The sequence below is a fragment of the Chamaesiphon sp. genome (genome assembly GCF_041738855.1).
Classification (GTDB): domain Bacteria; phylum Cyanobacteriota; class Cyanobacteriia; order Cyanobacteriales; family Chamaesiphonaceae; genus Chamaesiphon.
This window is the reverse complement of the sequence record NZ_JBGSPA010000035.1, coordinates 1-57,049: the sequence shown is the minus strand read 5'-3', so window position 1 is coordinate 57,049 and position 57,049 is coordinate 1. Positions and strand designations below refer to the sequence as shown.

59 protein-coding genes, 1 other RNA gene and 1 pseudogene (1 of these 61 cut by a window edge) are annotated in these 57,049 nt (G+C 46.6%); 31 read left to right on the top strand and 30 right to left on the bottom strand.

The genetic code is table 11. From position 1 onward, the window contains the following. Window positions 1-467, bottom strand: the 5' portion of a protein-coding gene (locus ACEW9I_RS04570) for a TlpA family protein disulfide reductase (RefSeq protein WP_373539182.1). It extends 58 nt beyond the left edge of the window; only the first 467 of its 525 coding nucleotides appear in the window; the start codon lies at window positions 465-467; its stop codon lies off the left edge, out of view. A 300-nt stretch (window positions 468-767) separates the two neighbouring features. Here ACEW9I_RS04570 and ACEW9I_RS04565 point away from each other — a divergent pair, with 300 nt between their 5' ends. The 4 genes from ACEW9I_RS04565 to ACEW9I_RS04550 all read left to right on the top strand — a co-directional run bounded on the left by ACEW9I_RS04565 (window position 768) and on the right by ACEW9I_RS04550 (window position 4,942). Further along, window positions 768-1,379: a cupin gene (locus ACEW9I_RS04565; RefSeq protein ID WP_373539181.1), complete on the top strand. Its 612-nt coding sequence runs from the start codon at window positions 768-770 to the stop codon at window positions 1,377-1,379. Next, window positions 1,379-2,827: a sensor histidine kinase gene (locus ACEW9I_RS04560; RefSeq protein WP_373539180.1), complete on the top strand. Its 1,449-nt coding sequence runs from the start codon at window positions 1,379-1,381 to the stop codon at window positions 2,825-2,827. Before ACEW9I_RS04565 ends, ACEW9I_RS04560 begins: the two co-directional genes overlap by 1 nt. Before the next feature lie 178 nt (window positions 2,828-3,005). After that, on the top strand, window positions 3,006-4,145 hold the full coding sequence (locus tag ACEW9I_RS04555; RefSeq protein ID WP_373539179.1) for a spondin domain-containing protein: 1,140 nt from the start codon (window positions 3,006-3,008) through the stop codon (window positions 4,143-4,145). Between the two features lie 116 nt (window positions 4,146-4,261). Continuing rightward, complete coding sequence (locus tag ACEW9I_RS04550; protein WP_373539178.1) at window positions 4,262-4,942, top strand: response regulator transcription factor; 681 nt, start codon at window positions 4,262-4,264, stop codon at window positions 4,940-4,942. Between the two features lie 307 nt (window positions 4,943-5,249). Here the strand turns inward: ACEW9I_RS04550 and ACEW9I_RS04545 are convergent, their stop codons facing one another. The 3 genes from ACEW9I_RS04545 to hemJ all read right to left on the bottom strand — a co-directional run bounded on the left by ACEW9I_RS04545 (window position 5,250) and on the right by hemJ (window position 7,120). Next, window positions 5,250-5,639 carry a heavy metal-responsive transcriptional regulator gene (locus ACEW9I_RS04545; RefSeq protein WP_373539177.1) on the bottom strand — a complete coding sequence of 130 codons (390 nt, stop codon included), beginning with the start codon at window positions 5,637-5,639 and terminating at the stop codon, window positions 5,250-5,252. A 160-nt stretch (window positions 5,640-5,799) separates the two neighbouring features. Continuing rightward, complete coding sequence (gene ubiE, locus ACEW9I_RS04540; protein ID WP_373539176.1) at window positions 5,800-6,513, bottom strand: bifunctional demethylmenaquinone methyltransferase/2-methoxy-6-polyprenyl-1,4-benzoquinol methylase UbiE; 714 nt, start codon at window positions 6,511-6,513, stop codon at window positions 5,800-5,802. 25 nt (window positions 6,514-6,538) lie between these two features. Continuing rightward, entirely contained in the window at window positions 6,539-7,120 is a 582-nt protein-coding gene (hemJ, locus tag ACEW9I_RS04535; RefSeq protein WP_373539196.1) for a protoporphyrinogen oxidase HemJ, read from the bottom strand. 193 nt (window positions 7,121-7,313) lie between these two features. Between hemJ and pyrR the strand changes: the two genes are divergently transcribed. Continuing rightward, window positions 7,314-7,856, top strand: a complete 543-nt coding sequence (gene pyrR / locus ACEW9I_RS04530) for a bifunctional pyr operon transcriptional regulator/uracil phosphoribosyltransferase PyrR (protein WP_373539175.1) — start codon at window positions 7,314-7,316, stop codon at window positions 7,854-7,856. An 11-nt stretch (window positions 7,857-7,867) separates the two neighbouring features. On the opposite strand, the gene ACEW9I_RS04525 is transcribed toward pyrR, so the two are convergent. The 3 genes from ACEW9I_RS04525 to ACEW9I_RS04515 all read right to left on the bottom strand — a co-directional run bounded on the left by ACEW9I_RS04525 (window position 7,868) and on the right by ACEW9I_RS04515 (window position 9,272). Then, on the bottom strand, window positions 7,868-8,161 hold the full coding sequence (locus ACEW9I_RS04525) for a YggT family protein (RefSeq protein ID WP_373539174.1): 294 nt from the start codon (window positions 8,159-8,161) through the stop codon (window positions 7,868-7,870). Window positions 8,162-8,289: 128 nt separating this feature from the next. Continuing rightward, a complete protein-coding gene (locus tag ACEW9I_RS04520; RefSeq protein ID WP_373539173.1) occupies window positions 8,290-9,105 on the bottom strand; it encodes a carbon-nitrogen hydrolase family protein in 816 nt (271 codons plus the stop codon). Window positions 9,106-9,176: 71 nt separating this feature from the next. Beyond that, entirely contained in the window at window positions 9,177-9,272 is a 96-nt protein-coding gene (locus ACEW9I_RS04515; RefSeq protein ID WP_373539172.1) for a cytochrome b6-f complex subunit PetL, read from the bottom strand. Window positions 9,273-9,499: 227 nt separating this feature from the next. Between ACEW9I_RS04515 and aroB the strand changes: the two genes are divergently transcribed. From aroB to ACEW9I_RS04495, 4 genes are all read left to right on the top strand, one after another. After that, a complete protein-coding gene (aroB, locus tag ACEW9I_RS04510; protein ID WP_373539171.1) occupies window positions 9,500-10,645 on the top strand; it encodes a 3-dehydroquinate synthase in 1,146 nt (381 codons plus the stop codon). A gap of 16 nt (window positions 10,646-10,661) precedes the next feature. Further along, window positions 10,662-14,195 carry a CHASE2 domain-containing protein gene (locus tag ACEW9I_RS04505; protein WP_373539170.1) on the top strand — a complete coding sequence of 1,178 codons (3,534 nt, stop codon included), beginning with the start codon at window positions 10,662-10,664 and terminating at the stop codon, window positions 14,193-14,195. A gap of 92 nt (window positions 14,196-14,287) precedes the next feature. Next, an RNA gene (gene ffs, locus ACEW9I_RS04500) (signal recognition particle sRNA small type) lies at window positions 14,288-14,384 on the top strand. Window positions 14,385-14,526: 142 nt separating this feature from the next. After that, window positions 14,527-14,919 carry a phasin family protein gene (locus ACEW9I_RS04495; protein ID WP_373539169.1) on the top strand — a complete coding sequence of 131 codons (393 nt, stop codon included), beginning with the start codon at window positions 14,527-14,529 and terminating at the stop codon, window positions 14,917-14,919. A gap of 198 nt (window positions 14,920-15,117) precedes the next feature. Here ACEW9I_RS04495 and ACEW9I_RS04490 read toward each other — a convergent pair whose 3' ends face one another. Continuing rightward, window positions 15,118-16,176 carry a hypothetical protein gene (locus ACEW9I_RS04490; protein ID WP_373539168.1) on the bottom strand — a complete coding sequence of 353 codons (1,059 nt, stop codon included), beginning with the start codon at window positions 16,174-16,176 and terminating at the stop codon, window positions 15,118-15,120. 595 nt (window positions 16,177-16,771) lie between these two features. On the opposite strand from ACEW9I_RS04490, the gene ACEW9I_RS04485 reads away from it, so the two are divergent. The 3 genes from ACEW9I_RS04485 (at window position 16,772) to ACEW9I_RS04475 (ending at window position 21,527) form a co-directional block, all read left to right on the top strand. Next, complete coding sequence (locus ACEW9I_RS04485; protein ID WP_373539167.1) at window positions 16,772-18,568, top strand: iron uptake porin; 1,797 nt, start codon at window positions 16,772-16,774, stop codon at window positions 18,566-18,568. A gap of 226 nt (window positions 18,569-18,794) precedes the next feature. Continuing rightward, window positions 18,795-20,513 (top strand): iron uptake porin, encoded by a 1,719-nt coding sequence (locus ACEW9I_RS04480; protein ID WP_373539166.1) that lies wholly within the window; start codon window positions 18,795-18,797, stop codon window positions 20,511-20,513. Window positions 20,514-20,702: 189 nt separating this feature from the next. Next, entirely contained in the window at window positions 20,703-21,527 is an 825-nt protein-coding gene (locus ACEW9I_RS04475) for a dienelactone hydrolase family protein (protein WP_373539165.1), read from the top strand. 109 nt (window positions 21,528-21,636) lie between these two features. On the opposite strand, the gene ACEW9I_RS04470 is transcribed toward ACEW9I_RS04475, so the two are convergent. From ACEW9I_RS04470 to dndE, 4 genes are all read right to left on the bottom strand, one after another. After that, entirely contained in the window at window positions 21,637-21,789 is a 153-nt protein-coding gene (locus ACEW9I_RS04470) for a hypothetical protein (RefSeq protein ID WP_373539164.1), read from the bottom strand. 121 nt (window positions 21,790-21,910) lie between these two features. After that, window positions 21,911-22,399, bottom strand: coding sequence for a 6,7-dimethyl-8-ribityllumazine synthase (gene ribH, locus ACEW9I_RS04465; RefSeq protein ID WP_373539163.1), 489 nt, complete (start codon window positions 22,397-22,399; stop codon window positions 21,911-21,913). Window positions 22,400-22,519: 120 nt separating this feature from the next. After that, window positions 22,520-22,708, bottom strand: coding sequence for a photosystem II reaction center protein PsbZ (gene psbZ / locus ACEW9I_RS04460; RefSeq protein ID WP_373539162.1), 189 nt, complete (start codon window positions 22,706-22,708; stop codon window positions 22,520-22,522). 119 nt (window positions 22,709-22,827) lie between these two features. Further along, a complete protein-coding gene (gene dndE / locus ACEW9I_RS04455) occupies window positions 22,828-23,235 on the bottom strand; it encodes a DNA sulfur modification protein DndE (RefSeq protein ID WP_373539161.1) in 408 nt (135 codons plus the stop codon). A gap of 94 nt (window positions 23,236-23,329) precedes the next feature. On the opposite strand from dndE, the gene fni reads away from it, so the two are divergent. Beyond that, the gene (gene fni, locus ACEW9I_RS04450) at window positions 23,330-24,355 is read left to right on the top strand and encodes a type 2 isopentenyl-diphosphate Delta-isomerase (protein ID WP_373539160.1); all 1,026 of its coding nucleotides are present in this window, start codon (window positions 23,330-23,332) and stop codon (window positions 24,353-24,355) included. A gap of 402 nt (window positions 24,356-24,757) precedes the next feature. Here the strand turns inward: fni and ACEW9I_RS04445 are convergent, their stop codons facing one another. Next, window positions 24,758-25,600: an acyl-CoA desaturase gene (locus tag ACEW9I_RS04445; protein WP_373539159.1), complete on the bottom strand. Its 843-nt coding sequence runs from the start codon at window positions 25,598-25,600 to the stop codon at window positions 24,758-24,760. A 244-nt stretch (window positions 25,601-25,844) separates the two neighbouring features. On the opposite strand from ACEW9I_RS04445, the gene ACEW9I_RS04440 reads away from it, so the two are divergent. Beyond that, window positions 25,845-27,071 (top strand): TetR family transcriptional regulator, encoded by a 1,227-nt coding sequence (locus ACEW9I_RS04440; protein WP_373539158.1) that lies wholly within the window; start codon window positions 25,845-25,847, stop codon window positions 27,069-27,071. Window positions 27,072-27,145: 74 nt separating this feature from the next. Here the strand turns inward: ACEW9I_RS04440 and ACEW9I_RS04435 are convergent, their stop codons facing one another. Continuing rightward, complete coding sequence (locus ACEW9I_RS04435; RefSeq protein ID WP_373539157.1) at window positions 27,146-28,540, bottom strand: dolichyl-phosphate-mannose--protein mannosyltransferase; 1,395 nt, start codon at window positions 28,538-28,540, stop codon at window positions 27,146-27,148. Window positions 28,541-28,559: 19 nt separating this feature from the next. Further along, window positions 28,560-29,372, bottom strand: a complete 813-nt coding sequence (locus ACEW9I_RS04430; RefSeq protein WP_373539156.1) for a DUF3153 domain-containing protein — start codon at window positions 29,370-29,372, stop codon at window positions 28,560-28,562. Window positions 29,373-29,535: 163 nt separating this feature from the next. On the opposite strand from ACEW9I_RS04430, the gene nusB reads away from it, so the two are divergent. The 5 genes from nusB (at window position 29,536) to ACEW9I_RS04405 (ending at window position 34,751) form a co-directional block, all read left to right on the top strand. Further along, the gene (gene nusB, locus ACEW9I_RS04425; protein ID WP_373539155.1) at window positions 29,536-30,177 is read left to right on the top strand and encodes a transcription antitermination factor NusB; all 642 of its coding nucleotides are present in this window, start codon (window positions 29,536-29,538) and stop codon (window positions 30,175-30,177) included. Window positions 30,178-30,469: 292 nt separating this feature from the next. Then, window positions 30,470-31,951, top strand: coding sequence for a signal recognition particle-docking protein FtsY (ftsY, locus tag ACEW9I_RS04420; protein WP_373539154.1), 1,482 nt, complete (start codon window positions 30,470-30,472; stop codon window positions 31,949-31,951). 12 nt (window positions 31,952-31,963) lie between these two features. Then, window positions 31,964-33,355 (top strand): PP2C family protein-serine/threonine phosphatase, encoded by a 1,392-nt coding sequence (locus ACEW9I_RS04415; RefSeq protein ID WP_373539195.1) that lies wholly within the window; start codon window positions 31,964-31,966, stop codon window positions 33,353-33,355. A gap of 107 nt (window positions 33,356-33,462) precedes the next feature. Further along, window positions 33,463-34,461, top strand: a complete 999-nt coding sequence (locus tag ACEW9I_RS04410) for a sodium-dependent bicarbonate transport family permease (RefSeq protein ID WP_373539153.1) — start codon at window positions 33,463-33,465, stop codon at window positions 34,459-34,461. A 2-nt stretch (window positions 34,462-34,463) separates the two neighbouring features. Beyond that, window positions 34,464-34,751: a P-II family nitrogen regulator gene (locus tag ACEW9I_RS04405; RefSeq protein WP_373539152.1), complete on the top strand. Its 288-nt coding sequence runs from the start codon at window positions 34,464-34,466 to the stop codon at window positions 34,749-34,751. Window positions 34,752-34,878: 127 nt separating this feature from the next. Here the strand turns inward: ACEW9I_RS04405 and ACEW9I_RS04400 are convergent, their stop codons facing one another. The 9 genes from ACEW9I_RS04400 to ACEW9I_RS04360 form a co-directional block, all read right to left on the bottom strand. Continuing rightward, window positions 34,879-35,913 carry an NAD(P)/FAD-dependent oxidoreductase gene (locus ACEW9I_RS04400; protein WP_373539151.1) on the bottom strand — a complete coding sequence of 345 codons (1,035 nt, stop codon included), beginning with the start codon at window positions 35,911-35,913 and terminating at the stop codon, window positions 34,879-34,881. Between the two features lie 177 nt (window positions 35,914-36,090). Then, window positions 36,091-36,696, bottom strand: a complete 606-nt coding sequence (locus ACEW9I_RS04395; RefSeq protein ID WP_373539150.1) for a DedA family protein — start codon at window positions 36,694-36,696, stop codon at window positions 36,091-36,093. Window positions 36,697-36,745: 49 nt separating this feature from the next. Next, complete coding sequence (locus ACEW9I_RS04390; RefSeq protein ID WP_373539149.1) at window positions 36,746-37,147, bottom strand: fasciclin domain-containing protein; 402 nt, start codon at window positions 37,145-37,147, stop codon at window positions 36,746-36,748. Window positions 37,148-37,272: 125 nt separating this feature from the next. Beyond that, window positions 37,273-37,770: a GNAT family N-acetyltransferase gene (locus tag ACEW9I_RS04385; protein ID WP_373539148.1), complete on the bottom strand. Its 498-nt coding sequence runs from the start codon at window positions 37,768-37,770 to the stop codon at window positions 37,273-37,275. Window positions 37,771-37,815: 45 nt separating this feature from the next. Next, window positions 37,816-39,099: a CO2 hydration protein gene (locus tag ACEW9I_RS04380; RefSeq protein ID WP_373539147.1), complete on the bottom strand. Its 1,284-nt coding sequence runs from the start codon at window positions 39,097-39,099 to the stop codon at window positions 37,816-37,818. A gap of 108 nt (window positions 39,100-39,207) precedes the next feature. Continuing rightward, entirely contained in the window at window positions 39,208-40,707 is a 1,500-nt protein-coding gene (locus ACEW9I_RS04375) for an NADH-quinone oxidoreductase subunit M (RefSeq protein WP_373539146.1), read from the bottom strand. Window positions 40,708-40,764: 57 nt separating this feature from the next. Beyond that, window positions 40,765-41,475 carry a carbonic anhydrase gene (locus ACEW9I_RS04370; protein WP_373539145.1) on the bottom strand — a complete coding sequence of 237 codons (711 nt, stop codon included), beginning with the start codon at window positions 41,473-41,475 and terminating at the stop codon, window positions 40,765-40,767. A gap of 66 nt (window positions 41,476-41,541) precedes the next feature. Beyond that, complete coding sequence (locus ACEW9I_RS04365; RefSeq protein WP_373539144.1) at window positions 41,542-43,374, bottom strand: NAD(P)H-quinone oxidoreductase subunit F; 1,833 nt, start codon at window positions 43,372-43,374, stop codon at window positions 41,542-41,544. A gap of 275 nt (window positions 43,375-43,649) precedes the next feature. Continuing rightward, window positions 43,650-44,228 carry a GNAT family N-acetyltransferase gene (locus ACEW9I_RS04360; protein ID WP_373539143.1) on the bottom strand — a complete coding sequence of 193 codons (579 nt, stop codon included), beginning with the start codon at window positions 44,226-44,228 and terminating at the stop codon, window positions 43,650-43,652. Between the two features lie 203 nt (window positions 44,229-44,431). Between ACEW9I_RS04360 and ACEW9I_RS04355 the strand changes: the two genes are divergently transcribed. The 3 genes from ACEW9I_RS04355 to ACEW9I_RS04345 all read left to right on the top strand — a co-directional run bounded on the left by ACEW9I_RS04355 (window position 44,432) and on the right by ACEW9I_RS04345 (window position 47,396). Beyond that, a complete protein-coding gene (locus ACEW9I_RS04355; RefSeq protein WP_373539142.1) occupies window positions 44,432-46,336 on the top strand; it encodes a GTPase family protein in 1,905 nt (634 codons plus the stop codon). Window positions 46,337-46,680: 344 nt separating this feature from the next. Next, window positions 46,681-46,986 (top strand): hypothetical protein, encoded by a 306-nt coding sequence (locus tag ACEW9I_RS04350; protein ID WP_373539141.1) that lies wholly within the window; start codon window positions 46,681-46,683, stop codon window positions 46,984-46,986. Between the two features lie 104 nt (window positions 46,987-47,090). Beyond that, window positions 47,091-47,396: a hypothetical protein gene (locus tag ACEW9I_RS04345; RefSeq protein WP_373539140.1), complete on the top strand. Its 306-nt coding sequence runs from the start codon at window positions 47,091-47,093 to the stop codon at window positions 47,394-47,396. Window positions 47,397-47,526: 130 nt separating this feature from the next. Here the strand turns inward: ACEW9I_RS04345 and ACEW9I_RS04340 are convergent, their stop codons facing one another. Next, window positions 47,527-48,297, bottom strand: a complete 771-nt coding sequence (locus ACEW9I_RS04340) for a pentapeptide repeat-containing protein (RefSeq protein ID WP_373539139.1) — start codon at window positions 48,295-48,297, stop codon at window positions 47,527-47,529. A gap of 126 nt (window positions 48,298-48,423) precedes the next feature. Then, window positions 48,424-49,104 carry a hypothetical protein gene (locus tag ACEW9I_RS04335; RefSeq protein WP_373539138.1) on the bottom strand — a complete coding sequence of 227 codons (681 nt, stop codon included), beginning with the start codon at window positions 49,102-49,104 and terminating at the stop codon, window positions 48,424-48,426. A gap of 15 nt (window positions 49,105-49,119) precedes the next feature. On the opposite strand from ACEW9I_RS04335, the gene ACEW9I_RS04330 reads away from it, so the two are divergent. Continuing rightward, a complete protein-coding gene (locus tag ACEW9I_RS04330) occupies window positions 49,120-49,533 on the top strand; it encodes a hypothetical protein (protein WP_373539137.1) in 414 nt (137 codons plus the stop codon). 133 nt (window positions 49,534-49,666) lie between these two features. Here the strand turns inward: ACEW9I_RS04330 and ACEW9I_RS04325 are convergent, their stop codons facing one another. After that, window positions 49,667-49,933, bottom strand: coding sequence for a MoaD/ThiS family protein (locus ACEW9I_RS04325; RefSeq protein ID WP_373539136.1), 267 nt, complete (start codon window positions 49,931-49,933; stop codon window positions 49,667-49,669). Window positions 49,934-50,199: 266 nt separating this feature from the next. Here ACEW9I_RS04325 and ACEW9I_RS04320 point away from each other — a divergent pair, with 266 nt between their 5' ends. From ACEW9I_RS04320 to ACEW9I_RS04295, 6 genes are all read left to right on the top strand, one after another. Continuing rightward, window positions 50,200-50,409, top strand: a complete 210-nt coding sequence (locus ACEW9I_RS04320) for a chlorophyll a/b-binding protein (protein ID WP_373539135.1) — start codon at window positions 50,200-50,202, stop codon at window positions 50,407-50,409. Between the two features lie 77 nt (window positions 50,410-50,486). Further along, complete coding sequence (locus tag ACEW9I_RS04315; protein WP_373539134.1) at window positions 50,487-50,696, top strand: chlorophyll a/b-binding protein; 210 nt, start codon at window positions 50,487-50,489, stop codon at window positions 50,694-50,696. Between the two features lie 279 nt (window positions 50,697-50,975). Continuing rightward, complete coding sequence (locus ACEW9I_RS04310) at window positions 50,976-52,280, top strand: NF038122 family metalloprotease (protein ID WP_373539133.1); 1,305 nt, start codon at window positions 50,976-50,978, stop codon at window positions 52,278-52,280. 32 nt (window positions 52,281-52,312) lie between these two features. After that, window positions 52,313-52,477, top strand: coding sequence for a hypothetical protein (locus ACEW9I_RS04305; protein WP_373539132.1), 165 nt, complete (start codon window positions 52,313-52,315; stop codon window positions 52,475-52,477). Between the two features lie 38 nt (window positions 52,478-52,515). Next, the gene (locus ACEW9I_RS04300; RefSeq protein WP_373539131.1) at window positions 52,516-53,745 is read left to right on the top strand and encodes an NF038122 family metalloprotease; all 1,230 of its coding nucleotides are present in this window, start codon (window positions 52,516-52,518) and stop codon (window positions 53,743-53,745) included. A 7-nt stretch (window positions 53,746-53,752) separates the two neighbouring features. Further along, on the top strand, window positions 53,753-53,953 hold the full coding sequence (locus ACEW9I_RS04295) for a hypothetical protein (RefSeq protein WP_373539130.1): 201 nt from the start codon (window positions 53,753-53,755) through the stop codon (window positions 53,951-53,953). 248 nt (window positions 53,954-54,201) lie between these two features. On the opposite strand, the gene ACEW9I_RS04290 is transcribed toward ACEW9I_RS04295, so the two are convergent. Both ACEW9I_RS04290 and ACEW9I_RS04285 read right to left on the bottom strand, forming a co-directional pair. Then, complete coding sequence (locus ACEW9I_RS04290) at window positions 54,202-54,471, bottom strand: hypothetical protein (RefSeq protein WP_373539129.1); 270 nt, start codon at window positions 54,469-54,471, stop codon at window positions 54,202-54,204. Beyond that, complete coding sequence (locus ACEW9I_RS04285) at window positions 54,468-54,698, bottom strand: hypothetical protein (protein ID WP_373539128.1); 231 nt, start codon at window positions 54,696-54,698, stop codon at window positions 54,468-54,470. Before ACEW9I_RS04285 ends, ACEW9I_RS04290 begins: the two co-directional genes overlap by 4 nt. Before the next feature lie 204 nt (window positions 54,699-54,902). On the opposite strand from ACEW9I_RS04285, the gene ACEW9I_RS04280 reads away from it, so the two are divergent. Then, the gene (locus tag ACEW9I_RS04280) at window positions 54,903-55,274 is read left to right on the top strand and encodes a type II toxin-antitoxin system HigA family antitoxin (protein WP_373539127.1); all 372 of its coding nucleotides are present in this window, start codon (window positions 54,903-54,905) and stop codon (window positions 55,272-55,274) included. A 287-nt stretch (window positions 55,275-55,561) separates the two neighbouring features. On the opposite strand, the gene ACEW9I_RS04275 is transcribed toward ACEW9I_RS04280, so the two are convergent. Beyond that, complete coding sequence (locus ACEW9I_RS04275; protein WP_373539126.1) at window positions 55,562-56,203, bottom strand: hypothetical protein; 642 nt, start codon at window positions 56,201-56,203, stop codon at window positions 55,562-55,564. Between the two features lie 277 nt (window positions 56,204-56,480). Between ACEW9I_RS04275 and ACEW9I_RS04270 the strand changes: the two are divergent. Next, window positions 56,481-57,049, top strand: a pseudogene (locus ACEW9I_RS04270) (glutamate synthase subunit alpha); the annotation flags it as partial.

Here is a 57,049-nt window from a genome sequence, read left to right as displayed (position 1 = left end):
TTACGTTCCTGCCCTAAGATATTTCCGGTCGCTGGATCGACGATCGTCAGCGAACCAGTTTGAGTTTTGTTAGCTGCAAAAAACTTGCTCAAACCCAATTGTTTAGCCGTGGCTTCAGCTTTAGCAAAGCTAGATTTGTCAGATACATCTAATGTCACGAAAGTGATTTTGTTGCCGTACTGCTGCTTGATTTTGGAAACAGTGGGTGCAATGTTTTTGCAAGCGGGGCACCAACTAGCATAGATATCCACAACGACTGGCTTGCCTTGTAATTGTTTTGCCAAGGGACCCCCAACAGAACTAGTGGCTTTTTTACCAGCACAAGGATTGGGTTTAGCAGCACAAGGATTTTTTTTGCCTGCACAACTAGCAACCGCATTGCTTGTGCCAAAGAAGATGCTAGGAGCAACAGCAGTAATACTCAGTAATGAGATTGCCGCAAATGTAGCAAGAAATTGAACTTTCATTAGATTCTCTGTTTAAAAATACTTGGGTGTAGATTCGGTGTGCCCAATCTTTTGGGCTTACCTATGATTAAAATCCACTAAGATGAGTCTCAGATGAGGAACATATGGAGATTGGATAAAATCACTGGATATCCCCGAAATTTAGAGTAGGGGCAATTCATGAATTGCCCCTACTCTAAATTTCGGAGCAACGCCGAAAAATTGTCATCTTCAGCAAAAATTCATCTTGCCATTAGCGAAGAATCACCTAGATCTCGAATCCTGCTCTTAAACTTGAGATCTAATACTAGGGAAGCAAGCATGTTAGCTCGAGACTGGTTGGCTACGGATGAAGGGCGGTGCGTTCCTTTTGAGATGGGCGCACAGGCGGATTGGATCGATCGACCATATCGACTCTATCGGTTCCTAACTGATATTGAGGATATCATCGATCGAGAAAGTGACGATCGAATTCGCCTTCAACTTATCTGTCCCTTAGTCCGACGGCTACTGAATAGTTGTGAGTGGTTGCAGCTAAACTTTTTACCACCAGATCCCGAAACTGGTTGGTCGGTGCAAATGCTCTATGATGAGCCAGATTTTCCGATTACGATTCAAACCGTGGTTTGGTCGCCAGGGACGGCTTCACCAGTCCACAATCACGCTACCTGGGGGATTGTGGCACTACTAGATGGACAAGAAAAAAACACCTTTTGGCAGCGATCGCCGACTTCCGAATTTCCCGATCTCATCGAAGCAACAGCCGATCGCCTTCTCACCCCTGGTGACATTCTGTGTTTGATGCCCGATGCAATTCATCAAATTGAAGCCATCGGCGACGAACCGACAATTAGCTTCAATCTCTATGGTGCAACTGATTACGATCGCCGCTTTGAATTCGATCCCCTTCGCGCTACTGCTGAGATTTTTTAATGCCCCACCACAAAACCATCTCAAACCTAATCCGTAACTTATTCAGACTGCGAGTTTCACCGACTTCGTTACAATTTCGGCTGACGTTAGAACTAGTGACTCTTTCTGCCTTCGGGGTAAGTGCTGTCGCATTTTGGGCAGGATGGCAGATGGAGCAAAATTTACTTACTTCCCATAAGCAACTACTAGAATATGTGGCGATGCGTTTTCCCGAACAGGTGGAAATGTACAGTGAAGGGAAAACTATTGAAGTTAGTTTGGAACGAACGATCGATAAACTCTCGACATCGGGGGTAGCAATCTGGGTGAAAGAGCCTAATGGCAAGATTTTGAGCAAATCTTCAGGGATGAATATGCCCTCGATCGATCTGGTTGAGACAATTAGTCAAACAGCAGCACCTGTCAAGCCCACAATCGTCCAATATGGCGATCGCTATCTGGTCTTATGTGGAAATCCCCTGACCGTGAATGGTATGCTGGTGGGCAAAGTATATCTCTCTCAAGATATTACGAGCGATCGACATCAATTAACCACTGGAATTAATAGACTCATTGCGATCGGGATACTGGCAATTTGCCTACTGACAATCTCCATCTCCCAGCGAATTCGCAAAACACTTCAACCTTTGGCACAGATGAGCCAAATTGCCAGCTATGTTTCTGCTGACGATCTGGGCGCGGCGAAACTCGAACTCCAGCAGGCTCCAGACGAAATTCTGGGACTGGCAACTGCTTTTAATGATATGACGGTCAGACTATCTGGGGCATGGGAGCAACAGCGGCAATTTGTGGGCAACGTTTCTCACGAACTCCGCACGCCGCTATCGGTAGTCTTAGGCTATCTGCAAAGTTTATTGCGGCGCGGGGATAATTTGAGTCCCCATCAGCAAAATGCCATCTCCACCGCAATCGCCGAAACAGATCGGACGATCCGAATGCTTCAAGATTTACTCGATCTCGCCCGCGCCGATAGCGGCAATCTTCATTTTCGCCATAGCCCAGTCGTTCTAAATACATTGGTTGCTGAAGTCATCGAAATGAGCCAGAAAGTCAGCAAGCATCCCATTGAGATGATGGCAACTACAGCAGATATTGTCGCACTCGCCGACCAAGATCGGCTGATGCAAGTTTTGATTAATCTCGTGGATAACGCGATTAAATACTCGAATAGTCCGATCGAGATCGCGATCGAACAAACCGGAGATCTAGCAATTATTCACGTCCGAGATCGAGGAATTGGGATCGCTCTAGAACATCAAAATCGGATTTTCGAGCGATTTTATCGAGCGCAGGATTCATCGACACGCTCCAGAGATGGTACGGGACTGGGGTTAGCGATCGCTAAAAGTTTAATCGAAGGAATGAATGGCAAAATTATACTGCGATCGAAGCCAGGTGAGGGCAGTATTTTTACAATCGCGTTACCAATCTGGAAATCATTGCCATGAACGATCGGATTCTGTTCGAGCCAGAATTGTAAGTATTTATACGCAAAGCTTTATCTAGTATCCAGCCAATCTTCATCTCATCCTCATTTTTCTGGCATTTAATTTGATTGTTGCTTAAATTCTTCTGGATTCGGTTGATTTTTAGCAGTCATAACCAAATTATTCCCATACGATCGCCATGCAAACTCAACTCACCATTGAAATCGAAAATCTGGCACCGACTAAAGGTACCTTGCTCACTCCTGTTTGGTTTGGATTTCATAACGGTATGTTCGATACATACGATCGCGGTCGCCCTGCTTCTCTGGGAGTAGAGCGAATTGCTGAAGATGGTACCGTTAGCGTTATTGGTGCTGAGTTCCTCCAGTCAGGATTTGGAACTGTTGCAGGAGCCGTTACTGGGCCATCAGTAGGTGCGCCTGGTCCGATCGATCCAGGTGAAACAGGTTCATTTACGGTAACTTTGGATGCCAGTAATCCCAACAGCCGCTACTTTAACTTTGCTTCGATGATCCTGCCTAGCAATGACTTTTTTATTGCTAATGGTAACGAGCGCGCCCATGAGATCTTTGATGCTAAAGGCAACTTCATCGGTGCTGATTTCACTGTATTCGGCAGCCAAGTTTTAGATGCTGGTACCGAAGTCAATGATGAAATCCCCGCCAATACTGCCTTCTTTGGGCAGTCAGTCCCAAATACAGGTACTGTCGAAAACGGTGTGGTTCGCGCGGCGACTGGATTTATTCCAGGCGGTCCAATTTTGAGCGATCCTCGATTTGTCAATGGTGATTTTACTGCACCTGACTACAAAATCGCTCGGTTCCGCATCTTTAACACCATCTCTGGTACCGATGGCAACGACAATCTGACTGGAACTAAACAAGACGATCTGATTAATGGGGGTGCTGGGGACGATAACTTACGCGGTGGACTCGGCAACGATAAGCTAGTCGGCGGACTTGGGAACGATCGTCTCCACGGCGGCGATGGTAATGATTATTTGTATGGCAACGAAGGTAACGATACCTTGGTTGGCGGCAACGGCGACGATACTCTGTTTGGTGGCAATGGATTCAATCGGTTAACAGGTGGTGCTGGCAGCGATGTGTTCAGCCTATCTACAGGCACAGGCTTTGACACCATTACTGATTTCAATCTTGGCAGCGGCGACCTCATCGGTTTGTCAAATGGTTTGAACTTCAGCGATCTGACGATCTCTGGAGTTGGTCGTAACACGGTGATTAGTTTTGGTAATGATGAACTGGCGATTTTGAGAAATGTCAGTGCTGCTAGCATTACGGGAGCTGCTTTTGCCTAAAATAACAGTTTGACATATCTCAATGCTAATATAATGGAAAAAGGGGAAGAAACGAAATAGTCATACTACTAGATTCTTGCCCTTTTTATTGGCTTACTAGTTGGGAAATCATCGATATGCACGATCGCATTCTTTTAGTTGAAGATGACCCCAAACTAGCAGGGTTGATCGAAGAAGAATTAATATTAGAAGGCTATCAGGTTATTGTCGCCCAAAATGGTCTAGATGGGCTGACGATGGCACGAAATATTCAACCCGATCTGTTGATTTTGGATTGGATGCTGCCTGGAATCTCTGGATTAGATCTCTGTCTACGATTGCGATCGACTGGTATTCAGATACCGATTATTATGCTCACTGCTAAAGATGAAATTCCCGATCGAGTCGCTGGATTAAATGCTGGTGCAGATGATTATGTCACCAAACCCTTTAGCATTGAAGAATTGCTTGCCAGAGTGAAAGCTAGATTGCGAAGACTACAGCCCGAAGATCCAGATACTTTTGAATTTGAAGATCTGGTTTTAAATCGACTCACTCGTGAAGTTTATCGGAACAGCCAAATAATTGAATTAACTGCCAAAGAGTTCGATTTGTTAGAATACTTGCTCCGACATCCTCGCCAAGTTATTACCCGCGACCAAATTCTGGAAAAAGTTTGGGGATACGATTTTATGGGTGAGTCGAACATTATCGAAGTCTACATTCGTGCTTTACGGCTCAAATTAGAGGTAAGCAATCCTAAACGCCTGCTACATACAGTACGTGGGGTGGGATATGTACTCAGAGACTATGCTTGATTTCGATCGAATAAAGAAAAAGAGTTACTGGGAGAACTTGGAGTTCCCAGCAACTCTTCTGCTATTGACTGCTACTAACTTTTAGCACAACCGCAGGTGGTAGCTGGAGCATTACTTGTCGTAGAACTTTTGTTAGCGCAGCAAGACTCACTTGTTGCGGTGATTCCACACATGCACACAGAACAGTTACATGAAGTACAAGTACAGCCGATCGATTGAGTAGTCATATATTTTAGCTCGATTACGAGCGATGATTTGAGCAATTAATATCATCATATAATCTCCCTCTGACTGGAGAGTCAAGTACTTAAGCCTGCAAATTTGGACAAATAATATTGGCTTGTGGGATCGGGCTTTCATCCCAATTTTGTAGGGTCTCACAAAGTTGCTGCCTTAGAGCCATCATATCTTGAATTTGTAGATCGATCGTCTTGACATGCTGCTTGAGCTTGACCTGCAAATCAGCACAGGGTAGCTCACCTCGATCGAATACCGTCAAGCACTCTTTGATTTCTTGCAAACTCAAACCTAATAACTGCAAACGTTTGATAAACAATAAGCGAGAAATATTTTCTGGTGAGAACAATCGAAAGTTACCTTCATTGCGATCGGGTATTGGCAACAAACCAATTTCTTCATAGTAACGAATTGTCTTAATTGGTACGTGACTCTTTGCCGATAATTGACCAATTTTCATAAAAATAAAATTAGTTTAATTGTGAGATCTACTGCTGTAGATGAGCAGATTGAAATTTTACCCGCTCAAAAGCCTGATGATTTTAAACCAGGACAAATGCCATAATTGATAGTAATACCTTTTAGCTCAACGCCACCTCCTTTCTTCACTCGAGCTGACGTTATTTAGTCAATACCAAAATACCCATCATCCCCCCAGCGATCGGATAATGAGTTGCCCGACTAAATCCCGCTGCCAATCCCAACTTTACCTGTTCCGCACCCATTGGAAACCGATCGAGACTAGGATTCAAATAAGCATACTCAGCCATCATCCCCAATTGAGTCGCTTTGGGAACGACAATCGCATCCAAATACCATTGCTGAAACTGCCGCATCAGATTATTGTCGGGACGATGAAAATCGAGAATTGCGACTTTGGTACCAGGCTTTAAAACTCGATACAGCTCTTGCAGACACCGAGGAATATCTGTGACATTTCGCAAGCCATAACCCATCGTCGCGGCATCGAAATAACTGTCTGCAAATGGTAAATCTAGCGCATCAGCTTCTACCCATTCAATCCGATCGAGTGATGGATAAATACTCGCAACTCTGGCTGCGGCAGTTTCGAGTTGGGCTGGTGCAAAATCAGCCCCGATAACAGTTCCGACACTACCCACTTGTCTTGCCAATAGTTGCGTCAGATCGCCACTACCACAACACAAGTCCAGACAAACATCTCCTGCTTTTGCACCACTCCAAGTTACTGTCATTTGTTTCCAAACCCAGTGCATCCCTAAACTCAGATCGTTATTCAAGCGATCGTATACTGGGGCAATGCGATTGAAAATTGCCTGGATATCTGTGGATGTATAAGTTGATTTAGTCGTCATCTATCTGTCGATTATTATCTCAAGTTTAGGCACCAACTTCAGAAGTCGTAACTTCTTTAGCTAATTTCTCGGCATCTAGTCTCCGCTTACGGGCATAGAGTTGAATTGTCGCCGCCATCAATACAACTAATCCGACAATTACATACCCAGTAAGATCGGTAGGTAGACTATTTTTAAAGATTGCTAATAAAACGATCGCGACTAGAAATAATGTCGGTAATTCATTTAGTGCGCGCAACTGTTGACTGCTCCATTTACACTCATCCACTGCGAGCTTTTTCATCAAACTCCGACAATAAAAGTGATAGCCGATCAGTAGCACTACCAAACCAATCTTGATATGCAGCCAGCGTTCGTGAATAATCTCTGGCTCTGTCGAAATAATCCCGATCGCCATCGCGATCGTCACCAACATTCCAGGGGTGGTAATAATACTATAGAGCCGCTGCTCCATAATTTGATACTGCTCTTTGAGGATGCTTTTCGCAGGTTCGGGTTTATCGTTTGCCTCGACATGATAAATAAATAACCGTACTAAATAAAATAAACCTGCAAACCAAACTGTAAACCCAACAATGTGAAAAGATTTAAACCACTGATATGCCATGAAAGGAGAGGGTAGAGGATAGAGGGTAGAGGGTAGCGATTCGCGCTCATCGGGTTCCCCGACGGTTTGAATGCCAACTGTCAACTGTTTACCCTGTATCCAGGTTAGGCAAAAAGGATAGCGGTTGCTACCGCGATCGAGTTAAGCTTAATATTATGCAATATCTACAGCATTGCTATCCCCAGTGATCGACATGTCTAGTTCCATCGTTGAAATCTTATCTGCTGACGAAATTCGCCGGACGATCGTGCGACTGGCTTCGGAGATTGACGAACGCTGCCGAGATTTGTCGCAAGTAGTATTAGTCGGCATTCAGAAAAAAGGTGTTCCCCTCACGATGATGTTGGCGCACCAAATCGAAGTCTTAGAAGGGGTGAAAGTCCCCACCGCTACTCTAGATATTACTTTCTATCGCGACGATCTCGATCTGATTGCCGTGCGTACCCCAGGCAAAACAGATATTCCGATGGACTTGAATGGTAGAACAGTAATTTTGGTAGATGATGTGATCTTTCAAGGACGAACTATTCGCGCCGCTTTGAATGCTGTCAATGAATACGGTAGACCCAAGCATATCTTACTAGCTGTGCTGATCGATCGCGGTCATCGACAGGTACCGATTCACCCAGATTTTGTTGGTAAGCGACTACCGACGGCGCGGGAGGAACAAATCAAGGTCTATTTCCAAGATCCTGATGGTCGAGATGCGGTAGAGTTAATCCGCGCAACCACCTAGTTAGAGATAGACTAGCTCCCTAACATCGTTATCAAACCTTGCTGTCCGACCAAAACTTCCCGAATCAAACTGACAATTCCTACCCACACAATCGGCGTGATATCGACCCCACCAATTGGGGGAATCAGTTTGCGGGCAGGTACTAAAAACGGCTCTGTCGGGGCGATCGCGAGATTGAATGGAAATTTTTTGCTCTCGATCTGTGGATACCAAGTCAAGACGATCCTCAAGACAAATAAGAATGTCATCACTACCAATGTGAGGCTGATGGCGATATTAATTAGGTGAATGTTATCGGCAGTCATAAGTTGAGAGTGGGGAGTTGGAGGTTGGGAGTGCTTACCACTGATGGAGCTGTTTTCGCGATCGGATGGATATTGGTGCCGTCCGCTCGATCGTCGCGTGAGGCACCATCTCTTAATCTAATCTAAATCTAGGCAAAAACTCGATGTTCGAGCGAGGGCATCTGGGCGCGCGCCCGCGCTAGCCGAGTGGGACTGATTTCGGCGATCGCGATTCCAGGTAGCTCGCCAGCATCAGCGAGGATGACGCCCCAAGGATCGACAATCATCGCATGACCGTGGGTCTGACGCATGGCATAGTGAGTGCCTGTTTGAGCTGGAGCGATCGCGTAGCAGGTATTTTCGATCGCGCGGGCTTGCAACAATACTTGCCAGTGATCTTTGCCAGTATAGGCGGTAAAAGCCGCAGGGACAAACAACACATCTGCACCTAGCTTAGAAAGATGGCGATACAACTCGGGAAACCGGACATCGTAGCACACAGATAAACCAATCCCGCCCAATTGGGGTGAGTGATAGACATCGGGCAATTTTACCCCTGCCATGACGGTACTAGATTCGCGATAAGTATTGCCGTCGGGGAGGTTGACATCAAACAAATGTGTCTTCTCATATCTACTCAGCTCTTCACCGTTAGGGCCGACTAATATTGCAGTATTATAAGCTTTCCCTTCGGTGCCGACTGGGACGGGAAAGCCACCGCCGACGAGGCTGACTTGGTACTTTTGAGCGGTTGTCTTGAGAAATTTCTCGGTTTGAGTAGCGATCGCCTCAGCTCGATCGACTTTATCCTCTTCTGTACCCAAAAAGGCGAAATTCTCAGGCAGACCAATTAATTCAGCACCACGACGAACGGCTAATTCGATTAATTCTTCTGCCTGAGCCAGATTTTTGGCGAGATCCGGTAGACTCGTCATTTGAACAGCAGCAGCGAGGTAAGATTTCATGTGTGCGGAAAGTAGTAAAATGAATAGACGGCAAAGCGATCGACTAGCCACCATTGACTAGTCGTTGGTGCCTAGATGACTTTAGCAAACTTGAGTCCAAAGAACAGACCCATCGCAATGGCAAACATCACACCGATAAAACCGAGATAAGCGATCGCACCAGACATATATTTATCCTCGACTATAACTATTTAACTACTATTAAAACATTGAGTGGAGCCTAGAGTACAGCAGCCGATGACCGACTGGAGACTACGCCAATGAAGTTACAGATCCGATCTTTGCCTGCGACATCTACAATCTTAATTAGGCTGTGGTCATCAGCATCAATACCCTGCTATACGATCGCTCCTAGTCCCCCCGTCTACCTCAGTGACTCACCCCCTCCAAAGTTATGAAATCGACGATCGCTGTTGCTTTAAATGACAGAACTTATGAAATCTCGATCGCGCCTGGAAATCTTGACAGGTTGGGGATACAATGCCAACGCCTGGGGTTGGGGAAAAAGATCGTGCTGGTATCCAATCCCACCGTATTTGAACACTATGGAGAGCGGACGATCGCCACGCTAGCGCAAGCTGGCTTTGAAGTATCATACTGCGAACTGCCAGATGGAGAGCAATACAAAACCCGTGATTCGGTCGCGCAGATCCAAGATTTCGCGCTGGACAATGGGCTAGATCGCGCCTCAACCTTTGTTGCTCTCGGTGGTGGGGTGATTGGAGATATGACAGGTTTTGCGGCGGCTACCTGCCTGCGGGGGGTCAATGTCATTCAAGTGCCAACGACGCTACTCGCGATGGTGGATTCGGCGATCGGTGGTAAAACTGGTGTCAACACTCCCAAGGGCAAGAATCTGATTGGTGCATTTCATCAACCACTGTTGGTGTGGACCGATCCGGATGTATTGGCAACATTGCCAGCCCGCGAATTTCGAGCGGGAATGGCAGAAGTCATCAAATATGCAGTGATCGGCGATCCCGCGCTGTTTCAACTACTCGCAGCCGCAGATGGACTCCAGCAGCACAATATCAGTCCCGAACTCCTCACCACTATTTTAACGCGATCGGCGGCTGCCAAGGCAGATGTGGTCAGTCAAGACGAACATGAATTGACTGGACTGCGGGCGACGCTCAACTATGGTCACACGATCGGTCATGCGATCGAAAGTGTAACCAAATATGTCGTCGTCAATCATGGTGAAGCTGTCGCGATGGGGATGGTTGCCGCCGCCCAATTGGCTGTGAAGCTACAAATCTCAGCACACTGGACAGAGCTAGAGGCACAACGCCAAGCTGATGTGATTCGCAAGGCAGATTTGGCGACTGAGCTGCCAGCAGGAATCGATCTCCAGCAGATCGTCAATACCCTTAAATCTGATAAAAAAGTTAAAGCAGGTAAAGGGGTATTTATTCTCCCGACTCAAATTGGTGCGACTGCCACGATCGCGTATGAAGTGTTACATCCCACCGATGAGCTAGTTTCAGATCGGTCGATCGAGCAAGTTTTAACCGCTATGTTGCCGATTGCAAGCACGTAGATTCCAGCTACTCTAGTTGAGACTAGGATCGTCTGTCACTGTTGGATCTCCATCACGCATCGCTACCAGCAACCATCTACCGCCGCCGCTCTTGAACTATCTCACTCGATTTACCAATCTTTCTGCACAGGTGCCCGAACACCTGCGCTCTGTCTGGCGGTGGTTGCCAGGTCCCATCGCCGCAGCCATCGCGATTGGATTGGTACAGCTAGGTGCCATAGTACCGATTGAGGATTTCGCTTACAATCGTTTGACAGAGCTGCGTGGGGAACGCGCGTGGGACGATCGGATCGTTGTCGTCGAGATCGACGATGAAAGTATTGCCAAATTTCGAGACCTACCGCGCAATCGATTGTATTATGCCAAACTGATCGAGACTTTAACTAAGCTTAATGCGAGTACGATCGCCTTCGAGCAGATTTTTAGCGATGTCACGCCTGATGATGATGAATTCATCACCGCCATCAATCGCCACAAAGCGGTAGTGCTAGCCCAAGGTTGGGATTCCAATCTCCGCCCACTCTTACCCACGCGGCGATTGAAAGCTGCCGTGCAAGCAGTCGGACATATTGATAAAATCAAAAGTCGCGATGGTGTGACGCGCCAGATCCAATCCTACAAAAATCGGGTGTACTCACTTTCCTGGATGGCAGTTGAAGGGCACAATCTCACCAACAATCCCGAAATTAAGCGTCCGCCAAATGATGGCAATTTCTGGATCAATTGGCCGGGGAAAGTCGCCAATGCCAACCACTATTCATTGAGCGCAATTCTTGCCCCCCAGAACGAGCGCGACAAACAACTGCTCGAAAGAGCATTTAATAACAAAATTGTCTTGGTGGGGGTGACAGGTACCAATGCCCAACGGATCGATACTCCATTCGATCGAGTCGAAGGTGCTGCGAGTATCTATCTCCATGCAGCAGTCGTAGACAATCTCCTCCAAAGTGCTCAACTCCAGATCGTGCCTAGTGAGTGGGCGATCCTGGTGCTGTTGTTAGTCAGTCCGCTATTGAGCTACCAGCTCAGTCGGCTGACTCACGGTCAACGATTGCTGGCATTGTTAGGATTGAGTAGTAGCTGGATTGCGATCGTCATCGTCGCCTTGGCAAATAATTATTGGCTACCAGTTGCCGCGCCGATTGCCCTGTGCTTATGCACTACTGTGGGAGTGGCTTATTGCGAACGGCAATATACAGATTTTTTGGTCATGCGGGAAATAGACAGGCTCTGGCAAACCCATCAAATCAATTTAGTCGCTCATACACCTCGATTTGGCGACCAGCAACTGCCACCGATTCCAGTTGACAAAGTGGCAAAACTCGCGATCATTGCCGCCGAATTGGGACGCGCTCAGTCCGCTCAGACGGCGATCGCCCACAGCCTCTCAATGGGGTTACTCGCTACCGAATTGGATGGGACAGTCTGGTTTTGCAATTCGGTTGCTTCACAGCTACTGAGTATGAATATTGGCGATAATATCGAGCAGTGTTTGATTCCCAACTGGCTCAGTGCGCGGGAATGGGAGGAGCGGATCGGCGATCTATATACCTATCAAAGTTCACCTGCCAAAGAAGTCAAGTATAAAGACAAGTTCTTTACGCTCAGATTGGAAGCACTATTCAATTGGCAAGAGATCCAACGCGATATCGTCGATGGTAAGAAAATTGAAGAGATTGCCGTAGTTTCAGGATTTTTGCTAGTGATTGAAGATATCACCGCATCCAAGCAACTTCAATCACTATCGATCGATCTCGAACGCCATCGTCGCCAAGAACTAACCAAAGAAAATATCGCGTTAGAAAAAGCCCGTCAACTGGCAGAATCAGCCGGAAAAATGAAGAGTGCTTTTCTGGCAAATATGAGCCACGAGATTCGGACGCCGATGAATGGGATTATTAGTTTTACCGAGCTATTATTAGATACCAAATTAAACGACGAACAGCGCAGCTTCGTCGAAATCATTCGCGGTAGCTCTGATAATCTATTAAATATTATCAATGAAATCCTGGATTTCTCTAAAATTGAAGCTGGGGAAATGCAGCTCGAAGAAATTGACTTCAATCTGACCGATGCCGTCGAACAAACGATCGAAGTCTTGGCAAATAATGCCTACTCCAAAGGGATCGAATTGAGTTGTCGGATCGAACCGACAATTGTCAATAATTTACAGGGCGATCCGACGCGATTGAGCCAAATATTGATCAACCTGATCGGGAACGCGATCAAATTTACCGATCGCGGTGGCGTATCGATCGACATTAGCGCGATCGGTGAATTCGATCGGCAGATCACCCTTTATTTCCAAGTCCAGGATACCGGAATTGGGATCGATACCGAGAGTCAAGACAAGATTTTTCAATCCTTTTCCCAAGCTGATTCGTCCACGACGCGCCAATATGGTGGTACGGGATTGGGGTTAGCAATCTCCAAACGCTTGATCGAAATGATGGGTGGTGAAATTGGCGTTATCAGTGCGCCAGGTGCGGGTTCGATCTTTTGGTTCACCCTGACTTGCCGTCGTGCCAACCTCACATCAGCACTTAGCGATCGGTTACTACTCAGCCGTCAACTAGCTCAAACCCTTCACGGACAACACATCCTCATCGCTAGCAATTGGGATCACAGTCGTCATGCGATCGCCTCTGTCGCCGAACACTACGGTGCGACGGTGACGACGACTACCACTAGTACCGCAGCGATGAACCTCCTGCTGGCAGCCGCAGTAGTGAGTAGACCATTTGAGATCCTGATTACGGATCTCTCATTCCCCGATAGCCCCAATACCACGCTCCCAGAGCAGATCCGTCACTATCCCGAACTCAGCAAACTACGGATAATTGCGACGATCGCTTTTAATGAATACGATCGCGCGTCCCTGCTCCAACAGCAATCAGCGATCGCTGAATACGCCTTCAAACCAGCCAAACCGCTCAACCTCCTCCAGCGATGTATCGAGTCAACTCGACTCATCGCCGCACCTGAAGAAAAGTCATTTGAGTCCATCACCGATCCGCAACCGCCGCAACAACCCATCAGCCAGCCAGCTATTTCGCCACTACGACTCTTGGTAGCTGAAGACAATAAAGTTAACCAAAAAGTCGCCCTCAATCAACTCAAAAATCTCGGCTATACGGCAGATCTAGCCTGCGACGGGGAAGAAGTACTTACCAAAATTGCCAGCCAAGACTATGACGCGATCTTGATGGATTGTCATATGCCTCGGCTCGACGGCTATGCTGCGACTAGAGAAATCCGCAGCCGCGAAGGTACAGCTCGGCATACGATCGTTATCGCGTTGACTGCCAGTGCCATGAAGGAGGATCGCGAGTTGGCAATGTTAGCGGGGATGGATGATTTTTTGTCCAAGCCCGTTCGCAAAGATGAATTAGCGGCAAAAATCGCGCACTGGATGCCGCAGTTACCGAGCCAACCTCCCAGCGACGCCGCCCAGCACCAACCAGTCGATCGAGCGAGCCAATCCCCGCCGAGCGAAGAGATCGCAGTCCATGACAATACCCCTAGCGCGATCCACCTCCATCATCCCTGATGGATCGATGCGAGCGGTGCTAAAAAAATTCCCGCAATTTTCTCTCCAAAGCGGCTTCGACACCGCCACAATCTCGTGCTATAATCAGAATAGATCTGGACCCGCGCGGTCGTAACGCCCAAACCTTGTCAGGACTGGAAGGTAGCAGCAACATGGGATGCTTGCAACAGGCGTGGAATCCGGATCGCCCAAATATTTTTAGCAGTCGGGTTGGTTCCATCTCTACATATCGGCAACCCGTACCGCTCCGCCCTAGTCGCAGATTCGATCGCTTATCTATAGTAAAAATAGACAAGATCGAAAACATTTATTATTACCTGAGAAGTTGATTATGGCTGGTCTAGGCGATATCGTTCAAAAAGCATTTTATCTTGGGGTCGGGCTGGCTACTGTGGCTGGAGAACAGGCTGGCGAGAAGATCTCATCGATCGGCGTCCAAGCCCAAAAGCTGACCGACGAAATGGTTGCCAAAGGTGAAATCACTACCGAAGAAGCCCGCAAATTGGTGGATGAGATGATTAGATCCGCCCAACAACAGAACTTAAACCAAGCTCCATCCAATAACTCCACACGCCCTCAAAAAAACACCGAGCCACGGCGGATCGAGATCGTTGCCGATGGCGAATCCCCATCGCCAAGCCGATCGACAGATAATAGTGTCAGTGATATGCGAAAGCAGGTAGCAGATCTGCAAGAAGAACTCAAACGCATGAAAAACTCCTAGGACGTGTCATCAATTGAGCCAGATGACAGCGGCAGCCAGATAAATTGCGGCTCAAAAATTTACAGCATGTTTATCATAATGGGTGGCATGAATTTAGTACTCAAGCCCCCTTTACTCCTCCCAATTACTGCGTCATTTGCCTAATTGATGACATGCCCTAGAGATCTAATTGGATCCTAGAAATTAGATCTCGATCGATTATCGCCACTGAACGATGGCTTCGATCGCCCAGCGGGGGCAACCACGATGAGTACTGACAGTTTTTTCGCTAATAGTATTACCTTGTGCATCAGCGATCGTCTCAGTTCTGACAATCGTCTCACCATGCTCTAGATAGTCTTCGAGCACATTCATGACACCAGCTCTGAGCTGTGCCAAGAGCGGATCTACAGTATTACCAGTCAATATGCTACTGCGATCTTCATCATACAGCAAAGCTGAATTCTGAGGCTGGTAAGCTGATTCGGACATAGTGAGATGGGGGGTAAAATGAAGATCGCCGCCAGGTAAATTTTCGATTGCCAACTTAGAAATAATCTTATCCAAAATATCGCTGTCAGTACCATTGACTCCATGTTGGTGTGCGGTTAGATCGGCATTGCCCACAATTGGCACATCGCCTAATTTCGCAATCCAAGCGATCCGATCTCGCAGCGAGAGTGAAATCAACCCCAGCCGAGTCTGGAGATCGAGCCTGTCGTCAGTACAGATCATTTGCTGCACCCGATACCATTTCGATCGCGCAAGGATCGAGATATCTAATTGTAATCCTACGCTCGACTGTTGGCGATCGTCCTGCCATGTTTGCCATAACTGTGCTGCTGGCTCATAGCGGAGAGTATAGCCTGCGGGGATGTCATACTTTTGATAACGCATGAAGCCACGTTCTGTACTAGCAGTATCGATCGGAATAAACTTACATTCAGAAATAACATTCTGAATCATTTCTGCATATTGACTATCTTTTTTGATCAGAATGTAGTGCAGTTTTTCAGCGACTTTGTGGATCGCAATCAATTCGTAATTTGGCGTTGACAATTGCAGTGAATTGTGAGCGTAATTAATTCTGAGATTTTGATTGATCGCCAAGCGTTTTTTACCTTGTGCAAATCGCCAAATCATCATCGAGTCGTTTAGCCCTTCCAGCGTATTTTCTGGCTCTTCAATTATTTGTGCCTCTGCTGCGGCAAGCTGTAAGTCAGGATCTTGTGTTGATTCATCAAAGTTTGGATCTTCACAGTCAGTAGTTATTATCATTTATTTTAGTCACCCATTCAATTGTTTTTTGAGTTAAAAAGTCGTAACTCTAGCGTAAAATATTTGACAAATACTAGTACGTTAGGATCGAACGAATCCGCGCTAGAGCGACCCTCGATCGACACAATTGCTGCTGGATTAATACTGTGATTGACGGCTAATAATCGGTATCACCATTGGTCAGAACAACTTGTCAACGCATATTTAACGGATCTTGCCTGTAGATCGACCAAGCTAGACCAGCAGTAGCACTCAGATTTCTACTACACTTATTCTTCTAGAATACCCAAGATTATAGCGATCGAACTATCTACTGGCAATCGTTGCAGCCGCTAAAGCGAACGGATCGCCAGCAACTACGATCTGCTCCAACTGAAGATCGACCATCCGAACGGTATAAGTCCTCATTTAAACGCTAAAAACGCCGAGCTGCACGATTTGGATCGCAAAAATGTATCCGAATTAATATGTATTGCCGAAATTAGGTCATAAACTATAAACTGTCATCCGCAATCGCCAGAATTAACGCCTCAAGATGCAGGTACTCAGAGCCATTCGGTCAAAAAAATATAGTGTGAGGAAAAGTAGCTCAAAAATGACAAGCTTATTATCAAAAAATCTCTTATCACCGATCTTATTGGGTGCGATCGTCTGGATGGCTGGTGCTTACGCTGCCGTAGCGAATCCTATCGCCAGCACAGCACCATCGACCACAAATCTAGAATCATCCTCTCAAGCTACTAGTACCCTCTCGGCGGTCAGTAGCGAAGCAACCACCGAGCAGATTGAAGAAGCCACTCAAGCCAGTGAAATCAAGCCGAGTGATTGGGCTTATCAAACGCTCCAAGCCTTGAGTGCTAAATATAGTTGCGGCAACACGCCAACTGGTAATAAAGTCTTATCCCGCGAAGAATTTGCCACTAGTCTCAATGGCTGCATCCAATCGATGGAGCAACTAGTCGCCAGAAGAAAGCCCCGCCGCGCGATCAAAAAGAGACGCCCTGCACCAGCACCTCAAATAATCGCCCCACCAGCAGCCCCAGAAGTGGTCTCGCCGCCACCAGAACCAGCTCCAATAATGGCTCCGCCCGAACCTCAAATCGAGCAAGAAGAAGTAGTTTCCCAACAAGATCTCGACAGGCTCAGAGGACTGGTGCAGTCTTTTAATGCTGAGCTGCAAGGTGTAGATAGCCGCGTCCAAGCCTTGGATGCCAGTGTTACCAAGCTCAGAGCGCAAGCTTTCTCCACTACTACCAAGTTAAATGGAGAAGTCATCATCGGGCTGAGTGGCTACAACACTGGTCGGAGTGCTGGTATCGGTACCAATGGTACGACGGCTAATATCTTGAGCGATCGCGTTCGTCTCAATTTTGATACTAGTTTTACAGGTAAAGATCGCCTCAGAACTCGGTTGCAGTCACGTAATACTCCTCCCTTCAATGCTGGAGTTACAGGCACCAACATGACTCAGTTGGGCTATGATGGTGACAGCCAAAACAATACAAGTGTTTCGTTACTACAATATGCTTTCCCACTCAGTCCTGAAACTAGAGTTATTGTAGAGACGATCGGTAGTGAATTTAACGAGAACCTATATACGTTCAATCCAGCTTTAACTAGTTCTGGTAGCGGATCTATTTCTCGGTTTGGTCGTTACAACCCCGTCTACCGCCTCAGCGGCGATGGTGCATCTCTGACTCTCAATCACAAGTTTAGCAACGAGCTAGAGCTAGGGCTTGGTTACGCAGTCCCCACTAGTAATGCAGTGGCAAACACGGCAGCAAATGGTGGCTTATTTAGTGGTTCCAATGCCATCATCAGTCAGTTAACTGTTCGCCCTACCAAAGGTCTTGACTTGGGTCTAATTTACGCTCGTGCTTACAGTGCGGGTGGTGCTATCAACGGCGGGACTGGTAGTAGTGCTGCAAATACCCCGTTTGGTGCAATCCCAACTACAGCTAATTACTACTCATTTTTGGCTAGCTATAAACTAAGTCCTGGCTTTATATTGTCTGGCTGGGCGGGTTTCACCGAAGCTAATCGTGAAACGGTTGCTGGTGGTAATGCAAGTACTAGCAACTACGCCATCTCACTAGCTTTCCCAGACTTTGGTAGCAAGGGTAATAGCTTGGCATTTATCGTCGGCATACCACCGAAACTCAATACTCGGACTGGTACTGGTCTGGCGGCAGCAAATGCTCCAGCGGCAAGTGCTACTGCTGTTGCTCCTGGTAACCCTGATACTTCATTTCATATTGAAGCTTTGTACCGAGTTAAGTTGAGTGATAACCTCGCGATTACGCCTGGACTATTGCTCATCACCAATCCCGAGCACGACCGCACTAAACCTACTGAGTATGTTGGTACCATTCGGAGCACCTTCACTTTTTAAGTAATTAGGCATGTCAAAGATGGTCGATCTTTAAAATCGGCAAGTAGGGGGAAAGCTAAATAAGCTTTCCCCCTACTTTTGCGCTCCAACAACTGTTGACATTAGTTTTGAGCGGATTCACATACCACTTCTGGCGATCGCAAATTGTAAACCAGTATGCAGAATTGAAGAAGTTAACCAACTAGGATATGGCTGGCTAAGCCAGTACAGTCTAAAAAAATCTAGTGTGAGGAAAAGCATCAACAACATGATAAAGCTGCGATCGACAAATTTTTTATCACCACTACTAATTGGTGTATTGGTGTGGGTTGCTAGTGGATTGGCGGCTGTTGCTAGCGAATCTCGTCCGGCATCGCTTAGAGTTGATAGCGTGGCTAGCACCAGTAGTGACTTGAATGCCGAGGCAATCGAAACAGCGACTCAAGCAGCAGAAATTAGACCTGGGGACTGGGCTTACACCACACTTCAAGCTCTAAGTAGTAAGTACAATTGTGGCAATGTCCCCACAGGTAACCAGATCCTCTCTCGTGAAGAATTTGCCACCAGTCTTAATGGCTGTATCCAATCGATCGAGCAACTAGTCGCCCGAAAAAGACCGCGCCGCGCTATTAAAAGAAAACGCTTTGTACCAGCCCCTCAGATGGTCGTGCCAGCGGCTCCAGAAGTAGTCTCGCCCCCGCCCGAACCCGCTCCAATTGCACCACCCGACCCAGTAATTGAAGTCGATGTGGTTTCGCAACAAGATCTCGACAGGCTCAAAGGACTGATTCAATCCTTTAGCAGCGAGTTACAAGCTGTAGATGGTCGCATTCGCGATCTCGATGGCAAGGTTGCTAAACTTAGAGAGCAAAGCTTCTCGACTACCACCAAGCTAGTTGGTGAAGCAATTTTTGCAGTCACTGGTTTAGCTGGTGGGCCAAGTACAGCAACCCGCAGTACGATTTTCACCGATCGCGTCCGCCTCAATTTCCGCAGTAGTTTTACTGGCAAAGATCTCCTCTTGGTTCGGCTCCAAGCGCGTAACAGTGTCTCCTTTGCGGGCGCGGCTTCCGGTACCAACATGGCACGGTTGGGATTTGAAGGGAATGATAATAACAACGCTACCCTCCAAAGATTGCAGTACCAACTGCCTTTGGCTCCTAGCACCAAATTATTTGTGGAAACAGTAGGTAGTGAGTTTAACGATAACTACTTCACCTTTAACCCCGAACATCAAGCTGCTGGTACTGGTGCGGTGACACGGTTTGGACGATTCAACCCCGTCTATCGTCTCAGTGGTGAGGGCGCAGGTATTGGCGTAGATCACAAGTTTAGCCCTGGTTTAGGGTTGGTATTGAGCTATGCTGTACCCAGTGGTGTCAACGATCCAGCGGCTGGTAGCGGATTATTTAATGGTTCTAACGTGCTATTTTCCCAGCTCACTTTAAAACCGTCTGATGATGTGAGCTTGGGCTTAATCTATGCTCGTGCTTACAATGCTACTGGTACGCTTGTGTCGGGGAACAATGGTAGTACTATTGCCAACAATCCCTTCAGTGGCGCACCGACTACAGCCAACCACTATTCTGTACTTGGGAGCGTCAATCTTTCCAAGAATCTGGTTTTATCTGCTTGGGGTGGTTTGACTCAAGCCAACCGTGAAACTGTCGCTGGCGGTAGTGCTGATATCTGGAACTATGCGGCTACTCTTGCTGTGAAGGATTTTGCTTCCAAGGGCAGTACCTTGGGATTTGTAGTCGGGATGCAGCCCCGATTGGCTAGCAATGGTGCGCTGGCTGCTCGTGTCGATCGGGATACTAGCCTGCACATTGAAACTTTTTATAAGTACAAGGTGAGCGATAATCTGTTTATCACGCCTGGATTGCTACTGCTGACAAATCCCGAGCACAACTCCGCCAACCCGACGGAGTATCTCGGGACAATTCGGACGACTTTTGTGTTCTAGTTAATTAGTACAAAATATATGTAAGGGTTTACCAGTATGGGAAACCCCTACATACAGACTCAAAATAGTAGTAATCGATCGCGCTTTAATGTTTACGGAAAATAGTTGATAATTAATAATTGAGCATTGACAATTAATAATTAATCACAAATGAATCGAAGGGATATATTGCTGGGGACATCCAGCATTGTGACAGCAGCAGTCGTGGCTAATTCTCAACTGAGTATAGCCAAACAACCAGCGGCTAAAACTACCACTTCCACCAGTAAGTCGCCGACTAGTGTTGGTAAAACTATCCAAATTGCCAAGGATTTACCAGGTTATTATGTGACTCCAGCCGGAACGGGTAAATTTCCCGCAGTAATCGTGCTCATGGAAGCTTACGGCTTGAACCAATGGTGTAAAAGCATCTGCGATCGATTGGCACAGTCAGGCTTTGCCGCGATCGCTCCAGACTTCTATCGTGGCATCACTTATGAGTATACAGACAATGCTGGTGCGATCGCGAAACTCAAATCGCTCACTGATGATGGCATCATGGCTGATGTCGGCAAAAGTCTCGATTTCCTCACCGAAAAATCCGAAATCAATACCAATGTAATTGGTATAATTGGGTTCTGTATGGGGGGCAGATATGCTTTCCTCGCCAATGCTATCTATCCCACCAAAATCAAAGCGACAGTTGCCTTTTATGGTGGCGGTATCGATGCCGCTCCAGCAAATTCACTGGGGCGAAAATCTCTGCTCGATCGAGTTTCCGCCATGCAATCACCAATCATGCTGATGTATGGTAGCGAAGACCAAATGATTGGCGCAGACGAACATGGCAGAATCGGTACGGCTCTATCCAAGGCGAAAAAACGCTACATTCTCAATCTTTTTCCCAAGGCTGGACATGCGTTTATGAATGATGCCCGCCGGGATAGTTATGCACCTGAAGCCGCCGCCGAAGCCTGGATGATGACGACGGGATTCTTGAGCCAAAATCTCAAGCCCAAGAAGTTGAAGTCATAGAGTTGCCATCATCTCTCTCCATATCTTGTTGCGCTAAAACCTCGGCAAAGCCGAGGTTTTAGCGCATCGCTGCTCTTTTGGAGACAAGAGGGCGATAGAAAATCCTAGCTCAAAAAGCTCCTAAAAGTACCGCTACTGTAAATACAGAAAACACACCTAGCGCACCTAAAATGATACCAAAGTATGGAGCGCGATTGGTTTTGTCGATATACTCGTTAACTTTTTTATCTTTTGGTTCTGGATGCCAAATCATCGGTTTCATATCGGTTACCTCGCTTTTGCTATTTATCTCTACACCACAATATAGCAACCATTACCATTGTTAGAAATACACCAAAAGACAGATCTTAATCTAGTTTTAATTTACCCTTGCCAATGATATTTTAGGTATGGTTAGCGGGTAATGTTTTCATCAATGTTGCCATTTCGATCGCATTGAGTGCATAACCCCAGCCGTGATTGCCTTTGATCCCCGCCCGCTCTAAAGCTTGAGTCATCGTATCGACAGTCAGTACCCCAAAGATCACTGGCGTACCGCTCCCAAATCCTACCGCCGCTACACCTTTGGCGACTTCCGAGGACACATAGTCAAAGTGGGGCGTATCGCCACGAATCACTGCACCCAAACAAATAATCGCATCATAACGACCGGATTCAGCCAGCCTTTTTGCCACCAGTGGCACCTCAAAGCAACCTGGCACCCAAGCATAATCGACTTGGCTGCCATTGGGGTCGATATCAATTCCGTGGCGTTTGAGACAATCCTGACAGCTTTCTAGCAGTTTATTGGTAACCAGATCGTTAAATCGACCCACAACGATCGCAAATCGTAACGAACTATCACAGACGAGAGTACCCTCAAAAACTGCCATTTATATTAACTACATGTAAAACTCAATACAACTATTATAAGGCTGTTCTCACAGGTTGAGATCGGCTGCAATTAAGACAATGTAATCATCTGAGCGCAACCGATCGCCAATATTGACAATTTAGACTACCAGGAAATTGAGGACACCAACCACCAATACCAAAATCGTCCACGCTCCCGAACCCACAAACAGGAGTTGTTTCGAGCGATCCCAGTTTTGTGGTGCTGCGTAGGCAACAGGCACACCGACGATCATCACGAAAGATAGCAGCACTAGGGCAAATAGTGCCAGATTGAAAATTACGATCATTATTTATACGCTCCCAAAGCAGCAATTTTTTAACTCAGCTATTAAAAATTTAGCATCTCTGTGTTGGTTGGTGGTGATTTAGCAGTGGGGATCTTTACGTGCTGTTGAGTTAGGGTAGATTAGATCTGGTCGGCTGTCTCATTGAGCTTGGCTAAGTTGACTAAATGTTCGATCTTGCGAAGATGGGGATCGCCAGCGAGATAACCAATCCCGCGATGCAAATGCAGTCGAAATTGCTGGGAGTAGACTTCTGGTGAAAGTTCCAATCGATCGAGAGCGCAGCGTTGTCTGAGTGCGAGAATCAAAATATCTGAAAAATCACCACCAAATACCCGCCAAGTCATTTCGAGATTGCTGTCGGCGGGAATGGGGATGACAGAAGGAGGTGCAGTTTCAGCCAGGGAGCGACAAAAAGCCCACCGACAGAGGACATTCCACTGCTCGATTTTAGTCGATCGCTTGAGTTTTACCAGTTGGTCTTTGGCTGTTTGTGAGAGTTTGATGCTATTTACGGGTGGTTCTATCATGCTAAATTACTAGAGATTGGGTACTGGAAATTTGCCGATCTTCAGCACCAGCCAATGGTACACTGCGATCGCGATTTACCCACAACTAGTAACTATGTCTACAGTTCAACGCAAAGCCGAACATATTCGGATCTGTTTGGAATCAGATGTCCAGTTTCAGACTCAGGGAAGTGGATTCGATCGCTATCAGTTCCAGCATAGTTGTCTACCAGAGCTAGACTACCAGCAGCTCGATCTTACTACCAACTTGCTTGGCAAGCAGCTCGGCGCACCGATTTTGATGTCTTCGATGACTGGGGGTACCAATCAAGCCAAGGAGATCAATTACCGCCTCGCCGAAGTGGCACAGGCGTACAACCTCGCGATGGGTGTCGGTTCTCAGCGAGTGGCGATCGAACAACCACAAGTTGCAGATACTTTCCAAGTCCGCCAAGTTGCCCCAGATATCTTATTACTCGCAAATCTCGGTGCGGTGCAACTCAATTATAAGTATGGAATCGACGAATGTCGGCGATCGGTAGAATTATTGGGCGCAGACGCCTTGATTTTGCATCTCAATCCCCTCCAGGAGTGCATCCAACCCCACGGCGATACCAATTTCAAGGGATTGCTCGATCGGATTGCCAGCGTCTGTCAGCAGCTACCTGTGCCCGTAATTGTCAAAGAAGTGGGCAATGGCATCTCGGCTCAGATGGCAACACAATTGATTGCAGCGGGAGTCAGTGCGATCGATGTCGCAGGTGCAGGGGGTACTTCGTGGGCGAAGGTGGAGAGCGAACGCGCCCAAACCGCACTTCAACGGCGATTGGGCACCACTTTTGCCGATTGGGGTATCCCCACAACTCAATGTATCACCTCAATTCGGGAGATCTCCCCTACGATCCCATTGATCGCCTCTGGGGGCATCCGCAATGGCTTGGATATCGCCAAAGCGATCGCCCTCGGTGCCGATGTGGCAGGTTTAGCGTTACCATTTCTGCAAGCTGCGGATATCTCAAGTACCGCCGTCGCTGAATTGGTGGAGATTTTGCAAGCGGAAATTCAGACGGTGTTATTTTGTACGGGTAGTGCCAACCTGTCAGCCCTACGTGCTTCTGACTGTCTCTTACCACTACGGTGAGTTTGCTTGGCGTTGGCTGCTGTGTACGTGCAAGTCTGTTGGAGTTGTTGCGGAGATCTTTACCCCACCCCAGCCATTCCCTTGACAAGGGGATGGCGCAAAAGTCCTTCTTACAAAGGGAAAGGAGCAAAAGCCCCACTTTCTAAGGCGACGATGTATAGCAGCCGCCACATCGGTTAAGACACTCTAGATCTCAGTCCGCGTAGCGATGCGCGATACGTAGGCTTTGCCGAGGGTTTAGCGACCCAAATCACGCTGAGGTTCCCTCCGCATGTGTTTGGGTCAAGACAGCGCATCAGCGACCGAAATCGCGCTGAGGTCTCCTCGTGCTAAGCGTTTCGGTCAAGACAAGACAGGCGGGCTTTGCATCACTAGCCCCGATTTTAATCGGCGGCGGTGCCGTTAAGTGCTAGGTGGTAGGATCACCCGTTTCGCCAAACCCAGCTTTTGCAACACTTGAATCGCCCACCAAGTCATATCGAGTTCCCACCACTGCCAGCCACCTTTGGCGACATTGGGATAGGCATGGTGGTTGTTGTGCCAGCCTTCGCCATAAGTGAGCAACGCTGCCCACCAGAGATTGCGCGAATTGTCATCCGACTCATGAGTGCGGTAACCAGTGATATGACTAGCCGAATTGATCAGCCAAGTGCTATGCCAGAGAATTACCGCCCGCACAAACACACCATAAATCACAAACGACCAACCACCGATCGCATACAATAGCAATCCGACTGGGATTTGTAAGAACAAGAAATATTTATCTAGCCACCGATAATAAGCATCCTTTGCTAGATCTGGTGCCGCCTTTTTGTAATCATCAAAGTTGAAAAAGTTGGCTTTCGGGTAAAAAATCCATAACATGTGACTCCACCAGAACCCCCGTTTTGCCGAGTAGGGATCTTTGTCCCAATCTTCGGTATACAAGTGGTGTTGGCGATGTCCAGCTACCCAGAAAATCGGCCCACCTTGGAGTGCTAACGCGCCGAGGGTGGCAAAGACATATTCCAGCGGTTTGGGTACCTGAAAGCTACGATGTGTGAGCAAACGGTGAAATCCCAGACAAATTCCGATCGATCCAAACAACCAATGCAATAAGATTGCCGCGCCCAGTGCCGACCAATCAAAATACCACGGTGCCGCCAAGGCAATCAGATGAAATGAGCCGAAAAAGAATACATTCGTCCAGCTCAAGGGTGCTGTTTCCCGTCGCTGTGAGCTATCTTCGATAAAATTAGCAGTCATATAATTAGGTTTTAGGTTTTAGGCTTTAGGCTTTGGTTTTGAGGTTTTAGGTCTGAATTTCATACTGAGAGTATTTCCCCTAACACCTAATACCTACTACCTAACACCTAGATTGGGTATATTAGAAAGATGGCTTGCAAGTAACGCTTGCATTTACATCCTAACAAGTTTTGTTCAAAAGTGCAAGTATCACTTGCATCCGCTCTCGATCGCTACTGTCGCAAGTCTACACAACTCAGATCCCATGCCATCTTCCCGCAATCTTAATCGCCAAAAAATTATTCAGGCAGCGATCGAACTATTTGGATCTCAGGGGGTAAGTGAGACGACTACCAAGCAGATCGCCGAACTAGCGCAGGTGAATGAAGTGACATTATTTCGCCAGTTTGGAAACAAACATGGGTTGCTACTAGCAGTAATTGAAGATGCGGAGGTGTTCGCACAGCTAGGGCAGAGTCTGACGACAGAATTGCCACCTGCTAGTAATTTGGCAGAAATGCTCAGAACTTATGCCAATACCTGCCTCCAAGCACTAGAGCAAACTCCCGCCGTGATTCGATCGCTCGTTGGTGAGTCGGGGCAATATTCGCCGGAAAATCGCCAAGGGTTGGGGCGGAGTTTCGATCGTGCCAATCGCCGCGTCGCCAAGTATTTAAAAACCAATATCGGTGAATCGCAGTCAGAGTTACAACTACCGATCGAGCAGTTAACTAGCTTATTGCATACATTATTATTTGGCTATGCGACGATCGAATTAACTAGCGAATTTCATGGCTTATGGCGCGATCGGGCGGATTTTCTCGATCGAGTTGTCGCTTTATTTGTGGCGGGTGCAGTCGCTGGAACTACTCACCAATTAACAGCAACCAATCCGGCTGACAATTTAGTAATTCACCTCGATTTACCCGCATCACTCGTGCATCAGATCCTTCAGCAAGCTAAAAAACATAGCCTGCAAACTTACGCGCTGGTTTATGTTTTATTTAGCACGGGATTGAGTGTGAATGAGGTTTTATCATTGACTCGATCGCATCATCTCAGTAGTAGCGATCGTCAACTATTGCAGATAACTCACGGCGCGGCACGTCAAGTACCTGTCAATCAGTGGATTCTCGGCAAACGCTACGGCTCGTATCTCAAAAATCCCCTCACACAATGGCTCAGAAGCCGTAAGGATGTCGATCCAGCTCTATTCATCAATCCAGATGGAGCGGCATTAACTGAAGCGAATTTGCATCAAATGTGGCAACAATCGATCGGCGAAACGATCGCACCAACTGGAACACCATCGACGATCGAGCAAGCTCAAGCTACTTGGTGTGTAGAGATGATAATGAGAGGATTGTCGATCGAAGCAATGCAAACATTGACAGGATGGGAAGCTAGCCAACTCGAACCTTACATTCATCGCGCTCAAGAGTTGACAGTGTTGATGCAAGCATTTGATGTCGATCGTCGTTCATCTGGCTAATCCCGATCCTCAACTGATGCTAAATCAAACTCTTGGGGGATGAATCATTTTTTAGGTATTTCTAGATATCCTCGTTAGATCCAGCGAAAAATCCAAAAATCCCACAGCCGCAAACTGAGATCGCTTTTCTCGATCGATAATCCCAGAAAAATTGGCAGCCAAAATACAAACGATCCAGCCACACTAAAAATTGTTGTCAATCCCACTACTTGCCACAATCTCGAACCACTCCGCAACCAGACATCGACAAACCACGCCAACCCCATAATCGCAAATAAAACTGCACCCATGTAGTGATAAATATACAAGCAGCGAGTAACTTTCACCCACGGTAATAAGTTCGCAGCATAGTTGATTACCATAAACAATGGTACACTCGTCCATTCTAGATTTTTCTCTCTCACTGATGTAGTAGCAATAGCTTTAACCAATAACCAGATTGCCGCAAAAATAGCAACTAGAGCCAACCACCATAAGACTGGATTGCCCATCGCATGGACATCATAATAATAGTCAGGTTTGTATTGTTTGAAATAATAAGCCAGCGGACGCATCAATAACGGCCATGTATACCAATTGGCACAGTAAGGATGGATTGCAGCTCCATTACCCACCTTCTCATGATAGGTAAGAATTGCCCATTGTACTTCGATAAAATTAGGAGTAGGATTCTGAATTAGATGCGGAATCCACAGCAGACTATAGATGACAATTGGGAGAATAAATAGATAGACAATAACTTCAACAATTCTAATGGTGGCTAATCGTTCTAGTAGAGAATTAGTAATGGTGGGAGTTTGACGTTTCGCTCTTACTATTTGCCAGATTTTGGCGATCGCAATTAGGATATAGATACCCAACAAAAACCATAAACCATTCCATTTGCAAGCAGCAGAGGCACCAAAAGAGCTACCCGCTCCGATGCATAAAGCGAGACGATGGGTACGATCGCGATCGCTTGCCATTAATACTAGTAATTGCCCAAGTAATCCAAAGAAAACTAGATAGATATTATTGAGAGCATAGCGAGACTCAATCAGAAATAACCCATCTAAACTAATAAATAAAGCAGCTAAGAACGCATAACTCATCCGCCGATTGAGCTGATATGCTAACGCTGCAACGAGCGGTGGTATCAGCGAACCAAAAAAGGCATTCATCCACCGATAACTAAAGGTTGAGTGTAGCGAACCTGTGAGTGTATTCGTGGTATCTTGACCGATCGGTAAGCGATCGCCGATCCAGATCCCGATCGCGATCAGATATTGACTCAGTGGTGGATGTGAATTAAAAAACTTGGTATTGGTGAGATAATTATTCGCAAATTTGGCATAATAAACCTCATCAAATACAAAGACATTGAATCTACCCAGTCCCCAAAATCGTAAAGCGATCGAGCCAATACAAACAATGACTATGCCCCAGCTTGCTAATTTTTGATTACTTGCAGTATCTAAATTTAATCGCATTAATTTATTTAGAGCCTAACTACCAAGTTAGTTGACGGTACTTGAAGTAATAACCAGCACTACTAACGATGATGATAAATATTGCCCCGATGCCGAGCGGATTGGGTAGCCAAAAGATCGCCTCGATGTGATTGAGTGCGCCTGGTTGGAGTTGCCAGGTGATGTGACGTTCATCGATCGCTTTGACACTGGCGACATTGCTAGTATTACCATTTTTGATGCTCCAAGGACTGTGGAGACTAAATTCAAGATCGATTGGATTGTCCGCAGCGATCGTAATTTTGGGGTCGGCAGCGATCGTCAGGGCGCGGAGATCGATATCATAGATGAGATGATTTCTGACAGCTAGGAGGAGATTACTTTGCTCGATCTGCATCTGCGAATTTAGCTTTGACGTGCTAGTAGCAGAGCTAGACAATTGCGCTGGCAGATTGACTGGTGCCGGGTGAAAATATCGATCGATCTTCGTAACTAGCTCTTGGGTATTATTAAACGGGATCGTGACCTGAAATTCGCGATCTGTCAGTCGCTGGAGCCGCCCCTGCGCTCGAATTGCCCGCTGTTCGATACTTGCAACCCATGCGGTTACCGCCTTGTGACTGAAGGTATTTAATTGTTCGCTGAGCTGAATATGTTCGACAATTTCGCCATAGTTGAGACTGGTAAAATTGACACCAGTATCATACTTGACACAACTAGATAAGGCGATCGCGATCGCGCAAACCAAGATTGTCAATTGTCGATTGATAAAATTTGGGTACAGCCAGCGCAGCTTACCACCAATGCGATCGGCAAATTTGATGAATTTGTCTTGACCAATTCTACTGTTCATAATTTGTCTCCTCGATCGCGATCTTATCAGAATTTCCTCCTGTTTTTGTGACCGAGCGATCGCGCGTCCGCTCAAATGTCTGGAATTTAGATCTAGTTGGTAAGCTTATCTCGATAAACATGGTAGAATTAGAGGCTTTGCTACTGCTACCCTGCGACTGTCTATGAAAGCTCAAACCATTGCTCGGGAGTTGGCTCTACTAGCTCTACCCCAACTATCAAAGGCGCAACAGAAGTCAGCGCAAGCACAACCGCGAGCATTGCAGTTGACGCTAGAGGAGATGATGCTCAATGCGATCTCTACCCTCAGAGAGGAGACTCAAGAAGCCCTAGAAGCCGCTGCCGCTGAATTACAACGCAGTAGCGACAGACTGCTAAATAGTCAAACTAGAGCTAGTGATGTCGAGAGTGCTAGAGCGATGACGGCAGAAGCGATCGTCTTAGTTCAAACAGCGATCGACAGATTGAGTCAAGCATTGGAAATGCCAGAATTACTTAACAATTTCAATCGTCCTGATGTCCGTAATTATGCTTTAGAATTATTGGTCAAAACTACCGAACAAACAGCCGACATCGACACACTTTTGGGTAAAAGTATCGTAGATTGGCAGCTAGGTCGGTTGCCCAAGATCGATCGAGATATTCTTAGACTTGCAGTCGCTGAAATGGTGTATCTGGGCTTGGAAGAACGGATCGCTATCAATGAAGCGATCGAACTTGCAAAACGGTATAGTGACGACCAAGGTCGCAAATTGATTAATGGCGTGCTGCGCCGAGTCACAGAACAGTTGAAATCGGGGGTTTAAGCACAAGCTAATTGGTGTGCATACAAGTGGACTAGACCCCCAACCCCCCTGATAAAGCGGATGCAACCACGCGGAGGTCTCCTCCGCATGTGTTGCACCAAGCAGGGAGGCTCTAGCTCCCTCCCCGAAGATGCGCAGGAGGGTTGGGGTGAGGTAAACAACCTCCGCAGCAACTCAAATAACTTGTCAGTAACTAATAGCTCACCCATAGTAAGGGTTTTAAAAAATGGGGATGCTCCCCCCGATCGATTACTATCATTGCTAATTCATCATTCATCACTCATAAATTGTCATGGTTTTTAATTGGTTTCGTCGTAAGTTCGATAAATCTGAATCTGAGCCAGTACCTGATGCCGAACAGGTAGATAAATCTGTCAGCGAAGAAGCGGAATCTGACTTACCAGCAGCGGAGCCAGAAACAGATAGCACGGAAGTTGCGACTGACTATTTAGCCTGGGCAAAAGCCGCCTATGAGAATATTCAGCAGCAACAAGCAGAGACAGCAGCCCAGCCAGCAGAAGATCCCGATGCGGTTGCCGCACCCACCGCACCTGAGTCAGAAGTACCAGCAGCCGCGCTAGACACCATCGAGCCAGAGATCGCCACAATCGATCCTATTGAGTCAGAACTCAGCAACGACACTCCAGCAACAGCCCAGGGAGACAATCTCCCCCTCTGGGCACGAGACGACCGCCAGCAGCGACTAGAGCAGCTCAAGGCAACAGCGATCGAAACAGTCGAACCAGCGGCACCTACGCCCGATATTGAGCTAGATGATGACTTTTTGTGGTCGGCAAAAGTGCTCGCCGATCAAGGACGGACGCCAGAACAAGTATCATTGGATGAGATTAATTGGCTCAAGAAATTGCGTCAAGGCTTGGATAAAACGCGGCGGGGATTTGTCAATCAATTCAAAGCACTGATCGGTCAAGGGCCGCTCAATGCCAGTGCGGTAGAATCGATCGAGACTTTACTCCTGCAAGCAGATGTCGGTGTCGAAGCTACCGATTATGTAATTGAGACATTGCAGACAAAATTACGCCAAGAATCATTACCACCAGAGGAAGCAGTCGCCTACCTCAAGCAACTGTTACGCGACTTACTCGACCAACCTTACCAAGCCAACTATACCCAAGAATTTCTCCCCACTCCCGATCGACTCAATATCTGGCTGCTAGTCGGAGTCAATGGAGTTGGTAAGACTACTACTATTGGTAAACTCGCTCACATGAGCAAATCATCTGGGTATAAATGTCTGATCGCCGCTGGTGATACCTTTCGCGCTGCCGCCGTCGAACAAGTCAAAGTCTGGGGACAACGGAGTGGGATCGAAGTGATTGCCAACCCAGGTCAAAATACCGATCCCGCCGCAGTAGTTTTTGATGCCATTAGTGCCGCTCGATCGCGCGAAACTGAGCTACTATTAGTCGATACCGCTGGAAGACTCCAAAACAAAAAAAATCTGATGGATGAGTTGAGCAAGATCCGTCGGATTATAGACAAACAAGCAGGTAATGCTCAGATAGAATCTTTACTTGTACTCGATGCGACACTCGGTCAAAATGGTTTGCGTCAGGCACAAGTATTTGCCGAAGCTGCTAAGTTGAGTGGGGTGATCTTGACGAAGCTAGATGGCACAGCCAAAGGTGGCGTGGCTCTAGCAGTAGTTCAACAGCTCGGGCTACCAATTCGGTTTATTGGTGCTGGAGAGGGGATCGAAGATTTACGACCATTTTCTAGCTATGAATTTGTTGAGGCTTTATTAAGTGGTTAGGCACGATCGATGATGAACTATGAACCACAAATTGGCTCGGTAGCTGCTCTGCAAGAACTAGTGGCAAATCTCACTCGCCAACAAAAGAAAACCCACGAGCTACTAAGCAATTTAGGTTTTGCACTCCGCAGTTTCAAAAATCTCAACCAGTTTCTGGAATTAATTCCGCTGATGGTGACGCGAGTTACTGACGGTGAAGGCGGTGCAATTATTTTATTCAAAAAAACTGGTCAACTCCAAATCCACCAGCTACATTGTCAGGGTGAAAATGGCTGTAATGAGCTGCGCCAACAGCTCGAACTAGCCATTATCAAAACGCTGTCAGATGTTTCTCAAGGTAAAGAAATCAAATTTCATGCGGATTTTTGGGAGAAACTCGAAAGCAGAATCGAACTCAATCTCGACTATCGGATCGAGATGTTTAGAACGCCGATCTTACTCGAAAGTGGGGAACGTGGGAGATTGTATGTATTTACGCGCAATCCTAATTATGAGTGGACTGTCGATCGCCAAAAATTGCTCCAGTTGGTAGCCGATCAAACTGCGGTCGCGATCCACAATGACGAACTCACCGTAGAACTACGCAAAAAAGAACGACTCGATCGCGAGTTGGAAATCGGTGCCGAAATTCAAGAACGGTTATTACCCAAAAAGTTTCCAGATATTCCTGGCTTGGAACTAGCCGCTTGTTATCTCAATGCCGATCGCGTCGGTGGGGACTATTATGACTTTATCCCTGCTAATTACGACAGACCGATCGATCGACTCAGCGCAGACAATATCACCAATAAGTGGAGTATCACGATCGGCGATGTGATGGGCAAAGGTGTCCCCGCAGGGCTGATCATGACCATGACGCGCGGGATGTTGCGCGCCGAGGTACTCAATGGTCATTCACCCGCACGCATCCTCCAGCACCTCAATCGGGTGATGTATGCAGATCTGGAAAATTCGAGTCGGTTTGTGACGCTGTTCTACTCAGAATACGATCCGACTACGCAGATCCTGACATATTCCAACGCCGCTCACAATCCGCCCCTGTATTGGCAAGCAGCTACAGATAGTATTCTCAGGTTGGATACCAACGGGATGCTGATCGGGTTGGATGCTGATTCTCGCTACGAGGAAGCTCAAGTCCAGCTCCACTCTGGCGATACCATCATTTACTATACCGATGGCTTCACTGATGCTGCCAATCAAGACGGCGAACGATTCAATGAGGAGAGTCTGATCCAGACCTTTCAGACGGCTTGTCAACAGCAGCTCAGCTCTCAAGCGACCCTGGATCGGATCGTATCGACAATCGATCGCTTCGTCGGCGCAGATCGCGCCAATGGCGACGATATGACAATGGTAGTGATGAAAGTCAATCCGATCGATCGCCAATCCGATCGAAGTTTGTAGAGCTAGACGATCCTCGACTGGTGAACTGACAACTAGTCAATAATCGATCGGGTGTCACTAACAGCCGGATAATGAGTAGACATCGATCGCGAAACTTTGAACAACCAATGGATAGCAGTTTAATCCTGTCTAATATCTTAAATCCGCCAGTACTATTCTTTTTCTTGGGAATGCTGGCGGTTTTTGTGCAGTCCGATCTTGAAATTCCCAATCCCTTGCCCAAACTATTTTCGCTGTATTTACTGATCGCGATCGGCTTCAAAGGCGGACATGAATTATATGAGAGCGGTTTGAGTCCATTGATTATCGCCACCTTATGCGCCGCGATCTTGATGGCGTCGATCGTCCCAGTTTACTCTTTCTTTATTCTCAAAATTAAGTTAGACAATTATAATGCTGCGGCGATCGCTGCGACCTACGGCTCGATTAGTGCGGTGACATTCATTACGGCTAGTTCCCTCCTCGACAAGCTCCAGATCTCTTATGGGGGACACATGGTAGCCGCTCTAGCACTGATGGAGTCACCCGCGATCGTCGTGGGCTTGATCTTGGTACGAGTGTTTAATAAAAAAGAAGCCCCTGGCTCTGCTGACGAACAGGAAAGCGCGGAAACCTCTTGGGGTGAAGTATTACGTGAGGCGTTCTTAAATGGATCGGTCTTACTATTGATTGGTAGCTTGATTATTGGTGTCCTGACAGGTGGTGACGGCTGGAGTAAAGTACATTTATTCGTTGAAAAAGATCTTTTTTATGGTGCATTAATGTTCTTTCTACTCGACATGGGACTAATAGCAGCACGCCGAATTCAAGATCTCCGTAAAACAGGGATGTTCTTAATTGGCTTTGCTATATTGATGCCGACCGCCAATGCTTTAATTGGAATTGCGATCGCCAAAGTCATTGGGATGGGGCAAGGTGATGCGCTCCTGTTTTCCGTACTTTGTGCCAGTGCTTCATATATTGCCGTACCCGCAGCCATGCGAATGACGGTACCCGAAGCTAACCCTAGTCTGTATGTATCGATGGCTCTAGCGATCACTTTCCCGTTCAACATCATTGTGGGAATTCCGATTTATCTACAAACTATTAAAGCCTTGGGAGTGTAATTGTGCTACAAAATGTTAAGAAAGTTGAGATTATTGTGAGTTATCTGGAGGTACCTGCCGTACTAAAGATTCTCAAAAAGAATGCGATCGAAGGTTATACCGTCATCAATAATGTCTCTGGTAGTGGCGAACATGGTTATTCTGGTGACGATCTGATTACCAATAGCTACATTATGATTATTTGTACCCAGCTCGAAATGGCGGAGCAACTCTCGATCGCGATGCAGCCGCTACTCAAGAAGCTCGGAGGGGTGTTTATCGTGACTGATGCTCAGTGGATCGCTCATTAGACTTCCTGTGAAAGTCAGGGGTTGACTGTGAATAGAGGGTAGAGGGTAGCGATGCGCGCTCCTCGGGTTCCCCGAGGGTTTAGCGCATCAAGACAGAGGGTAGAGGGTAGTTTGAGAGATAGGTTGTCTATCCCACGATCGATCTGGCTACTGCCAGCCCAGCGAGGAAGGCATCTTCTACTTTCCGTCCACGACACCAATCTCCCATACAAAACAAGGGTGCTGGACGATCGATCGCCAGGAAAGCATTCAGATCTGGAGATTTGGGGAAAGCGTATCGCCAGAGGTGTGGCTGCTGCCACTCACACTCTCGGAACCAGGGCAAAAATCGCTCGCTAGCCCGTTCTAACATGGCTAGACTAGCAACTGCTAGATCTTCAGGATTGGGGTACTTAGCGGCGAAATCTGCCGTACTCTGGAGCACAAATACTGGTGGAGCTGGTTGGTGACGTTTGCTACTATCTACTCCCAACCATCCTAAGATCGGATCGTCTGAACATGTCACTGATTTTACCTGTGGATAGGTAGCTTCCCACGCCGCCAATTGACTCTGAGTATAGCCTGCGGCGATGGCGATCGAGCCATAAAAATCAACCCCTCTCAAATTAGCCAAGAACTCCACAGGTAGAATATCTGCTAGGGGTGTGAGTAAATCTACTGCTTGAGGGGCGGGGATGGCAAAAATCACTTGGTGAGCCAGGATTTCAATTGGTTCGCTACCGGAGATCGTCAGTCGCCACAGCTTCCCATCGGGTACAATGGCGATCGCCCGTTGCCCGAATCGAATATCTAGATCTTTAGCTAGATATTTGGCGATTTGATTCATACCATTGGGGGCAACATAGCGGGGATAAATATCTGAATCTGCCAGCAGCTTACCATCAGCAGTCAGAGTATGCGTTGTATCCGTCCAACTTTCGATAATATTGGCAGCGATGAGGCGATCGCACAATGCCCGAAATTGCACCCCTTTAGGCGAGATATAACAAGTCCCGCGATCGACACAAGTATCAAACATCCGTCTGGTTGTCAATCGCCCCCCAACGCCTCGGGATTTTTCAAAGATGGCAATCCCTGTATACCCAGCCGCCTGAAGTTGCTTGGCGCAGGCAATTCCTGCCATCCCAGCACCGACGATCGCAATTTCGAGCGGAGTAGTCATAGTCCAAGTACACCAGCGATGAGATGTTTAATATTATCTCCCAAAATCTCAGCCGATACTTTAATTAACCCCAGCGGTTGGAAACCGCCGTATCTGCAAAGCAGACGCTCCGCGAACGGACTTTGCAACTGTAGCCGCGACTTTAGTCGCTGGCACTATTGTCGGTAACAACTTGAGTTAATTACTACTCGATCGCACTTTCTTGAACACCACATAACCGAGTAAACCGAGTAAACCAGCTAAAACTAGCTTAGAAATCGGGGCGATGTATTGTTCGATCGAGGCATAGTTATCACCTAACAAATAACCAGCAATCGTCAATCCTAATGTCCAGATGATGGTACCAATTGTCGAATAAATAGTAAAACTCACAAAAGGCATATTATTGATACCAGCAGGTAGCGAAATCAAAGTGCGAATCCCTGGTACCATCCGCCCAAAGAAGACAGCTTTCGAGCCATGCTTGTTGAACCAATCATTGACGCGGTCGATATCTTTAGCACTAACTCCGATCCACTTGCCGTAACGCTCCGTCCAAGTTTGTAGCCGCTGATAGTTGACCAATCGCCCCAGATAATACCAGGCATAAGTTCCCAACATCGTACCAACGGTACCAGCAAAGACAGCTATCCCAAAATTCATTTTACCTTGAGCGACTGTAAAGCCAGCTAAGGGCATAATCAGCTCAGAGGGAATTGGCGGAAACAGATTTTCCAAGAACATCAACAATCCGATGCCCCAGTAGCCCAAACTACTCATTAGATCGATTACCCATGCAGCCATGCGATCGCCTACTCCCCAACTATTTAGACTGATGACACATTAAGTGTACCTACCCCATCAATATAACGCGATCGATTACATGAATTATCCCATTATCGGCTTCAATATCGGCGGCGATGACCGTCGAGTTTTTGACCTCGAAACCATCACTACAATCGATCGGAATCGGCGCACCTTCGAGTGAGTCTACTTTTGAGAGTTTCGATAGCTCCGCTTGCGTGAATTTTCCAGCTACCACATGAAATTTGAGGATGCGGGCTAATTGGGGTGGATTTTGGACTAAAGTTTGGACTGTGCCTGGAGGTAGGGCAGCAAAGGCGGCATCGACTGGGGCAAAGACGGTAAATGGCCCAGGAGATTGTAAAGCTTCTACCAATCCGGCTGCTTGGACGGCGGCGACGAGGGTACTAAAGTTCTCGTTACTAACAGCAATTTCTACAATATTCGGCATATTATTTATCGTTAAATTATCTAACAGTTATTAACTTTGTAGGCACTGCCCACCAATCTTAATACTTACTCGCGATCGAAGTCACTCGATCGAATCGATTTGTACAAAATACTCTCTAAAATCATTCACAACTTTTTCTCCCAAAATAAGGCTTTGCCCATTTCAGGATTTAGTTCGTAACCATCAAATCCAACCGATCGGTATGCTTTTTGGGCGATATAATTATGCTCTAAAACTTCCAAGGTTAGCTTACAACATCCTAGCTCGATTGCAATTTTTTCTGTAAATTGTAGCATCAATTTAGAGACGCCTCGACCTCGACATGGTAAAGAAACGATCGCGTCATGAATGTTTAGTAAGGGTTGACAAGCAAAGGTGGAAAATCCTTCTAAACAAATAACTAGTCCGGCGGGTCGATTTTCTACGAATGCGAGAATAACCCGTGCAGTTTTTCGTTTGGCTAATTCAGAAATCAAATTAGTTTTAGCATAATCTGATAATCCTCCACCTCCGCCCATTGGGTCGCGAGCATATTCATCCATTAGGGCAATTATTGCATCAGCATGAGTAGCAACAGCTAAATCTGCTTCAATAATTTCGATCGAGGATCGTTCTGGTATCATAATTGAGCGAGTTATTTTTCGAGTATTTTAACTCAAGCGATCGCATCACCGATAATCTTGACTCTGAATATCGCTCAACCGTGCTTCAGGACGTTTGAATCTGTCAATCTGTGCTTCAAAGAATTTACGATTTTGCTCTAGGTGCTTGGGATTAGTATCGTCTAATGGATAGAGTAAAGCAGCGCGCAGAGCCTGAATCACCGCCGAAGTAACACAGTACATCGATCGCTGAAAACTTACGCCCAATTGTACTAACATATCATCTTTGCCACGACAATGTTGTGAATAATAATCGAGCAAATATTCCGGCAAGAAATGATACATATCATCCATCAATAACGTTGGTGGAATCCCTGCGCTACCGACGGGATTGACATCTGCATAGAGAATTCCATAGTGAAAATCTGCTTGCTCGGCGGGGACTTGATCCGCTTGGGCATTATAAGATTTGGTGCCGCGAAATGGTGCCGTGCGATAAAATACAGCTTCTACATAAGGTAAAGCCGCCTCATATAACCAAGTAAATCCGGCAGATTTGGGGATAATTTCAAACATCTCCCCATCAATATAAACATGATGATAAATCGGTCTACCAGCGACGGCAAAAATCCCATTGACGAGAAAATTCATCGCATCGGGGACAGATTTAATCTTACCCTCATCATACAGATCGCTCATTTCAAAAAATACTGGAGCCATCACTTCCCAAAACAATCCCAAGTTAGAGTAGTAAGAAAGTACGCGCACCTGTTCGATAAACATATCTGGAAACAGCTTGTACAGAGCCAACATCGCTGGATTGCCTTTAAAATATGCTTTAATGGCTCGATCGGCATTTTGTTTGTACTCATCTGTATCTAAGTACGGATCGAACTTCCCACCCATCCCGCGATGCCAGTACATCGCCTGCATACAGGCTTCGGCAATCTCCATATTAATCCGATCGTGCAATAAGTGATGAGCGAGTTTGGACATTTTGGTACTGCGCCCATTTTCCATAAATTCGAGCAGTTCTGGATGGGCTGAAGCTGCGCCTTTTTGCCAGATCCGTAAGTCGGCGGTATCGCCTGCATAGTGGTTGGGTAAGTCGAGATATTCCTGTGGGAGGAAGTATTTGAAGGCGGGTAGGGGGTTGAGGAAGACGCGTTCGGCGATGTACAGCAAGTCGCGCCAGTAGAAGTCCATGGGGACGGCGTAGGCTTTGTACAAGCCGATGATCTGCATCAGGTTTTCGGGGGTATCGGGGAGCATCGCGCCGCCTGCTTCGAGGCGATGGATGACGTCGGCGAATTGATGGGTGGATGGGGGGAGTTGGGTGGCTGTTATCATATTTTTTTAACGCAGAGGGCGCAAAGGGGTGATTGGATGAGCTACGAAACTGGTGATTTTTGACCGCAAAGTTCGCGGAGATCGCTTGAAGTTGGTTGATATTGACAATTATTCAAACTCGCTTGTCCGACTAGCAACTATGTCAGCGATTTGGGTAGTGGGATGAGGGAGGGCAGCGACGATCGCATCAGTTGAAATTTGGGTATGGGAGATGAGAATATTAGGTTGGATGCCGAGTAGAATTACCAGAGCAGCGAGGATAATCGCTGGAATCCTTTCGGCGGTGGTAACTTTGGGTAGATAGGTAAGTTTATCTGCGAGTTTGCCAAATAGGGTGCGGTTGATGATGATGATGAAGTAGACAGAGGTCAAACCCGTACTCGCCAAGCAGATGAGGGTGGCAACTGGGAAGGCGGTATAGCTGCCTTGGAAGGAGAGAAATTCGCCGATAAAGCCTACCATCCCAGGGATACCCGCACTTGCCATCGTCGTGAGGATCAGCACAGATCCCACAAATGGTAAACCACGTTTGGGGTTGAGTAAGCCCTGGAGTTTGTTTAAATCTCGCGTGCCAGTTTTGGCTTCGATAATGCCCACGAGGTTAAATAATAGGGCGAGAATCAAGCCATGTGCGACCATTTGATAGACGGCACCCAATAAGCTCAAGGGATTGCCAGCGGCGGTAGCGAGGAGGACATAGCTCAAGTGAGCGACAGAGCTATACGCGATCGTTTTCTTGATATCAGTCTGAGCCAATGCAATCAGGCTACCGTAGATCGCCGTAATGACGGCAATAAGTGCCAGCCAGGGCGCGACAATCACCCAAGCATCGGGGAATAAACCTAAGCCAAACCGAATCAATCCGTAAGTACCCAACTTGGAAACAATGCCACCTAATAACATCGAAACTGGTGCAGATGCCTCTACATAAGCATCTGGAAGCCAAGTATGAAAGGGTACCAATGGCATTTTGATCCCAAAGCCGAGGACGAGAACACTTAGCAATAAGAGTTGGAGATTGGCTGGTAAATGGGTTGCTGCCAATGACTGATAATTAAAATCGCCAGTCTTGGTAAACCATGCCCAACTCAAGAAACCCGCCAGTAAAATAATCCCTGATAGTGCTTGATAAATCAGAAATTTAGTTGCTGCATAACCCCGTTTTTCGCCACCCCAGATCGCGATTAATAGATAAAGGGGAATTAATTCCAACTCATAAAACAAGAAAAACAACAGTAAATTCTGAGCTAGAAATGCTCCAGTAATCGCCGTGCCGACTAGTAGTAGGAGTGCGTGAAATAACTGCGATCGCTCTACATCCTTGCTAGTAGCTTGAACCGCTAGCAAAACTAGTAAAGCATTAAGAATTATCAGCGGTAATGATAGCCCATCAATCCCTAATTGATAATCTAATCCTAACGGCTCAATCCAAGCAAAATGTTCGACAAATTGTAAGCCTGCATCTTGATAGTTGAAAGTTATAGCGATCGCGATCGCTACTACCAAATTTATCCCCGAAATAACTAAAGCGATCGATCGACTAAATCCTGGCAGTATTCCAATCAAAACCGCACCCAAAACAGGTAACCAAATAATCGTACTTAACATCCTCTTCCTTTTCTCAATAAATATCTACAACCCAACTCCAATCGGCGATCTCTATTCCTAAGCAACTTGAGTAACAATCCCTGTATCCAAATCGTAGAAACCACCGATAATTTTCAGATTGCCATTCTTGATTAAGTCTGTGATGACTGGAGAAGACTTGACAATACTAATCTGATTTTTGATATTAGCAATAGTTGTAGCTTTGAGTAAATCTCCTGTTTGATTTCTGCTAGCTATTACTACAGGTTGAATTCGATCCAAAATACTTCCGATTTTACCTGGTACGGGTTTGTTCTCGATTGCAGCTTGGACTGCGCCACATCGCTCGTGTCCTAGTACTATAATCACCTTAGTACCCAATACCAAAGTCCCATATTCTAAGCTACCAATTTGTTCTGGAGTTGCCACATTACCTGCCACCCTCACTACAAATAAATCGCCTAATCCTTGGTCAAAAACCATCTCTGCTGGTACGCGAGAATCAGAACAACCCAAAATCGATGCAAATGGTTTTTGACCACTAGCAATTTCGCGCAAGCGAAAAGCACCTCGATTTGGTTGTTTCATTTTGTGAGTAGAAAATCGCTGATTTCCTTGCAGTAATTCAGCAATTGCCAGATCGGGAGTGAGAGTTCGTTTGGCACTTGCAGCCGGGACATCAAATGGATGTATTTCCAACTTAGTAGCAACTAACCCAGCTCCTACTGCTGTAGCACCAAACTTAAACAAGTTACGGCGAGACATGTAATTAATGATTTTTCTTTTCATATTTTTAATTGAGTAACGAGTTTAACAAGGGTGACAAATGAATGAATACGATATATTAGTAATAAATTAAACTAATAGTCCCATCATCAAACCGATAATGATAATTCCCGAAAAAGCTAACAAAATGTAAAGCTGAGACTGCCCAGATGTAGTATACTTGAGTGCCTGTCCGCTAAATAATGTCCCCAAACCAATAAAATTCACAAATCCATCCACAATATAGCGATCGAACCAATTAGTTACTTTTGCACTAGTAGCCACCAACATGACGATTGTCAGCTGATAAAATCGCTGGACATATAAATCATTAGCAAAAAAGTTTTGAATCGCTGGTAATGGTAGTTTAATCGGTTTAGGAATCGTATCGACACTATAGATCACCGCACTAATCGCAATCCCTGAAATACTCGACCATACTAATAACGGTGCAAACATCGTATCCAATGCGCCCCAAGTAGGTAACATTCCCAGATCTCGCAGCATAATCGGCAAATGACAGATAAATACAGCCGTCGAAATCACAGGTAAGCTAATCAACCAAAATGGTTCGATCGATCGTTCGCTCATCGGTTTGACCTTGCCCAAGAATATTAGACAAAATAATCGCGTCAAACTAAAAGCAGTCAACGTATTTACAATTAAAATCACGCCTACCAACCACGGTTGTTCGACCCAAAGACCATCAACTAATTGTAAAAATCCCCAAAATCCACCTAACGGCGGCAATGTAATAAAAGAAGCGATCGCCACTAAGATTGCAGCTCCTGTAAATGGACGACGCGACCATAAACCACCCAACTGAGTCAAATCTTGAGTAATATTCGTCCAAATAATCGCCCCAATCCCCATATATAACAATGACATCCCAAAAGATTCATTGAACAGAATAAACCGAGCCGAGTCAAGATTTTGAGTGCCGATCGCGATAAATACCAAGCCGATATAAGCACTGAGTGTATATGAAAGTACCCGCTTCATATCGATCTGAGCGATCGCAATTAACGAGCAACAAATTGCCGTTGTCACGCCCAAAATAACTAATGTATTTAATAAAATTGGTGATAGTGAAATCACTGGCGCGAGTTTGATGAGGACAAATGCTCCCGCACCGACAACCACTGCATTTCGCAATACCGTTGCTGGGATCGGTGCCTCCATCGCTTCATCCAGCCACAGCTGGAAGGGGATTTGAGCGCACTTACCCAAGGGGCCAGCACTGAGTGACAAACCCAGTAACAATGCCACTGTCGGGTCTAATTGAGCCGTTTGCGCCAAGATCTCCAACTCTGTAAAATTCCACGTTCCGGCGATCGGGTAAATCGCAATCACACCCATGAGGAGGATAATATCGCCGACCCGTTTTGTCCAAAAAGCATCTCTAGCTCCCGTAATCACTAACGATTGGGCATACCAAAAGCCAACTAATAAATATGTTGCCAACGTCAGTAATTCGAGGAATACATAAGTGAAGAACAGCGAATTTGAGAGTACCAAACCACAAATCCCCGCGCCGAAACAATTCATCAACGAGAAGAACCGCGCCCATCCCCAATCCATTTCCAGATATCCCACTGCATAGATCTGGGAAACGAAATTTATCCCCGTGACCACCGCAATCGCCGTCAAGGTGATCGTCGAAATCTCGATCGGGAAGTTGATATCCAGGGTGCTAGTATGCAGCCAACTATAACTAATTTGTTGGGGTGGTAAATCCCAGCCAATTACCAATGCTACTAGTCCATGAATGAAGGCAACACCCGCCATCAATATATTGATATAGCCAGAGGGTCTGCTCCCCAATTGACCCGACCAACCCATCGACCACGGTAGTGCCAATATGGCCCCAATGAGCGGATAGCAGGGTATCAACCATGCCGTCTGAATAACTATCTCATACATAGAGTTTAGTCTATTAACCAATTATTAAAGTCTTTTGTGTATCTATATCAAAGACTTTAATCGAAAAATGTAGGAAAAGATAGACTTAGTTTAGAATTTTAATCAATATCTAGTCTAAGTTTTGCTGATAGATTCTATGTATAGTGTATTCTCTATTGTTAACTTAGCTTTTAATCTAAGATCGACCGAGAACACTGGTGCGTTGAGGCTCTCGCCTAACACATCCTACATCAGCCAAGTCGATCGGTGAGGATTCCGACCGTCATAACTTCAGCTTACTGCCGATCGCCACTAGCCACCGATATCGACCACTCTCGCCTACTAATGCTCATTTTATTTGCTTCCACCCATCGTCCCTGTTTCTGAAATGCGTGAGGAATATAAGCGATAAATTTCATCCCAACTTTTTCGAGTACGCGCCGACTACTTTTGTTCCACAAGGCATAACTCGCTTCGATCTGGGTGGCTCCGAGTTCCTCAAACCCAAATGTGAAGATCGCCCTCACTGATTCTGTCATGTAACCTTTTCCTTGTTGCTGTGGATGCGTCCAAAATCCCAGATTCCAAACATTGGGACGATTGGTTTTGCGGATGCCCACCCGCCCCAATAAACCATTGGTAGCCAGATCCGCGATCGTGAAAGCAAATACACTCCCCTCGTCCCAAGCCAGCATCTGCTCTCTAAATGGCTCATCTAACTCCTCGATAGTTGTCGGTGGTTCCCATTGCATTCCATCATTAAATCCAGCAAAACGGGTAGCTGAGAAAATAGCTGGAGCATCCTCTAATACAGGGCGGCGCAGCAGACATCTTGCGGTGTGAATCGTCAAATCGTGGGGAATAACTCGTTCCATCTGCTAAATACTACATGGTGTAAATCTGTGGGAGCGATCCTTGGACACCTGACGGATGCGATCTTTAGTTCATCGCTGTTTACTACAATACTCCAATCTCTCGCAGACATCTACGGGTCACTTCTTTCCGAGCTGCTAGATCTCTCGATGCTCCGATCGATCGAGTATGTTATCGTCAGATTGGTGGTCAGTAGGAAATTGATATGCAATTGAAACCTTGGCAGTGGGCTATTCTAGTATCGCCGATCGCCAGTGTCGCGATCTTTCTGCTGATTGCTGCTGGAGTCAAGATTCATGAGTGGAGAATTAATTGGATTTGGGGCGTATTGACGCTGCTGTTGGTGGGCTGGCGGTGGTTGTTGGTAAGATGGACGCGATCGTCGATCGGTCAAGGTGCCGATGTCATCGCAGCGGCGAGTCGGGAGCTGGCAGCGATGACGGCTGATGCTACGCCAGTGAGTGGAGCTGCCGCAGAGCGGGTGAGCGCGGTACTGCAACAGGTAATTGGTGAATCACAAATAGATCGACCGATTTGGGAAGATTGGACGACGTTTTGGGCGCGATGTCAGGAATTGATTGTGGCGATTGCCAAGATTTATCATCCCGAAGTCAAATATCCGCTGCTAAATATTTATGTGACTCAGGCGTATGGACTAATTCGGGGGACTACGGATGATATGGATGCCTGGATGCAGAAACTCGCCCCAGCACTCGATCGCGTGACGATCGCGCAGACGTATGAAGCCTACGAGACGTATCAAAAATTGGCTCCCTCAGCGCAGAAAATCCTCAAGGTGTGGAACTGGGCGCAATGGGTAATCAATCCCGTTACCGCGATCGCCAAGCGTGCCACCAAGGAGTCCTCTAGCCTTGCCGATCGACAGCTTTTGGTCAATTTGGGTCAACTCACCCGTGAAGCTGCCTTGACGAACCTCTGTCGTCAGGCTGTGACTCTCTATAGTGGCAAGATCCAGCCATTATCTACGCCTGCGCCGATCGCGCCCACGGCGGCAAAGACTCAAACCCTCAGAGCGATCCTGGCTGCTGCCGAACCGCAGGCGCAGATCGAGCAAAAACCGATCGCTATTCTCCTCGTCGGGCGTACGGGGGCAGGTAAAAGTAGTCTGATTAATACGCTGTTTCAATCAGAATTAGCCGTTGTCGATGTGTTGCCAAGTACTGACAAGATTCAAAATTATCAATGGCAGATTCCGAGTGGTGAAAGTCTGACGCTGTGGGATAGTCCTGGTTACGAGCAAGCTAATCGGAATGATGTACGCGCACAGGTATTGGAGTACGCGGCGACTGCGGATTTAATATTATTAGTTACGCCTGCGCTCGATCCGGCGTTACAGATGGATCTGGACTTTTTGCAAGCGTTAAAGCAGACATATCACGATTTACCGATCGTCACGATCCTAACTCAAGTCGATCGGGTGCGTCCATTGCGGGAGTGGACACCGCCCTATGATTGGCAAGCGGGTACACGCCCGAAGGAAGTCGCCATCCGTGAAGCTGTGGCTTATCGAAATGAATTTTTGGCTGACTACTGCGATCTAGTTTTGCCGTTGGTGAATGCCGATCCGACGATCGACAGGTTAGCTTGGGGTGTGGATACATTATCATTGGCATTGCTCCAATCGATCGAGCCGAGCAAACAGATTCGGCTGGCGCGGTTTTTACGAGATCTGGATGCGCGGATTGTGGCGGCAGCGCGGATTATCGATCGCTATAGTCTCCAGATGACGACGACTCAAGGACTCACCCAACTGCTCAAAAGTCCGGTATTGGAATTTATCTCGACGATGACAACCGGAACGCCAGCGTTGGCGCAATTACTCGCCGCGCAAATTCCGGTGGAGCAGCTACCCGTAGTTATCGGTAAGTTGCAAATGGCTTACGATTTGCACTCATTGTTAAATAACGATCGCTCTAAATCGATTGACTTCGATCTATTGTCGCTATGGTCATTGCTGCTAAATAATACTACGGCACCCGATCGCAATGCTACCGCCTTCGGTCATGTGCTAGTAGAATATTGGACGCGATCGATTGCAGTGGATCGACTTCAGGAGCGATTTAATTACTATTTGCAGACTCAGAACTAGCGATCGATCTGAAGATTGAGATTGGCTCGATCGCGATCGATCTGGTGAGGATTGCCAAACATTCAAGAGCTAATCTCAGGTTTTAATGTTGCTCTGACTGCATTACAGCGATCGATCGCTATAATTTTAATTTTATTTGCCAATATTTCTGGAAACTGAAGATCGCGATTTGTAGTTATCAGTACGAACACAACAGACACAAACGACACCAACTAGTTAACACCGTAAAGACTCAGATTAAAGTTTAAATTAAATCTCGAACTTTTACGAAATTAATCAAATAAGTTTTGTAGTCTTGAGTGTAAGTCAATCACTATTCATCACTCATTAGGAATATAGACATCATGAACTTCAAATCGATCCTCGTCCTCGGTCTCAGTGTTGCTACCCTCGGTCTAGCTCTCCCCGCTCATGCCGATACCGCAACTGTAATTGACAGTCAGCAAGGTGTAGTCGTCACTGGCGACGGCAACAACACTCGTCAAACCAATACTACTAACGTTAAAAATACTTCATCCGGTCGTCGCACTCCTAGTGCAACTGGTACTTCAGTCACCAATGGTCAATCTGCGGATATCTTGGGTAACGACAACAACACCCGCCAAAACAACAAAACTAACGTCACTAACACTCAACGCAACAGTCGTTAACTCCATTCACGATCGCGGTTTTCTCGCCTGTTGCCGATAGCCGCGCTATGTTCCACAGCGATCGCTAGTTCAATTTACCCACTTACTACGCGGAATTTTACATCATGAACTTCAAATCTATCCTCGTTCTCGGTCTCAGTGTTGCTACCCTCGGTCTAGCTCTCCCCGCTCATGCTGACACCGCTACAGTCATCAACAGCACTCAGGATGCGATCGTCACTGGCGACTACAACGATACTGTCCAGAAGAACACTACTACTGTCAAGAATCAGCAATCTGGTCGTCGGAGTGCTGGTGCGACTGGTACTTCCATCACCAGCGGTCAATCTGCTGATGTCCAAGGTTTTGACAACACCACCCGCCAAAACAACAAAACTAACGTTGTCAACACTCAACGCAACAGTCGTTAGTCAGAGTGAGATCGTTGCCTGATATCTAAACAAAGATCGCACTGATTCGACAAATTAAATCGCTTGCTTACAAGACCATGTAAACAAGCGATTTAAGTTTTGAACTAACAACTTAGCAACGATCGACAGTTTAGAAAAATCTGAGCAACATCGTACTCAAACCTGTAACTAGATCGACCATATTCCCGTTACCAGCATTAGTGTTGGATTCAGTGGGTTTGTTCGCTAGCTTGATTTTGGCGATCAAGGCTTGGGCGACTTGAGTGCCTTGGCGATCGGCTTTGGCAAAATATAAGCGTTCGGCGACCATCGCATCCTTGACGGCACCTTCATCATCCTGCATGCGGAATTTTGCGACTGAGCGGGCAATATAAACGCCTGGAAATTCGGGATTGAGACCGATCGCTCGATCGTAGTTGCCGATCGCACCAGCAAAGTCATTTTTCTGCCATGCGGCATAGCCCCATTTATAAAAATCATCAGCAGAACCCAATGCAGTCGGGATGCCCACAGCACCCTCTAGATAAGCACTACGGACATCTAGCCCTTGCACATTGGCATTGGTGAGATAAGCCGATCGCAAGTCAGTCCCAGTCAGATTGGCACCGCGCAAATCCGCTCCAGTGAGGTTGGCACTATTGAGCGATGCACCAGAGAGATTGGCACCGCGCAAGTCTGCACCAGCTAGATTCGCCTGACTGAGATTGGCTCCGACGAGATTGGCTCGTTCTAGTTTGGCACCAGCGAGATCGTTCATCACCAGCCCCGCACCAGTCAAGTCGCACTGCGGACAGTTTTTGGTGGATAGTAGTTGTTGCAGATGTGAGATATTTTCAGCTTGTGCGGTGGCTGCAAAACTAGTTAGGAGTAGGAGCGTTGTGGCAATGGTGGTGAGTTTCATAACTAGGTGTTGGATGTTAGGTGTTAGGTTTTAGGGAGCAAATTTGGCGATCGAGCGGTAGATTATTTTTAAAGTGGATTGAAAATTCATGTTGACATCCCGATGCCCTATTCCCGATGCCCTAACTTAAAACGCCAAATCGCGGAGATCGTCGGGATCGGGTGGATCGGCGGGAGTGTCTGACTGGGAAGCAATCTGAGCTTGCGCCCAGGCGCGATCGGCTTCGACGATCTGTCTAAACAAGTCGGTAGAGTGCCGAGCTGGTCGATCCAATAAGCGATCGATCTGATATTTAGACCCGATCGCGGCTCGCTCGGCGGGCGAGAGTCGCGGTTCTTTCCACTCAAAGTCAGCCGCTGTATAGACTGGGAGCCTAGAACCGAGTTGTTCGATCGGGATATCTGGCAACCTTACTAGTAAGTATTCCCGCACGCGGCGGATTTCTTCAAATCTTTGTTCGATTTCATTGAGGATGCCGACAAATTGACTCAAATGATGGGTGGTAATTGCCACTCGCACCTCGATGTCCGCCAACGGGATTCCCAATCGTTCGGCTTTGAGCAACAATTCTGGGGGGATTTTGTCCAGTGAGGGCGGATCGACAGCCGCACTGAGTTCGGCGAGGGCGCGATGTAGCTGTTCGACAGTTGTAGCTACTGTTTCTCGCAAGGATTGGTGATGTGGTGGTGCGGCTGGTTCTAGTGACAGGCGAGGATCGCTGTCTGCAACTGTGATGGTCGCTAATTCTGTTAAACTTTGGGTAGCTGATTGGAGGAGCGCGATCGCTTCATGTAAGTGATTAGTCATCAGAATTACCTATCTATGGACTATATTCAGATCGATCGTACCAATTATATGGAGCTGATTCTCCACAAGTTCCCCGCTTTTCGGACTCAATGGGCGGAACATTTGGCGGCGTGGAATCTACCATTGGCGCGACCGATTGCGGTCGATGTTACTGAATTTGCCGATTTTGCGGTGGTGACGATCGGTCATGGTATCGATGCAGAAATCGATCGACTTGCGGAAATTACGGAGCTGATGCTCATGCAAGACGATCCGGTCATCGATTATGCTTTTCGGACGCTGTTTTTGGAACAAATCTCACTCGGTACCAAGCGCGGTGGTGTTGCTGTCGATCGATTTACGCACAAGCTTCGTCCGCTAGGGTCTTACCATTGGCAAGCTCTAGATCTGCGCGTGGGGATCTATCCATCGGGAGTATCGATCGATTGACTCAGCATCTTGCCAATGGTAAGTCAGTGCGATCGAGCTTGTTTCAAAGAGGGTAGAGGGTAGTTTTGGCGGCTGAAACCCGTCTGGTGGGCGGTGCCCACTTTCCAAAGCTGTCAACTGTCAACTTTTTAACCTAGCCCCCACTGACAGGGGGAATCAAGACTACCTCATCGCGATCGCAGACGATCGTCTCAGGATCGACAAATTCTAAATTGATGCCAAATCGCGTCACATCATGCCATTGAGCCAATTGAGGTCGATCTAGCGTCAGTCGGTCTAAGACGGCTTTGACGGGCGTATTTGGTGGGAATTGGTAGGAGATTTCGGTAGCACCAAAGGCTTCTTGATAGACAGCAAAGAGCTTGATGGTGACGGTGATGTCCAGAGTAGGTGCGGTCATTGGGAGTGGGGGCAGGGGACTAGAGGACTGGGGGATCTTGCTAAATTTTCGGCACACTCTTGCTGGTAAATATTGGTGCTGACATATTTGGATCTAGCCGATCGACGATATAAATCGGCTGGATATAGCTCAGCATCTGTGATACGGCTATTTCTAACCAAATCTCTACCTATTGATTTGTAAAAAGTACTTGCTTTTTTGTAAAGATATCGTTATATTAGTTTACATAACTAAATATTTAGACAGCAAGCAAGCAGGAACCAACTATGAAAACCAAAACATTCATCGACAACGACGGTAGAGAAAATAACTTCGCGATCGAGCCAAAAGTTTATGTGACCGAAGGGCCGCAAGCTGGCTGGACAGAGTATGCTGAGACACTCAATGGTCGGATGGCAATGATTGGTTTTGTAGCACTACTGATTCAAGAAGTTTTGACTGGACATGGTATCGTCGGCTTCATCGCCAACCTGTAGGCACAAATTTGGGGAGCTGCTTATCCCTCAGTTTACATAAGAAAATATCCATAGTACTACTCACTCAGGAAATAATCATGCAAGGCAGAACATTCATCGACAACGACGGTAGAGAGAACAACTTTGCAATCGAGCCAAAAATGTATGTCACCGAAGGGCCACAAGCTGGCTGGACGGCATACGCTGAGATGCTCAATGGTCGGTTGGCGATGATTGGGTTTGTTGCGCTATTGATTCAAGAAGTTTTGACTGGACACGGTATCGTCGGTTTCATCGCCAATCTGTAGCTACATCTAAGTACGATCGTCTCATCCTAGTTTTCTTATCTTTTTTTCTCGCGGTAGCCAGTTAGCTACCGCGTTTTTTATGGCTTCGCTCCGTATTTCTACTAATTAGTACTAATCAACTCAGCTATTTTTCCGTATTTACAAGGACTATTTGCATAATATTTACGTATTTATACTGAGGCAAGTTTACAATTTTAGATAATATCCGTGTTTGCACGGTATCGTGCTTGTGCTGAGATCGTGATAATGAAGTGAGATAAATACTTGACGATTACACAAATGAAAACCAATAGCTTGAACCTCAGACAGTGTGCGGTGATGACAGGGATTGCATTGAGTGGGGTTGGAGCGATCGGTACTGTTACGCCAGTTAGCGCATTGACATTTGCCTTCAATCCCGCAGATGGTACCTCACAAGCGGCGAGAGATGGATTTGCGGCAGCAGGTAAGCTGTGGACAGATCGGCTAAGTGATAATGTCACCATCAATATTGATATTAATTTCGCACCACTAAACCCAGGGATTCTCGGACAGGCTAGTTCTACCCGTGAGTTTTTTAGTTACAGCCAGGTCTATACTGCCATGAGCGGCGAGGGACAGTCCGCAGATGATACTGTCGCATTTGCGAGTCTTACTAACGGTTCGGCACCTAATTCAACATTTAACATGTTGCTCAACCGCACTTCAGATAGCCCGAATGGCTCCAATAGTGCTGTGCCTTATTTAGATAACAATCGGAGTTTCAATAACACATATATTGATATGTCCAGTGCCAACGCCAAAGCTTTGGGGTTAATTCCTGGGCAACCCTCAGGAATTATGACTAACACCCTGATGGCAGTTCCTAACGGTCGAGCTAGCATCCCTAGTTACGTCACAGCGGCAGGTAGTCCGACGATAATTAACAGTCCCAGCAATATCAATCCCCAGACTGCAATTACGGCAAACCTTGGTACTAGTGATGCCTCGATCTCTTTTAGCACCGGATTTGCTTTTGATTTCAATCCCGATGACGGCATCACTAAGGATCATTTTGATTTTGTAGGGATTGCGGCGCATGAGATCGGTCACGCATTAGGCTTTACTAGTGGTGTCGATATCCTAGATTTTTTTAGTCAACCTGCTAATGGCGGACCAGATAGTGAAGACGAATTTGCGTATGTTAATACTTTAGACCTCTTTCGTTATTCTGCTGAGAGTAGAGATGAAGGGGCGATCGATTGGACTGCGGACAATCGAGCCAAATACTTCTCCCTCGATCGGGGAGTGACCAACATTGCACTCTTTTCAAACGGGGTAAAGTTTGGAGACGGTCGTCAGGCAAGTCACTGGAAAGACAATTCTGGACTCGGGATCATGGATCCTACTGCGGGAGCTAATGAGAGACTAACAATCTCTGAAAATGACCTCAGAGCACTCGATGTTATCGGTTGGAATCGCGTTAGCAACAATGTTACTGCTGTCCCCGAACCTGCTGACTTTATCGGTACCTTATGCTGTGCGGCTTTTACAGCCAAGTTGGTACTCAAGCGCAGAAAGAAGCTGTTCCAATCCACGGACAAGGCAACTGATAAGGTAGCCTAATCATCCTACTTGTACCAATTTTGTGATGTTTCATGCTGGCGATCGTTTATTGGCGATCGCTTTTTTTGGCGATCTTCACCAATAGCTGGCAGTGGTATCGACGCGATCGTTTGTGGATCGGGATGCTGCCATGTATTTATACACTCGATCGAGATTTATTCTGCGTATTTATACGGTGGTATTTGACGATCGTTTGACCGATCATCAGTGAGCATCTACATGGACAACGCTCTTCATGAACACTCAAATCGATAAGTTCAAGCAAGTTACACTAGCGATCGGGATTGCATTGAGTGGTATTGGCAGCACTGGGGCTGTGACCCCAGCAAATGCTTTGACATTTAATTTCACCCCAGCATCGGGCACATCATCAGATGCTATTGCTGGATTTGCAGCAGCCGGAAATCTCTGGTCGTCAGTATTGACAGATAACGTCACTGTCAACATTGATATCGGCTTTACAGCCCTCAGTCCTGGCACTCTGGGCGAAGCTAGTTCTACTCAGCAACAGTTCAACTATGCTCAGGTCTACACAGCCCTCAACAATGACAAATCATCTGCTGATGACTTGACTGCTGTCAACAGTCTCTCGACCAACTCTACATTTAAACAGCTACTAAATCGCACTGCGAATAACCCGAATGGGTATGGCAGTGCGACCCCTTATGTAGACAATGATGGAGATGCAAATAATCAGACGATCGATCTGACGACCGCCAATGCCAAAGCTCTGGGTTTGCGCGGCAATGGGAATACTACTGACGCAGCGATTTCTTTTAGTAATCTGTTTACCTGGGATTTCGATCGCAGTAATGGGATTCTAGCTGGGGCTTTTGACTTTGTGGGGATTGCGGCACACGAAATCGGTCACGCATTGGGTTTTATCAGTGGCGTCGATATCCTCGATGGCAATAGCCCAACGGCGACTAATTCTCAGGCATCTAATGACGACCAATTTACCTATGTCAGCCCCTTAGATCTGTTTCGTTATTCTAGTGATAGTAAGGCTGTCGAGGCGATCGATTGGACTGCTGATGCGCGGGAAAAGTACTTCTCTATTGATGGTGGCGCGACCAAAATTGCCACTTTTGCCACGGGGACAACTTTTGGTGATGGTCGTCAGGCGAGTCACTGGCAAGACAATCTGGGACTGGGAATTATGGACCCGGCTATTGCTGCTGGTGAGTTGTTACAAATTATCGAAACCGATCGGCGGGCGTTGGATGCGATCGGTTGGAATCTGGCAAATAACGTATCAGATCGACAGTCGCTCAGCAATATGGCTGAGAATAGCACGGGGAATACTTCAGAAATTACGCGATCGGCAAATACCGCCAATGTACCGGAACCTGCCGACTTTGTGGGTACGTTGATTTTTGCTGCTGTTGTGGGCGACTTATCGATTAAACAAAGGCGGAAATTAGCTCAGTCAAAACAAGCAACTGTTACAACTCCGCCGAAGTAGCTAGTGGATGAATGTTTTGGGAACCTCAATGAGTAGCACTGCCGGAACATTGTGCGATCGCATCGGCAGTAGCATTAAGCTGATTGGGTTTATTTGTCATTTAGCTTTACCAAGCCAGGAGATCTCTACCGATCGATTCTCGCATACCAAGCATGAATCGGCAGTTGTTCGATTTGGGCGTTCGCATGTTGAAGTAGTTCTGTCATAGTTCACACCGCAATTTACTACAGCCTTGTAATTTTACCCGATGCTCCGCAAGGAGAGGCTACGCCAACGAGCAAAGTATCGAGATGCACGATTGGGCAAAGCCCACGCTTCGCGAACGAATCAACCACGATTACCGCCGGTAGGCTTCGCCAACGATCGAACCCAAGAGAATCGATCGATAATTTTGACAGGGTATGAAGAGGCTCCTCAATGAAGATTACCTAACGGTAGGCTTTGCCAACGAGTCTTCTACATCCGATTAAGCAGTTCATCATACTCATCATGTGCGCCAATCCAATACCAGTAAATATGGTCAGATTCCAATAAGCCGAGAACACGGTAGTTAAGACTAACACGGACAGAGTAAATCGGTTGTCGCTGGCTGACTCGTTTAAACTGAAGGTTAGGATAGTAGGGATCTTCTTGCCAGAGTGCGTAGGCTCTTGCAGCTTGCTCTTGAACAGACGCAGGTAGATCGTTCAGACGCTTACGAAATGTTTTGGTGACACTTGATTTCATTTTTGTGATGGGAAAACTTCATCAAGTGCAACAGTTTCTCCCTCTGTAATTTCCTGGCGTACCATTGCAGCCATCCGATCCCACCGATCGTCTGTCGTAGCAGCAAAACTACTTTCCCATTTTTGCTCTTCTTTCAACTCCGCTAGGAAGCGAGACGCGATCGCATCTTGCAAATCGGGTGGGAGTTGTTGAATTTGAGCGATCGCTTGCTGAAGAAGTTCCGTCATGTTTTTTTCAGTACGCACTATAATGGCATATCTTCTCTATTGTAATCAATGCTCCTCAATGGCGATCGATCGAGCCTCAAACGCTCGGATTGTTGGATAATGAACAATCGCTAATAAGTAATGATACAATAAAACTAATAAAGCATCTGAACTGACTATCTATTTTACTCATGCACGTCATCAGTTATCGCAAACTGAGAGAATATGGTGAAAAGCACGTCTGAGTATCAGCCAAGGTTAATTAAGACAGAAGCAGAGAACGAACGCGCTTTAGCGATCGTAGAGTACTTGATGAATTCAATAGATCTCAGTTCCGAACAAGAAGAAATTTGTGATTTGTTAGTTATTTTAATCGAGAGATTCGAGCAAGAATTTTACAAGCCAGATCGATCGAAAAATTCTGGCTCGATGTTATCATTTTTGATGGATCAACGTGATTTCAAGCCGATCGATCTAGTGCCAATATTTGATTCTGAAACTGCCGTAGAGAAGGCGATCGCTGGACGCGCTCACATCGATCGTGCTACTGCCGATCGATTGGCTGAGTTATTTCATGTCGATGCCAGTTTATTTTAAAGCTATTAATAGAGCTGGCTTTAAATTCATGGCGTTCGTTGGCGTAGCCTGCCGTAGGTAATCGCCAACCGAATCTAATAAAATATCGATCGATCCCAAAACCATCGCACCAAAGATCGATTCCGCAAAGCGGAGGCTACGCCAACGCATCAACCACGATCGACTAAGCCCAAGCTAATCGATCGATCATTCCGACAGGATATAAAGCTGCTCCTCAATGACAATCGATCGAACCTCAAACACTGGAATTGTTGGGTTTCTCGAAGTAGGTAATTGATCGATAATCATCATTGATGTTTGTCTCGAAATTCTGAAATAGCCCACTGTAACTTATTCTCGGCTTCAATTATCGTACTTTCTTTTACAGCTTTAAATTTCCTTACTTTTTTGTCCCTTTCTGTCTTTGTCAGCTTTTCTATAGCTAATGCAATAAATATAGGACTGATAGTTATTACGAGAGAGATGAAAAAGGATAATGGACTTTTAAAAAAAATCCCTGTATATAATAAACCTCCACCGATTATAATGGGAAACATACAGCCGAGTTGAACGCTTCCTTCACTTTCATTGTAAATAGCCTCTTTGCATTTTTTCTCGGCATCAGCTTTTGCTCTGCTAGCAAATTCAATGTACGGCGTAATATCTTCTATAAATTGATTCAAGTATATGCGATCTCCCTCTATGCTTAAATCAAGGATTGTATTAGTACTACTCTTTATCATTTGCAAAATCTGGTAGAGCGTCTCAGCTTTCCAGGTAGATCCACAATCAAGACAAGCATTCACAGTTCTATCTTTTCCGGTAACTGCTCCCACTGCACCACCTACTACCCCAAACAAAGCATATCCCACGAATGCACGACCCCAGCTTACATTCGTTTCTTGTTTAAGGGTTATATCTGAAGAGCCGCAATTAGGACAATTAGCCATAGCAGTTGAATGAGTCTAAGATAGTTTTGCACAGCTTACTAATTTAGAATACCCAGCAATATCTTTTCTTACGCAGTGCATATGTCTAATTCAGAATTTAAGGCTAGACAGGATCAGATCCTAGCTATATCTCTAAATATTTGTGTCAGAGAACAAACTTTTGTATCGGCAGATGCCCGATCGCGGAAATAGGTTAAAAAATATAAGGCTAGGTAGAGTACCCATCTCGTGTCAAATCCTGGGATACCCTACATCACAATTTCTAAGCCGATCCTAAATGAACACCATCCAACCACCCAGCAAACAAGGTTTATACGATCCGCAGTTTGAACACGATGCTTGCGGTATTGGCTTTATCGCACAGATGAAAGGGGCGAAGTCGCATGAGATTGTGGCGCAAGCATTGACAATTTTGGTGAATCTCGACCATCGCGGCGCGTGCGGTTGCGAGACGAATACCGGAGATGGGGCGGGGATTTTGATGCAGGTGCCCCACAAGTTTATGCAGAAGGTGGCGGCGGCTGAAGGGATTGAGTTACCCGCAGCGGGACAGTATGGAGTCGGTGCGGTGTATGGATCGCCCGATCCGGCTACTCGATCGAGAAGTCGTCAGATCTTTGCTGAAGTTGTAGCGGCGGAAGGTTTGAAGGTATTAGGTTGGCGGGATGTGCCGACGGATAATGGTTCTTTGGGTGAGACGGCGAAATCGAGTGAACCGTTTATGCAGCAGGTATTTATTGCCAAATCGCCTGAATTGGCGGATGAGTTAGCATTCGAGCGGAAGTTGTTTGTGATTCGCAAGCTGGCGCATGCGGCAATTCGGGCGGCGAATGTCGATGTGCATTG

Coding starts and splice junctions, on each gene's coding strand:
- ACEW9I_RS04565 (WP_373539181.1), top strand. CDS start 768: ATGTTAGCTCGAGACTGGTTGGCTACGGATGAAGGGCGGTGCGTTCCT.
- ACEW9I_RS04560 (WP_373539180.1), top strand. CDS start 1,379: ATGCCCCACCACAAAACCATCTCAAACCTAATCCGTAACTTATTCAGA.
- ACEW9I_RS04555 (WP_373539179.1), top strand. CDS start 3,006: ATGCAAACTCAACTCACCATTGAAATCGAAAATCTGGCACCGACTAAA.
- ACEW9I_RS04550 (WP_373539178.1), top strand. CDS start 4,262: ATGCACGATCGCATTCTTTTAGTTGAAGATGACCCCAAACTAGCAGGG.
- ACEW9I_RS04545 (WP_373539177.1), bottom strand. CDS start 5,639: ATGAAAATTGGTCAATTATCGGCAAAGAGTCACGTACCAATTAAGACA.
- ubiE (WP_373539176.1), bottom strand. CDS start 6,513: ATGACGACTAAATCAACTTATACATCCACAGATATCCAGGCAATTTTC.
- hemJ (WP_373539196.1), bottom strand. CDS start 7,120: ATGGCATATCAGTGGTTTAAATCTTTTCACATTGTTGGGTTTACAGTT.
- pyrR (WP_373539175.1), top strand. CDS start 7,314: ATGTCTAGTTCCATCGTTGAAATCTTATCTGCTGACGAAATTCGCCGG.
- ACEW9I_RS04525 (WP_373539174.1), bottom strand. CDS start 8,161: ATGACTGCCGATAACATTCACCTAATTAATATCGCCATCAGCCTCACA.
- ACEW9I_RS04520 (WP_373539173.1), bottom strand. CDS start 9,105: ATGAAATCTTACCTCGCTGCTGCTGTTCAAATGACGAGTCTACCGGAT.
- ACEW9I_RS04515 (WP_373539172.1), bottom strand. CDS start 9,272: ATGTCTGGTGCGATCGCTTATCTCGGTTTTATCGGTGTGATGTTTGCC.
- aroB (WP_373539171.1), top strand. CDS start 9,500: ATGAAATCGACGATCGCTGTTGCTTTAAATGACAGAACTTATGAAATC.
- ACEW9I_RS04495 (WP_373539169.1), top strand. CDS start 14,527: ATGGCTGGTCTAGGCGATATCGTTCAAAAAGCATTTTATCTTGGGGTC.
- ACEW9I_RS04490 (WP_373539168.1), bottom strand. CDS start 16,176: ATGATAATAACTACTGACTGTGAAGATCCAAACTTTGATGAATCAACA.
- ACEW9I_RS04485 (WP_373539167.1), top strand. CDS start 16,772: ATGACAAGCTTATTATCAAAAAATCTCTTATCACCGATCTTATTGGGT.
- ACEW9I_RS04470 (WP_373539164.1), bottom strand. CDS start 21,789: ATGAAACCGATGATTTGGCATCCAGAACCAAAAGATAAAAAAGTTAAC.
- ribH (WP_373539163.1), bottom strand. CDS start 22,399: ATGGCAGTTTTTGAGGGTACTCTCGTCTGTGATAGTTCGTTACGATTT.
- psbZ (WP_373539162.1), bottom strand. CDS start 22,708: ATGATCGTAATTTTCAATCTGGCACTATTTGCCCTAGTGCTGCTATCT.
- dndE (WP_373539161.1), bottom strand. CDS start 23,235: ATGATAGAACCACCCGTAAATAGCATCAAACTCTCACAAACAGCCAAA.
- fni (WP_373539160.1), top strand. CDS start 23,330: ATGTCTACAGTTCAACGCAAAGCCGAACATATTCGGATCTGTTTGGAA.
- ACEW9I_RS04445 (WP_373539159.1), bottom strand. CDS start 25,600: ATGACTGCTAATTTTATCGAAGATAGCTCACAGCGACGGGAAACAGCA.
- ACEW9I_RS04440 (WP_373539158.1), top strand. CDS start 25,845: ATGCCATCTTCCCGCAATCTTAATCGCCAAAAAATTATTCAGGCAGCG.
- ACEW9I_RS04435 (WP_373539157.1), bottom strand. CDS start 28,540: ATGCGATTAAATTTAGATACTGCAAGTAATCAAAAATTAGCAAGCTGG.
- ACEW9I_RS04430 (WP_373539156.1), bottom strand. CDS start 29,372: ATGAACAGTAGAATTGGTCAAGACAAATTCATCAAATTTGCCGATCGC.
- nusB (WP_373539155.1), top strand. CDS start 29,536: ATGAAAGCTCAAACCATTGCTCGGGAGTTGGCTCTACTAGCTCTACCC.
- ftsY (WP_373539154.1), top strand. CDS start 30,470: ATGGTTTTTAATTGGTTTCGTCGTAAGTTCGATAAATCTGAATCTGAG.
- ACEW9I_RS04415 (WP_373539195.1), top strand. CDS start 31,964: ATGAACTATGAACCACAAATTGGCTCGGTAGCTGCTCTGCAAGAACTA.
- ACEW9I_RS04410 (WP_373539153.1), top strand. CDS start 33,463: ATGGATAGCAGTTTAATCCTGTCTAATATCTTAAATCCGCCAGTACTA.
- ACEW9I_RS04400 (WP_373539151.1), bottom strand. CDS start 35,913: ATGACTACTCCGCTCGAAATTGCGATCGTCGGTGCTGGGATGGCAGGA.
- ACEW9I_RS04395 (WP_373539150.1), bottom strand. CDS start 36,696: ATGGCTGCATGGGTAATCGATCTAATGAGTAGTTTGGGCTACTGGGGC.
- ACEW9I_RS04390 (WP_373539149.1), bottom strand. CDS start 37,147: ATGCCGAATATTGTAGAAATTGCTGTTAGTAACGAGAACTTTAGTACC.
- ACEW9I_RS04385 (WP_373539148.1), bottom strand. CDS start 37,770: ATGATACCAGAACGATCCTCGATCGAAATTATTGAAGCAGATTTAGCT.
- ACEW9I_RS04380 (WP_373539147.1), bottom strand. CDS start 39,099: ATGATAACAGCCACCCAACTCCCCCCATCCACCCATCAATTCGCCGAC.
- ACEW9I_RS04375 (WP_373539146.1), bottom strand. CDS start 40,707: ATGTTAAGTACGATTATTTGGTTACCTGTTTTGGGTGCGGTTTTGATT.
- ACEW9I_RS04370 (WP_373539145.1), bottom strand. CDS start 41,475: ATGAAAAGAAAAATCATTAATTACATGTCTCGCCGTAACTTGTTTAAG.
- ACEW9I_RS04365 (WP_373539144.1), bottom strand. CDS start 43,374: ATGTATGAGATAGTTATTCAGACGGCATGGTTGATACCCTGCTATCCG.
- ACEW9I_RS04360 (WP_373539143.1), bottom strand. CDS start 44,228: ATGGAACGAGTTATTCCCCACGATTTGACGATTCACACCGCAAGATGT.
- ACEW9I_RS04355 (WP_373539142.1), top strand. CDS start 44,432: ATGCAATTGAAACCTTGGCAGTGGGCTATTCTAGTATCGCCGATCGCC.
- ACEW9I_RS04350 (WP_373539141.1), top strand. CDS start 46,681: ATGAACTTCAAATCGATCCTCGTCCTCGGTCTCAGTGTTGCTACCCTC.
- ACEW9I_RS04345 (WP_373539140.1), top strand. CDS start 47,091: ATGAACTTCAAATCTATCCTCGTTCTCGGTCTCAGTGTTGCTACCCTC.
- ACEW9I_RS04340 (WP_373539139.1), bottom strand. CDS start 48,297: ATGAAACTCACCACCATTGCCACAACGCTCCTACTCCTAACTAGTTTT.
- ACEW9I_RS04335 (WP_373539138.1), bottom strand. CDS start 49,104: ATGACTAATCACTTACATGAAGCGATCGCGCTCCTCCAATCAGCTACC.
- ACEW9I_RS04330 (WP_373539137.1), top strand. CDS start 49,120: ATGGACTATATTCAGATCGATCGTACCAATTATATGGAGCTGATTCTC.
- ACEW9I_RS04325 (WP_373539136.1), bottom strand. CDS start 49,933: ATGACCGCACCTACTCTGGACATCACCGTCACCATCAAGCTCTTTGCT.
- ACEW9I_RS04320 (WP_373539135.1), top strand. CDS start 50,200: ATGAAAACCAAAACATTCATCGACAACGACGGTAGAGAAAATAACTTC.
- ACEW9I_RS04315 (WP_373539134.1), top strand. CDS start 50,487: ATGCAAGGCAGAACATTCATCGACAACGACGGTAGAGAGAACAACTTT.
- ACEW9I_RS04310 (WP_373539133.1), top strand. CDS start 50,976: ATGAAAACCAATAGCTTGAACCTCAGACAGTGTGCGGTGATGACAGGG.
- ACEW9I_RS04305 (WP_373539132.1), top strand. CDS start 52,313: ATGCTGGCGATCGTTTATTGGCGATCGCTTTTTTTGGCGATCTTCACC.
- ACEW9I_RS04300 (WP_373539131.1), top strand. CDS start 52,516: ATGAACACTCAAATCGATAAGTTCAAGCAAGTTACACTAGCGATCGGG.
- ACEW9I_RS04295 (WP_373539130.1), top strand. CDS start 53,753: ATGAATGTTTTGGGAACCTCAATGAGTAGCACTGCCGGAACATTGTGC.
- ACEW9I_RS04290 (WP_373539129.1), bottom strand. CDS start 54,471: ATGAAATCAAGTGTCACCAAAACATTTCGTAAGCGTCTGAACGATCTA.
- ACEW9I_RS04285 (WP_373539128.1), bottom strand. CDS start 54,698: ATGACGGAACTTCTTCAGCAAGCGATCGCTCAAATTCAACAACTCCCA.
- ACEW9I_RS04280 (WP_373539127.1), top strand. CDS start 54,903: ATGGTGAAAAGCACGTCTGAGTATCAGCCAAGGTTAATTAAGACAGAA.
- ACEW9I_RS04275 (WP_373539126.1), bottom strand. CDS start 56,203: ATGGCTAATTGTCCTAATTGCGGCTCTTCAGATATAACCCTTAAACAA.